The 54,747-nt window shown below is 73.1% G+C and carries 60 protein-coding genes and 1 tRNA gene (1 of these 61 only partly in view); 43 read left to right on the top strand and 18 right to left on the bottom strand.

What is annotated here, in order from left to right; genetic code table 11:
• Nucleotides 1-681: the 3' portion of a Ppx/GppA phosphatase family protein gene (locus tag AB0B76_RS13960; protein ID WP_360374888.1), read on the top strand. It extends 216 nt beyond the left edge of the window; 681 of the gene's 897 nt are visible here — the last part of the coding sequence; its start codon lies off the left edge, out of view; its stop codon occupies nt 679-681.
• A gap of 61 nt (nt 682-742) precedes the next feature.
• On the opposite strand, the gene AB0B76_RS13955 is transcribed toward AB0B76_RS13960, so the two are convergent.
• A complete protein-coding gene (locus AB0B76_RS13955; RefSeq protein WP_360374453.1) occupies nt 743-1,165 on the bottom strand; it encodes a hypothetical protein in 423 nt (140 codons plus the stop codon).
• A 156-nt stretch (nt 1,166-1,321) separates the two neighbouring features.
• Between AB0B76_RS13955 and AB0B76_RS13950 the strand changes: the two genes are divergently transcribed.
• The 10 genes from AB0B76_RS13950 (at nt 1,322) to AB0B76_RS13905 (ending at nt 9,888) form a co-directional block, all read left to right on the top strand.
• Nucleotides 1,322-2,050, top strand: coding sequence for a hypothetical protein (locus AB0B76_RS13950; protein WP_360374451.1), 729 nt, complete (start codon nt 1,322-1,324; stop codon nt 2,048-2,050).
• 110 nt (nt 2,051-2,160) lie between these two features.
• On the top strand, nt 2,161-2,484 hold the full coding sequence (locus tag AB0B76_RS13945) for a PadR family transcriptional regulator (protein WP_360374449.1): 324 nt from the start codon (nt 2,161-2,163) through the stop codon (nt 2,482-2,484).
• Between the two features lie 29 nt (nt 2,485-2,513).
• The gene (locus AB0B76_RS13940) at nt 2,514-3,410 is read left to right on the top strand and encodes a hypothetical protein (RefSeq protein ID WP_360374447.1); all 897 of its coding nucleotides are present in this window, start codon (nt 2,514-2,516) and stop codon (nt 3,408-3,410) included.
• 10 nt (nt 3,411-3,420) lie between these two features.
• The gene (locus tag AB0B76_RS13935) at nt 3,421-4,116 is read left to right on the top strand and encodes a uracil-DNA glycosylase (protein WP_360374445.1); all 696 of its coding nucleotides are present in this window, start codon (nt 3,421-3,423) and stop codon (nt 4,114-4,116) included.
• Nucleotides 4,117-4,131: 15 nt separating this feature from the next.
• Nucleotides 4,132-4,872, top strand: a complete 741-nt coding sequence (locus tag AB0B76_RS13930) for a DUF4129 domain-containing protein (protein WP_360374443.1) — start codon at nt 4,132-4,134, stop codon at nt 4,870-4,872.
• Nucleotides 4,862-5,524: a hypothetical protein gene (locus AB0B76_RS13925; protein ID WP_360374441.1), complete on the top strand. Its 663-nt coding sequence runs from the start codon at nt 4,862-4,864 to the stop codon at nt 5,522-5,524. Before AB0B76_RS13930 ends, AB0B76_RS13925 begins: the two co-directional genes overlap by 11 nt.
• Complete coding sequence (locus tag AB0B76_RS13920; protein ID WP_360374439.1) at nt 5,521-6,510, top strand: MoxR family ATPase; 990 nt, start codon at nt 5,521-5,523, stop codon at nt 6,508-6,510. Before AB0B76_RS13925 ends, AB0B76_RS13920 begins: the two co-directional genes overlap by 4 nt.
• A complete protein-coding gene (locus AB0B76_RS13915) occupies nt 6,503-7,831 on the top strand; it encodes a DUF58 domain-containing protein (protein WP_360374437.1) in 1,329 nt (442 codons plus the stop codon). The genes AB0B76_RS13920 and AB0B76_RS13915 overlap by 8 nt, the downstream gene beginning before the upstream one ends.
• Nucleotides 7,831-8,406, top strand: a complete 576-nt coding sequence (locus AB0B76_RS13910; protein ID WP_360374435.1) for a hypothetical protein — start codon at nt 7,831-7,833, stop codon at nt 8,404-8,406. The genes AB0B76_RS13915 and AB0B76_RS13910 overlap by 1 nt, the downstream gene beginning before the upstream one ends.
• A gap of 114 nt (nt 8,407-8,520) precedes the next feature.
• Entirely contained in the window at nt 8,521-9,888 is a 1,368-nt protein-coding gene (locus AB0B76_RS13905; protein ID WP_360374433.1) for an NAD(P)/FAD-dependent oxidoreductase, read from the top strand.
• A 360-nt stretch (nt 9,889-10,248) separates the two neighbouring features.
• Here the strand turns inward: AB0B76_RS13905 and AB0B76_RS13900 are convergent, their stop codons facing one another.
• A complete protein-coding gene (locus tag AB0B76_RS13900) occupies nt 10,249-10,764 on the bottom strand; it encodes a hypothetical protein (RefSeq protein ID WP_360374431.1) in 516 nt (171 codons plus the stop codon).
• Between the two features lie 76 nt (nt 10,765-10,840).
• On the opposite strand from AB0B76_RS13900, the gene AB0B76_RS13895 reads away from it, so the two are divergent.
• From AB0B76_RS13895 to AB0B76_RS13885, 3 genes are all read left to right on the top strand, one after another.
• A tRNA-Leu gene (locus AB0B76_RS13895) sits at nt 10,841-10,921 on the top strand.
• A gap of 271 nt (nt 10,922-11,192) precedes the next feature.
• Nucleotides 11,193-11,972, top strand: a complete 780-nt coding sequence (locus AB0B76_RS13890; RefSeq protein ID WP_360374429.1) for a Bax inhibitor-1/YccA family protein — start codon at nt 11,193-11,195, stop codon at nt 11,970-11,972.
• On the top strand, nt 11,972-12,289 hold the full coding sequence (locus AB0B76_RS13885) for a hypothetical protein (protein WP_360374427.1): 318 nt from the start codon (nt 11,972-11,974) through the stop codon (nt 12,287-12,289). Before AB0B76_RS13890 ends, AB0B76_RS13885 begins: the two co-directional genes overlap by 1 nt.
• Before the next feature lie 157 nt (nt 12,290-12,446).
• Here the strand turns inward: AB0B76_RS13885 and AB0B76_RS13880 are convergent, their stop codons facing one another.
• Nucleotides 12,447-13,811 (bottom strand): cystathionine beta-synthase, encoded by a 1,365-nt coding sequence (locus tag AB0B76_RS13880; RefSeq protein ID WP_360374425.1) that lies wholly within the window; start codon nt 13,809-13,811, stop codon nt 12,447-12,449.
• Between the two features lie 27 nt (nt 13,812-13,838).
• Nucleotides 13,839-14,189: a YkvA family protein gene (locus AB0B76_RS13875; RefSeq protein ID WP_360374423.1), complete on the bottom strand. Its 351-nt coding sequence runs from the start codon at nt 14,187-14,189 to the stop codon at nt 13,839-13,841.
• A gap of 129 nt (nt 14,190-14,318) precedes the next feature.
• Between AB0B76_RS13875 and AB0B76_RS13870 the strand changes: the two genes are divergently transcribed.
• The 4 genes from AB0B76_RS13870 to AB0B76_RS13855 all read left to right on the top strand — a co-directional run bounded on the left by AB0B76_RS13870 (nt 14,319) and on the right by AB0B76_RS13855 (nt 18,074).
• Nucleotides 14,319-14,732: a PPOX class F420-dependent oxidoreductase gene (locus tag AB0B76_RS13870; protein WP_360374421.1), complete on the top strand. Its 414-nt coding sequence runs from the start codon at nt 14,319-14,321 to the stop codon at nt 14,730-14,732.
• A 101-nt stretch (nt 14,733-14,833) separates the two neighbouring features.
• Nucleotides 14,834-15,838 carry an SGNH/GDSL hydrolase family protein gene (locus tag AB0B76_RS13865; RefSeq protein WP_360374886.1) on the top strand — a complete coding sequence of 335 codons (1,005 nt, stop codon included), beginning with the start codon at nt 14,834-14,836 and terminating at the stop codon, nt 15,836-15,838.
• A 124-nt stretch (nt 15,839-15,962) separates the two neighbouring features.
• A complete protein-coding gene (locus AB0B76_RS13860; RefSeq protein ID WP_360374419.1) occupies nt 15,963-16,745 on the top strand; it encodes an SGNH/GDSL hydrolase family protein in 783 nt (260 codons plus the stop codon).
• A gap of 81 nt (nt 16,746-16,826) precedes the next feature.
• Nucleotides 16,827-18,074, top strand: coding sequence for an acetyl-CoA C-acetyltransferase (locus AB0B76_RS13855; RefSeq protein ID WP_360374417.1), 1,248 nt, complete (start codon nt 16,827-16,829; stop codon nt 18,072-18,074).
• Nucleotides 18,075-18,145: 71 nt separating this feature from the next.
• Here AB0B76_RS13855 and AB0B76_RS13850 read toward each other — a convergent pair whose 3' ends face one another.
• A complete protein-coding gene (locus AB0B76_RS13850; protein WP_360374415.1) occupies nt 18,146-19,075 on the bottom strand; it encodes a trypsin-like peptidase domain-containing protein in 930 nt (309 codons plus the stop codon).
• A gap of 38 nt (nt 19,076-19,113) precedes the next feature.
• The gene (locus AB0B76_RS13845; protein WP_360374413.1) at nt 19,114-20,769 is read right to left on the bottom strand and encodes an aminotransferase class V-fold PLP-dependent enzyme; all 1,656 of its coding nucleotides are present in this window, start codon (nt 20,767-20,769) and stop codon (nt 19,114-19,116) included.
• A 125-nt stretch (nt 20,770-20,894) separates the two neighbouring features.
• Between AB0B76_RS13845 and AB0B76_RS13840 the strand changes: the two genes are divergently transcribed.
• The 3 genes from AB0B76_RS13840 to AB0B76_RS13830 all read left to right on the top strand — a co-directional run bounded on the left by AB0B76_RS13840 (nt 20,895) and on the right by AB0B76_RS13830 (nt 22,924).
• Entirely contained in the window at nt 20,895-21,239 is a 345-nt protein-coding gene (locus AB0B76_RS13840) for a hypothetical protein (RefSeq protein WP_360374411.1), read from the top strand.
• Between the two features lie 302 nt (nt 21,240-21,541).
• The gene (locus tag AB0B76_RS13835) at nt 21,542-21,808 is read left to right on the top strand and encodes a hypothetical protein (RefSeq protein ID WP_360374409.1); all 267 of its coding nucleotides are present in this window, start codon (nt 21,542-21,544) and stop codon (nt 21,806-21,808) included.
• A 78-nt stretch (nt 21,809-21,886) separates the two neighbouring features.
• A complete protein-coding gene (locus AB0B76_RS13830) occupies nt 21,887-22,924 on the top strand; it encodes a carbonic anhydrase (protein WP_360374407.1) in 1,038 nt (345 codons plus the stop codon).
• A gap of 153 nt (nt 22,925-23,077) precedes the next feature.
• On the opposite strand, the gene AB0B76_RS13825 is transcribed toward AB0B76_RS13830, so the two are convergent.
• The 3 genes from AB0B76_RS13825 to AB0B76_RS13815 all read right to left on the bottom strand — a co-directional run bounded on the left by AB0B76_RS13825 (nt 23,078) and on the right by AB0B76_RS13815 (nt 24,623).
• Nucleotides 23,078-23,407, bottom strand: coding sequence for a nucleoside triphosphate pyrophosphohydrolase family protein (locus AB0B76_RS13825; RefSeq protein ID WP_360374405.1), 330 nt, complete (start codon nt 23,405-23,407; stop codon nt 23,078-23,080).
• A 94-nt stretch (nt 23,408-23,501) separates the two neighbouring features.
• Nucleotides 23,502-24,167 carry a peptide-methionine (S)-S-oxide reductase MsrA gene (msrA, locus tag AB0B76_RS13820; protein ID WP_360374403.1) on the bottom strand — a complete coding sequence of 222 codons (666 nt, stop codon included), beginning with the start codon at nt 24,165-24,167 and terminating at the stop codon, nt 23,502-23,504.
• Between the two features lie 63 nt (nt 24,168-24,230).
• Entirely contained in the window at nt 24,231-24,623 is a 393-nt protein-coding gene (locus AB0B76_RS13815; RefSeq protein WP_360374884.1) for an HIT family protein, read from the bottom strand.
• Nucleotides 24,624-24,681: 58 nt separating this feature from the next.
• Here AB0B76_RS13815 and AB0B76_RS13810 point away from each other — a divergent pair, with 58 nt between their 5' ends.
• From AB0B76_RS13810 to ilvA, 4 genes are all read left to right on the top strand, one after another.
• Nucleotides 24,682-25,821: a cystathionine gamma-synthase gene (locus AB0B76_RS13810; protein ID WP_360374401.1), complete on the top strand. Its 1,140-nt coding sequence runs from the start codon at nt 24,682-24,684 to the stop codon at nt 25,819-25,821.
• Nucleotides 25,822-25,894: 73 nt separating this feature from the next.
• The gene (locus AB0B76_RS13805) at nt 25,895-27,283 is read left to right on the top strand and encodes an amidase family protein (protein ID WP_360374399.1); all 1,389 of its coding nucleotides are present in this window, start codon (nt 25,895-25,897) and stop codon (nt 27,281-27,283) included.
• On the top strand, nt 27,280-27,930 hold the full coding sequence (locus AB0B76_RS13800) for a hypothetical protein (RefSeq protein WP_360374397.1): 651 nt from the start codon (nt 27,280-27,282) through the stop codon (nt 27,928-27,930). Before AB0B76_RS13805 ends, AB0B76_RS13800 begins: the two co-directional genes overlap by 4 nt.
• Nucleotides 27,927-29,147, top strand: coding sequence for a threonine ammonia-lyase (ilvA, locus tag AB0B76_RS13795; RefSeq protein WP_360374395.1), 1,221 nt, complete (start codon nt 27,927-27,929; stop codon nt 29,145-29,147). Before AB0B76_RS13800 ends, ilvA begins: the two co-directional genes overlap by 4 nt.
• Nucleotides 29,148-29,217: 70 nt before the next feature.
• Here ilvA and greA read toward each other — a convergent pair whose 3' ends face one another.
• A complete protein-coding gene (gene greA, locus AB0B76_RS13790) occupies nt 29,218-29,718 on the bottom strand; it encodes a transcription elongation factor GreA (protein ID WP_360374393.1) in 501 nt (166 codons plus the stop codon).
• 85 nt (nt 29,719-29,803) lie between these two features.
• Nucleotides 29,804-30,241 carry a DUF4307 domain-containing protein gene (locus tag AB0B76_RS13785; RefSeq protein WP_360374391.1) on the bottom strand — a complete coding sequence of 146 codons (438 nt, stop codon included), beginning with the start codon at nt 30,239-30,241 and terminating at the stop codon, nt 29,804-29,806.
• Between the two features lie 97 nt (nt 30,242-30,338).
• On the opposite strand from AB0B76_RS13785, the gene mca reads away from it, so the two are divergent.
• The 4 genes from mca (at nt 30,339) to AB0B76_RS13765 (ending at nt 34,943) form a co-directional block, all read left to right on the top strand.
• Nucleotides 30,339-31,220: a mycothiol conjugate amidase Mca gene (gene mca, locus AB0B76_RS13780; protein ID WP_360374882.1), complete on the top strand. Its 882-nt coding sequence runs from the start codon at nt 30,339-30,341 to the stop codon at nt 31,218-31,220.
• A gap of 10 nt (nt 31,221-31,230) precedes the next feature.
• Nucleotides 31,231-31,446 (top strand): hypothetical protein, encoded by a 216-nt coding sequence (locus AB0B76_RS13775; RefSeq protein ID WP_360374913.1) that lies wholly within the window; start codon nt 31,231-31,233, stop codon nt 31,444-31,446.
• Between the two features lie 133 nt (nt 31,447-31,579).
• The gene (locus tag AB0B76_RS13770; RefSeq protein WP_360374389.1) at nt 31,580-34,204 is read left to right on the top strand and encodes a bifunctional diguanylate cyclase/phosphodiesterase; all 2,625 of its coding nucleotides are present in this window, start codon (nt 31,580-31,582) and stop codon (nt 34,202-34,204) included.
• A gap of 112 nt (nt 34,205-34,316) precedes the next feature.
• The gene (locus AB0B76_RS13765; RefSeq protein WP_360374387.1) at nt 34,317-34,943 is read left to right on the top strand and encodes a TIGR03086 family metal-binding protein; all 627 of its coding nucleotides are present in this window, start codon (nt 34,317-34,319) and stop codon (nt 34,941-34,943) included.
• Nucleotides 34,944-35,000: 57 nt separating this feature from the next.
• On the opposite strand, the gene AB0B76_RS13760 is transcribed toward AB0B76_RS13765, so the two are convergent.
• Nucleotides 35,001-36,374, bottom strand: coding sequence for a hypothetical protein (locus AB0B76_RS13760; RefSeq protein ID WP_360374385.1), 1,374 nt, complete (start codon nt 36,372-36,374; stop codon nt 35,001-35,003).
• Between the two features lie 171 nt (nt 36,375-36,545).
• Here AB0B76_RS13760 and AB0B76_RS13755 point away from each other — a divergent pair, with 171 nt between their 5' ends.
• Genes AB0B76_RS13755 through AB0B76_RS13745 form a run of 3 tightly spaced genes read left to right on the top strand, consistent with a single transcriptional unit; the run spans nt 36,546 to nt 39,171 of the window.
• Nucleotides 36,546-37,817, top strand: a complete 1,272-nt coding sequence (locus AB0B76_RS13755; protein ID WP_360374383.1) for a sensor domain-containing protein — start codon at nt 36,546-36,548, stop codon at nt 37,815-37,817.
• Nucleotides 37,805-38,482: a response regulator transcription factor gene (locus AB0B76_RS13750; protein WP_360374381.1), complete on the top strand. Its 678-nt coding sequence runs from the start codon at nt 37,805-37,807 to the stop codon at nt 38,480-38,482. Before AB0B76_RS13755 ends, AB0B76_RS13750 begins: the two co-directional genes overlap by 13 nt.
• 53 nt (nt 38,483-38,535) lie before the next feature.
• Entirely contained in the window at nt 38,536-39,171 is a 636-nt protein-coding gene (locus tag AB0B76_RS13745) for a hypothetical protein (protein ID WP_360374379.1), read from the top strand.
• Nucleotides 39,172-39,177: 6 nt separating this feature from the next.
• Here AB0B76_RS13745 and AB0B76_RS13740 read toward each other — a convergent pair whose 3' ends face one another.
• From AB0B76_RS13740 to AB0B76_RS13725, 4 genes are read right to left on the bottom strand one after another with little or no spacing between them, the layout of a single operon-like run.
• A complete protein-coding gene (locus AB0B76_RS13740) occupies nt 39,178-39,918 on the bottom strand; it encodes a GntR family transcriptional regulator (RefSeq protein WP_360374377.1) in 741 nt (246 codons plus the stop codon).
• Between the two features lie 5 nt (nt 39,919-39,923).
• Nucleotides 39,924-40,640: a tryptophan synthase subunit alpha gene (gene trpA / locus AB0B76_RS13735; RefSeq protein WP_360374375.1), complete on the bottom strand. Its 717-nt coding sequence runs from the start codon at nt 40,638-40,640 to the stop codon at nt 39,924-39,926.
• Nucleotides 40,637-41,815, bottom strand: a complete 1,179-nt coding sequence (gene trpB, locus AB0B76_RS13730; protein ID WP_360374373.1) for a tryptophan synthase subunit beta — start codon at nt 41,813-41,815, stop codon at nt 40,637-40,639. The genes trpA and trpB overlap by 4 nt, the downstream gene beginning before the upstream one ends.
• 35 nt (nt 41,816-41,850) lie before the next feature.
• Complete coding sequence (locus AB0B76_RS13725) at nt 41,851-43,176, bottom strand: acyltransferase (protein ID WP_360374371.1); 1,326 nt, start codon at nt 43,174-43,176, stop codon at nt 41,851-41,853.
• 76 nt (nt 43,177-43,252) lie between these two features.
• Between AB0B76_RS13725 and AB0B76_RS13720 the strand changes: the two genes are divergently transcribed.
• The 7 genes from AB0B76_RS13720 (at nt 43,253) to AB0B76_RS13690 (ending at nt 49,181) form a co-directional block, all read left to right on the top strand.
• Nucleotides 43,253-45,223, top strand: coding sequence for a thioredoxin domain-containing protein (locus tag AB0B76_RS13720; RefSeq protein WP_360374369.1), 1,971 nt, complete (start codon nt 43,253-43,255; stop codon nt 45,221-45,223).
• Nucleotides 45,224-45,292: 69 nt separating this feature from the next.
• Complete coding sequence (locus AB0B76_RS13715; protein ID WP_360374367.1) at nt 45,293-45,862, top strand: hypothetical protein; 570 nt, start codon at nt 45,293-45,295, stop codon at nt 45,860-45,862.
• 229 nt (nt 45,863-46,091) lie between these two features.
• A complete protein-coding gene (locus AB0B76_RS13710; RefSeq protein ID WP_360374365.1) occupies nt 46,092-47,222 on the top strand; it encodes a 5-(carboxyamino)imidazole ribonucleotide synthase in 1,131 nt (376 codons plus the stop codon).
• An 8-nt stretch (nt 47,223-47,230) separates the two neighbouring features.
• Nucleotides 47,231-47,737 (top strand): 5-(carboxyamino)imidazole ribonucleotide mutase, encoded by a 507-nt coding sequence (gene purE / locus AB0B76_RS13705; RefSeq protein ID WP_360374880.1) that lies wholly within the window; start codon nt 47,231-47,233, stop codon nt 47,735-47,737.
• A gap of 42 nt (nt 47,738-47,779) precedes the next feature.
• The gene (locus AB0B76_RS13700) at nt 47,780-48,331 is read left to right on the top strand and encodes a 3'-5' exonuclease (protein ID WP_360374363.1); all 552 of its coding nucleotides are present in this window, start codon (nt 47,780-47,782) and stop codon (nt 48,329-48,331) included.
• Between the two features lie 176 nt (nt 48,332-48,507).
• Nucleotides 48,508-48,783 carry a hypothetical protein gene (locus AB0B76_RS13695; protein WP_360374361.1) on the top strand — a complete coding sequence of 92 codons (276 nt, stop codon included), beginning with the start codon at nt 48,508-48,510 and terminating at the stop codon, nt 48,781-48,783.
• A 104-nt stretch (nt 48,784-48,887) separates the two neighbouring features.
• Nucleotides 48,888-49,181 (top strand): hypothetical protein, encoded by a 294-nt coding sequence (locus tag AB0B76_RS13690; protein ID WP_360374359.1) that lies wholly within the window; start codon nt 48,888-48,890, stop codon nt 49,179-49,181.
• Between the two features lie 2 nt (nt 49,182-49,183).
• Here AB0B76_RS13690 and AB0B76_RS13685 read toward each other — a convergent pair whose 3' ends face one another.
• On the bottom strand, nt 49,184-49,846 hold the full coding sequence (locus tag AB0B76_RS13685; protein WP_360374357.1) for a response regulator transcription factor: 663 nt from the start codon (nt 49,844-49,846) through the stop codon (nt 49,184-49,186).
• The gene (locus tag AB0B76_RS13680) at nt 49,843-51,093 is read right to left on the bottom strand and encodes a histidine kinase (RefSeq protein WP_360374355.1); all 1,251 of its coding nucleotides are present in this window, start codon (nt 51,091-51,093) and stop codon (nt 49,843-49,845) included. The genes AB0B76_RS13685 and AB0B76_RS13680 overlap by 4 nt, the downstream gene beginning before the upstream one ends.
• A gap of 112 nt (nt 51,094-51,205) precedes the next feature.
• On the opposite strand from AB0B76_RS13680, the gene AB0B76_RS13675 reads away from it, so the two are divergent.
• From AB0B76_RS13675 to AB0B76_RS13660, 4 genes are all read left to right on the top strand, one after another.
• On the top strand, nt 51,206-52,816 hold the full coding sequence (locus AB0B76_RS13675) for an alpha/beta fold hydrolase (RefSeq protein WP_360374353.1): 1,611 nt from the start codon (nt 51,206-51,208) through the stop codon (nt 52,814-52,816).
• A 42-nt stretch (nt 52,817-52,858) separates the two neighbouring features.
• Nucleotides 52,859-53,260, top strand: coding sequence for a TIGR03618 family F420-dependent PPOX class oxidoreductase (locus AB0B76_RS13670; RefSeq protein ID WP_360374351.1), 402 nt, complete (start codon nt 52,859-52,861; stop codon nt 53,258-53,260).
• Nucleotides 53,261-53,388: 128 nt separating this feature from the next.
• A complete protein-coding gene (locus AB0B76_RS13665; RefSeq protein ID WP_360374349.1) occupies nt 53,389-54,348 on the top strand; it encodes a nitroreductase in 960 nt (319 codons plus the stop codon).
• A gap of 96 nt (nt 54,349-54,444) precedes the next feature.
• Nucleotides 54,445-54,630, top strand: coding sequence for a hypothetical protein (locus AB0B76_RS13660; RefSeq protein ID WP_360374347.1), 186 nt, complete (start codon nt 54,445-54,447; stop codon nt 54,628-54,630).
• The last annotated feature ends 117 nt before the right edge of the window (nt 54,631-54,747 follow it).

Below are 54,747 nucleotides of genomic sequence, written 5' to 3'. Positions count from 1 at the left end.
ATGGTGGCCACCAGCGCCTCCCGCGACGCCGGGAACGCCGCCGACTTCCGCGCCATGGTGCTCGACACGCTCGGCTTCGCCCCCGAGGTCATCGCCGGCGACGAGGAGGCCCGGCTGTCGTTCACCGGCGCCGTGCGCGGGCTCACCGCCGAGACCCCGTTCCTGGTGGTCGACATCGGCGGCGGCTCCACCGAGTTCGTGGTGGGGGACCGGGACGTGGACGCGGCCATCAGCGTCGACATCGGCTGCGTGCGGATGACCGAGCGCCACCTGCGCGCCGACCCGCCGACCCCGGAGCAGGTCGCGGCGGCCGAGGAGGACATCGCGGCGGCCGTGGACCGGGCCCTGGCCGCGGTCGACGGCTCCCGGGCGCGCACGCTGGTCGGGCTGGCCGGCTCGGTGACGACGGTGGCCGCGCTGGCGCTGGAGCTGCCGGAGTACGACCCCCGGCGCATTCACCGCGCGCGGATCGCGGCCGCCGACGTGGCCAAGGTGACCGCGGACCTGCTGGGCCGCAGCGCCGCCCAGCGCCTCGAGCACCCGGTCATGCACCCCGGCCGCGCCGACGTGATCGGCGCGGGGGCGCTCATCCTGCGGGTGATCGTCGAGCGGGCCGGATTCGACGCGGTGATCGCCTCCGAGTCGGACATTCTCGACGGAATCGCCCTGTCGCTCGCGTAAGTTACTCAGATTTTGCGTGTCGGATTTGTGTCAGCGCAGCTCAGCAGCCCTGCACGCAGCGTCACCCGGTCCGGCGGACCTCGGCCCTCGACTGCTCGCGGGGCTCCGCGTCGTCGCGGGACCACCACCAGCCGTACGTGAGGACGCCGTCGCTGGGCATCGTCATGATGATCTTCGCGAGGAGGGCGCCCTCGTAGGCGTTGAACACGCCCGGCTCGCTCTGCACGAACCGGGTCACGCCAGGCAGCTCCAGGCAGGTGACGTGCAGTTCCAGCCGGCCGGCCTCGCTCGCGGTGAGGATCGTGTGCTCGACGTGCTGCAGTCCCTTGCTGTCGCTGACCGCCTCGTAGTCAAGTGTTATGGCGTTGCCCCGTACCACCGAGGTCACCTTGATCCGGGCGACGAAGGGTCCGGACTCCAGTCCGTCACCGCGTCCGCGGTAAACCCCGGGCGCCGCGGCGAGCCGTTTCAACAGATCGGTCACGGCGGACACCGTAATACGAGCACGCTCGGTAGTGCGCGCATTGGTGCTCAAACGCTATCGTGAGCCGTCTCCAGTGGGTCAGAGGCCGGTTTTCCAAGCTCAACCGTCTTTTTGCCCGTTAGGGTGATCTTTGCGGCATACCCCGGAAGGAAACGCATGTCTGATCAGTACCCGCCGCCCGGCAGCTACCCGCCACCCGGTGGCGGGGGTTACGGCGGTGACCAGCAGCCGCCGTACGGGCAGTCGTCCGGCGCGCCCTACGGCCAGCAGCCGCCCGGCGGCCCCTACGGCCAGCAGCCCCCGGCCGGCTCGCCTTACGGTCAGCAGCCGTCGTCCGGCTCGCCCTACGGCCAGCCCTCGTCCGGCGCTCCGTACGACCAGTCGTACGGCCAGCCCCCGGCGTCCGGCTCCCCGTACGACCAGCAGCCGGCCTATGGTGCCCCGGCCGCGCCCGGTGGCGCCCCCTACGGCGCCCCGCCGCCCCCGAAGAAGAGCAGCGCCGGCAAGATCATTCTGATCATCCTCGGTGTGGTCCTGGTGCTCGCGCTCGTCTGCTGCGGCGGCATCTTCCTCTTCGCCCGCAGCACCTGGAACAACATCGTCGACAGTGTGAACTCCGACGCGTCGAACGCCAAGGTGGGCGACTGCCTCGCCGGCGACTCGATCAGCGACAACACGTCGAAGAACGTCAGCGTGAAGATCGTCAAGTGCGACGACTCGACCGCGAAGTACAAGGTCGTGGGCATCAAGAACGGCGTGTCCCAGACCGAGGCGCTGAAGGACGAGGCCACCGTCTGCGACGCGTTCTCCGACGCGAAGTACGTGCTGTGGCAGGGTACCGACGTGAGCAGTGGCGACGCCCTCTGCCTCGACGACTCCAAGTAACGCACGACCGCAGTCCTCGCGAGGCGGTCCGCTCCGGGCGGGCCGCCTTTTGCGTGCCCGCGGTGCTGCGTTCTTGATACTACTGTGCATTGCGTACTACTCTGCTTGCCGTGGACACCACCCAGCTGCTCAAGGGGGTGCTCGACCTGGCCGTTCTCGCCGTGCTGCGGGACGAGGACGGCTACGGGTACGACATCCTGCGCCGGCTCCGCGCGGCCGGCCTCGACGACGTCGGCGATGCCTCCGTCTACGGCACCCTCCGCCGCCTCTTCCAGGCCGGCACGCTTACCACCTACGTGGTGCCGAGCGAGTCCGGGCCGCACCGCAAGTACTACGCACTCAACGCCGCCGGCCACGCCCAGCTCGCCCAGTCCGGCAAGGTCTGGCACGGCTTCGCACAGACCATGGAACGGCTCATCGGGGAGAGGGCATGAGCGGTACGGAGCGAAGCGGAGGGGGCGGCATGAACGCGCCCAGTGGAAGCAGCCTGGAGATCGACTACTACCTGGAGCGGGTCGCGGCCGCGCTCGCCGACCTGCCCCCGGAGGTGCGCGACGACCTCATGGAGGACCTGCCCGCGCACTTCGCCGAGGTCCTCGAGGAGCAGGGCGGCTCGCTTGTCGACCGGCTCGGCCCGCCCGCGGCCTACGCCGCCGAGCTGCGCGCCGCGGCCGGGGTCGAGTCCGGTAGCCGGACGGTCCGGGCCGGCATCGACCTGGACCAGCTGCGGTCCCGGCTGCGCACGCTCGACGAGCGGTCCGGCCGGATCATCGGCTACGAGCGCACCAGCGACTTCCTGCGCCTGCTCCGCCCGGCCTGGTGGGTCGCGCGCGGCGTCGCCGTCGTGGTGCTGGTCTTCGCGCTGGACATCCTCCCGGCCGACCGCCTCGTCGAACCGATCGGCCTGGTGCTCATGGCCGCGGCCGCGGTCGTCTCGGTGCGCATCGGGACCACCGGCCGCCCGCACATGCACCGCCTCGTCGCCGTCGGGGTCAACGCCGTGGCGATCATCGGCCTGCTGGTCGTCGCGGCGAACCTGGACCGGCTCGGGATGAACCACACGTACACCCCGGAGTCCTACAACCCGTACGGCGGCGTCGTGGACGTCTACCCCGTCGACGAGGAGGGGCGCCCGCTCCAGCACGTCACGCTGTACGACCAGGACGGCAACCCGATCTCGCTGGGCGACGCCTGGCGCTGCCACGACGGCCAGGGCCCGGAGCCGGGGTCCACGCCCACCTACCCGCTGTGCCCGATCGGCCGCGCCGCCCCGTCGCCGAGTTCGTCCCCGTCGCCGAGCACCGCCCCGTCGGGGTCTGCGAGCGCGAGCCCGTCGGCGAGCCCCTCGCCGTCCCGCTAACGTTCGACTGGTGGTAGACGCGCTGGACGAGCTCGACCGGGAGATCTCCGACTGCCGCCGCTGCCCGCGGCTTGTCGCGTGGCGGGAGGAGGTCGCCGTCACCAAGCGGGCGGCGTTCCGCGACGAGGAGTACTGGGGGCGCCCGGTGCCCGGCTTCGGCCCGCACCGGGCGCCCATCGCCATCCTCGGGCTCGCCCCGGCCGCCCACGGGGGCAACCGCACCGGCCGGATGTTCACCGGCGACCGTTCCGGCGACGTGCTCTTCGCGGCGATGCACCGCGCGGGCCTGGCCAACCAGCCCACCAGCACGTCGCGTGACGACGGGCTCACGCTGATCGGCACCCGGATCTTCTCCGCCGTGCGCTGCGCACCGCCGGACAACAAGCCGACCCCGCAGGAGCGCGACACCTGCGCCCCTTTCCTGCACCGCGAGCTGCGCGAGATCGCGCCTGACCTGCGCGTGGTCATCGCGCTGGGCGCGTTCGCGTGGGCCGCCTTCTGGCCGGCGCTGCGAGCGGTCTACGGTGTAGCACCGGCACGGAAGGTACCGTTCGGCCACGGCACCCTGTGGCAGGCCGAACGCGCCCCCGCGTTGCTCGGTTGTTACCACGTGAGCCAGCAGAACACCTTTACCGGTCGGCTCACGCCAGGAATGCTTGACGAGGTTCTCGCCCGGGCGAAGCAGCTCGCCGGGGCGCCAATATAAGACCGACGGGATGCCATGGACCGCACCTTCAGCCGCTGGTTGCCGGTGCTGGGCGTCATCGCCGTCCTGCTCATCGGGGGCCTGGCCGCGTCCATGTCCTCGCCCGAGATCACCAACGTGCCGGTGCCGACGCCCGCGGCGGACGCGCCGACGCCCAGCGCGCTCGCCCCGCAGCAGGAGGAGCCGCCGGTGCCCGGGGCCGACGGCAACCGCGGCGACGAGTTCGAGATCCCGGACTGGCTTCTCACGGGCGCGATGCTGCTGTGCGGACTGCTCGTCCTCGTGCTCGTCGGCAGCCTGCTGTACTACCTGATGAGCAACCGCGCCGCCCGGCCCAAGCCGCGGGTCTTCGTCGAGCCCGAGGCGCCGCGCCCGATGGCCCAGGCCGCCGCCGACGAGGTCATGGCGGCCGTCGAGGCCGGGCTGGTCGAGCTCAGCGACACCGACACCGACCCGCGCCGGGCCGTCATCGCCTGCTGGGTGCGCCTGGAGCGCGCCGCGGCGGCCGCCGGCACCCCGCGCCTGGTCGGCGACAGCCCGACCGAGCTCGTCACCCGCCTGCTGTCCGCCCACCAGGTGAGCCGCCCGACGCTGGAGGGCTTTGCCGAGGTGTACCGCGAGGCCCGCTACGCCACCCACCCCGTCGGCGAGCGCAACCGCCAGGACGCGATCACCGCCCTGCGCCAGATCCGCGCCGAGCTGTCCGGGATCGGCGCGAGCCGGTCCGCGGCGGGGGGTGCCACCGGTGCCCCGTGAGGAGATGGTCGGCCTCGACGAGCTGTTCGACGGCGGCCCCGCGGTCCCGCGCCGCGAGCAGCCGCCGCGCCCGGGCCGGCCGCCGTCGCGCCCGTTCGACTGGCGCTGGTGGGTGCGCCGGCTCTTCGTGGCGTTCGCGCTGACCACGGTCGGTTTCGGGATCCTGTACTTCGTCGGCTACGAGGTGTCGTACCCCCTCGTCCTGCTCACCATCGTGGCCATCCAGGTGATGCGCGAGATGCTGCAGCAGGTGCACGCCGACGACCTGCCCGCCACCGTCACCGGCGCCGGCCTCGAGCCGGTCGCCCGGCCCGACGAGAACGCCCGCCCCGACCGGCCCCCGGGCCGCCGCGAGCTGCGCGACTCGATCCCGACCGGCGACGGCATCCTGGTGGCCGTGGCCAAGTGGGACGACCGCTTCGTGTGGGGCGAGCGCGACCCGAACCGCTTCGCGGCCGTCGTCGTGCCCCGCTTCACGGACCTGGTCGACGCCCGGCTGCGCCAGCGCCACGGCATTACCCTGGCCGGCAATCCCGAACAGGCGCGCCGGCTCGTCGGCGAGGACCTCTGGCAGCTGTTGCACTACACGCCGTCCCGCGTGCCCAGCCCGCAGGACATAGCATCGATCGTTGCAAAGGTGGAGGCGCTATGAAGACGCTCGCACCGGCCGAGGTGGGCCGGATCGCCAAGGTGGTCCTGGACCAGGTCGGCACGGTGGTCGTCGGCAAGCGCGACTCGCTGGAGCTGGTCCTCGCCGGGATCCTCGCCGGCGGCCACGTGCTGCTCGAAGACCTGCCGGGCCTGGGCAAGACGCTTACCGCGCGCTCGTTCGCCCAGGCGCTCGGCATCGGCTTCCGCCGCCTGCAGTTCACCCCCGACCTGCTGCCCGCCGACGTGACCGGCTCGTTCCTCTACGACCAGCGCAACCACGAGTTCTCGTTCCGCGCCGGCCCGGTCTTCACCAACCTGCTGCTCGCCGACGAGATCAACCGCACGCCGCCGAAGACGCAGTCGGCGCTGCTGGAGGCGATGCAGGAGCGGCAGGTCTCGGTCGAGGGCGCGACCTACCGCCTCGACGCGCCGTTCCACGTGCTCGCCACGGCCAACCCGATCGAGTACGAGGGCACCTACCCGCTGCCCGAGGCCCAGCTCGACCGGTTCCTGCTGCGGGTGTCGTTCGGCTACCCGGAGGCCGACGAGGAGTGGGACGTGCTGCGGCGGCGGATGTCGCGGCGCAAGGAGGAGGCCGTCCTCGAGCCGGTGGTCGACTCCGAGACGCTGCTGGCCATGCAGAACGCGCTCGAGGACGTCATGCTGGAGGACTCGATCGGGCGGTACATCGTCGCCTTGACCGCCGCCACCCGCGTCCACCCGCACGTGCTCGTCGGCGCCTCCCCCCGTGGCTCCCTGGCCCTGCTGCTGCTCTCGCGCGCCTCCGCGGCGCTGAGCGGGCGCGACTACGTGGTGCCCGAGGACGTCAAGGCGGTGGCCATCCCGGCCCTGGCCCACCGCATCTCGCTGCGGCCGGAGATGTGGCTCAAGCGCATCGACCCGCGCTCCGTGGTCACCGAGGTGCTGGCCCAGACGCCGGCCCCGGCGAGCGGGGCGCTGCCGACCTACGGCGGAAGGCGTGGCTGACCAGGGGGTACCCCGGTCGCACGCGCGGGCGTTCGAGCCGACCCGCGCCCTCGGCCGGGCCGTGCTCGTCGCCGGCGTGCTCGTGCTGATCGCCGTGCTCACCGGCCGCTTCGACCTCGTGGTCATCGCCGTGCCGTTCGCCATCGGCACCGCGGTGTCGCTGGTGCGCCGGCCGCGCCGGGGGCCCACCGTCGAGGCCATCGCGGCCGAGCCGTTCCTGGTCGAGGGGGCCGACCTCGGCGTCACGATCAACGTCGGCAACCCCAACCCGGCCGGCTTCGACCTGGTCGTGGTCCGCTCGGTCGTGCCCCGCTGGGTCCGCCTCAAGCACACCGACCGCCCGTACGCGGTGAACGTCGACGGCGGCACCATCTCCGGCGTCGAGCTGGAGGGGCGCATCCTGCGCTGGGGCCGCCACCCGCTCGGCCCGGTGACCGCGCACGCCATCGCCTCCGACGGCCTGCTCGTCGGCCGCGCCGTGCAGACCCCGCCGCTGCCGCTGAAGGCGTACCCGGCGACCGAGCACTTCGACGCGGCCGAGGCGATGCCCCGCGCGGCCGGGCACGTCGGCGGCCACCGCTCCCGGCGCACCGGCGAGGGCGGCGAGCTCGCGGGCGTGCGCCGCTTCGGCCCCGGCGACCGCCTGCGCCGCATCGACTGGCGGGTGTCGCTGCGCACCGGCGAGATCCACGTCGTGAGCACCCTCTCCGACCGCGACGCCGAGGTCGTCGTGCTGCTCGACGCGCTGCACGAGGCCGGGCGCTCCGGCGGGATCGACGGGCGGGCCTCGGTGCTCGACATCACCGTGCGTGCCGCGGCCGGCATCGCCGAGCACTACCTGCACCGGGGCGACCGGGTGGCGCTGCTGCAGTACGGCGGCACGGTCCGCCACCTGCGCGCCGCCAGCGGCCGGCGGCACTACATGACCGCGCTGGAGTTCCTGCTCGACGTCGCCGCCGGCGAGGAGGCCGACGAGCCGCCGCCGTCGTCGTTCGGGCCGCACATGATTCAGGGCAACGCGCTGGTGATGGTGCTCACCCCGCTGCTCGACGTGCGCAGCGCGGCCATGCTGGCCAACCTGGCCCGCGCCGGGCGGTTCGTGGTCGCCGTGGACACCCTGGCCGACCCGGTGCTGCGGGTGCGCGCGACGGGCCGCTGGGGCGACGTGGCGTGGCGCATGTGGCGCCTGGAGCGCGAGGCGATCATCGGCCAGCTGCGCGAGCACGGCGTGCCGGTCGTCGCATGGGGCGGGGCGGGCAGCCTCGACGAGGTCCTCCAGGGCGTGGCCCGGGTGGCGGTCGGGCGGACGGTGACGACGTAATGCTGGACGAGCTGGCGGGCTACTTCTCCGATCGCATCGGCCGGATGCGCGACAAGGCCGAGCGGGCCGCGGCCGCGCCGCTGCTGGTCCGCGGCGCCGTCACGGTCTTCGCCGCCCTGAGCCTGGTGCTGGCCTTCCCGCCCGAGGTCATGCGCAACTTCGCGGCGATCGTGCTGGCCGGCATCGTGGCGCTGCTGCCGGCGGTGTTCCCGCGCTCGCGCCTGGTCGGGCTCGCGGTCTTCGCGTGCGCCTTCGGCTGGGTGCTGGGGACGCTGGTGTACGGCGAGAGCGTCTCCGTGCCCCGGCTCATCGGGCTGTCGACGGCGCTGTACCTCATGCACTCCCTGGCCGCCCTGGCCGCGGTGCTGCCCTACGACGCCATCGTCTCGCCGGGCGTGCTCAGCGGCTGGCTGCTGCGGGCCGGCGCCATCGTGGCCGTGAGCGCGGTCGTCAGCGTGGCGATGCTGCTGCTGGTCAAGGTCACGCTCGGCCCTGTGTTCCTCGTCGCATCGCTCGTGGGCGTGCTCGCGGCCGGCGCGCTCGCCTATCTCGTGGCCCGGCGCGCCTCGAACTGACCTGCGACGATGGCCGCGTGCACGCTGTGGCCGCCGTTACACCGCTGGTAACGGTCATTACATTGTCCGGCTCCAGGCCGAAGCCGGCCCCCTCCCGTGCCTAGCGTTGAGGACGTGGCTGCCAAGCGAATCCTGATCGTCGGTGCCGGGCACGTCGGGCTCTACGCCGCCCTGCGCCTGTCCAAGAAGCTCAACCTGCACGAGGCTGAGGTCACCGTGGTCGACCCCCAGCCCCACATGACGTACCAGCCGTTCCTGCCGGAGTCGGCGGCCGGCAACATCTCGCCCCGCCACAGCGTCGTCCCGCTGCGCCGCGAGCTCAAGCGCTGTCACGTGCTCTCCGGCACGGTGACGAGCATCGAGCACGCGCGGAAGGTGGCGATCGTCCAGCCGATCATCGGCCCGGCGCGCGAGGTGCCCTACGACCACATCGTCGTCGCGCCCGGCTCGGTGTCGCGCACCCTGCCGATCCCCGGCCTGCGCGAGCAGGCGGTCGGCTTCAAGACCATCGGCGAGGCCGTGTTCCTGCGCAACAGCGTGCTCGACCGGCTCGACGTCGCGGCGACCACCGACGACGAGGCCACCCGGCGGCGCGCGCTCGCGTTCGTCTTCGTCGGCGGCGGCTACGCGGGCGTCGAGGCGCTGGCCGAGATGGAGGACATGGTCCGCGGCGCGCTGCGGTACTACCCCGAGATCCCGCGCGACGACGTCCGCTTCATGCTCGTGGAGGCGGCCAACCGCATCCTGCCCGAGGTCGGTCCGGAGATGGGGGCCTACACCGCGGTACAGCTGACGCGGCGTGGCATCGACATCCGCCTCGGCACGCGGCTCGAGTCGTGCGTCGACGGCCTCGTGAAGCTCTCCGACGGCGATGCCTTCGAGGCCGACACGATCGTGTGGACCGCGGGCGTCAAGCCGCACCCGATGCTCGAGGACACCGACCTGCCGAAGAGCCCGCGCGGGGCGATCACCTGCAAGCCGACGCTGCAGGTCGTGGACGCCGACGGCAACGTGGTCGAGGGCGCGTGGAGCGCCGGCGACTGCGCCGCGGTGCCGGACCTCACCGCCGAGGACCCGAACGCCCTGTGCTCGCCCAGCGCCCAGCACGCCGTGCGGCAGGCCTCCCGCCTCGCCGACAACATCGCGGCCGTGGTGCGGGGCCGCGTGCCCGTCGACTACCGGCACAAGCACGTGGGCTCGGTGGCCGGGCTCGGGCTCTACAAGGGGGCCGCGCGGGTGTACGGCATCAAGGTCCGGGGCGTTCCGGCGTGGTTCATGCACCGGACGTACCACCTCAGCCGCATCCCCACCCTGAACCGCAAGATCCGGGTGCTGGTCGACTGGACCCTGCAGCTCGTCCTGCGCCGCGAGGTCGTGGCGCTGGGCTCGCTGCACGAGCCGCGCGAGGCGTTCACCGAGGTGGCGGTGCCGATCCCGCTCCCGGTCCGGTCGTCCGCCGCGCCCGGGCAGAAGGCCGCCTAGCCCCGGGCCCGCCGGACCCACACGTCTTCGACGCGTTCGCCCGGGCCCAGCAGGGCGTCGAGGGTGCCCCTGAGCGCCCCGGCGCCGGCTGGCCGAGCGGCCGCCGTCGCCGTACGGCCCGATGAACCAGCCCTGCGGCGTGGCGAAGGTCACGTCGGTCGCCGCGGCCCAGCGCATCGCCTGCGGATCGTGCCAGTCCGGCAGCGGCACCGGAACACCGTGCCGGCGCGCTCTGCGCGCCCTGGAACTGGGTCCAGGTCGGGAAGGCGAGCAGCGCCAGCGACGCCAGCTCGAACACGCACCACGCGATCGGCGGCACCGGCCATGCGGCCGTCATGCGCAGGTGCCCGTTGGACTGGCTCACCGTGCCCGGCGCGAAGCCGCAGAAGGCGCCGCCGATGAGCGCGGCCAGGCGGTGCAGGCCCGCGGTGCGGGCGAAGAGGACGTACCACCCGGCGCGCCGTTGGCCGCGAGGTTGCCCGCGGTCGCCACCGCGAACGTGACCGGCGCGCCGAACGCGAGGGTCAGCGGGGCGAGGAGCACGCCGAGCCCGACGAGCGAGGCGTTGCCGAGGACGTTGATGCCGTCGGGGGCGTTCAGCGCTCCGGTCACGAGATGGAAGTCGCCGCGATAGGCCCGGGTGGCGTACGCGAGGAACCACTCGTCGAGCGCCTGGTCATTGGCGTTCAGGCCGAGCGCACGGCCCGCCGGATCGGCCCAGAATCCCTTGGTGACGAGGGCCGCGGCGAGCACCATGAAGAGACAAGCGACGGCATCGCTAATCCATGGACGACGAATGCGCAATGGCTGCGCGGCCGGTGTTGCATAGTCAACCGGAGCAGTGCCCGCCTCGTCGGTCTGTGGGGCGATGGTCACCCGGTCGACAGTAACCGCCAACCCGTTGTCGGTGTTGGCAGTTCATCGGACGGGCTACCGTGAGATCGCGTTCATCGCCCGGGTGGTGGAACGGCAGACACGGCCGCCTTAAAAGCGGCTGCCGCGAGGCGTGCGGGTTCGAACCCCGCCCCGGGCACAGCTGTATTTCGCGCTTCCTTCGGTCGCTCCCCATTGGGGGAGCTCCGCTCCACCCAAACCCCTCCCACACGTTGGTCGCCGTTTTCGGTAATGGAGCGGATTCGTTCCGTGTGCGGCCCTCACAAACCACACCAAGTTACCGCTTTTAACGAATCGCCTAAAGCACGCTTTCTGGCACGGTAACGCGGCACTGTACGGTGGGCGTTTCCATCGCGCGCGTTCGCGGTACCCTGGGGGTACACGTGAATGAGAGCCCATGGAGGCCGATCGTGCAGAGTTCCAACCCGGTGCTCACCCGCCTTGGCGAGGCGGCGCGGGCTTCGCGTTACGAGACCGGGTCCGCGCCCGGCTATCCGGGCGCGCCCGCGCGCGCCATGACCATGGACGACGTCGTCGTCCGCACCGTCGCCCTGCTCGCCGTGACCGGCGTGGTCGGCGCCGGGGCCTGGATCCTGCTTCCCCCGAACAGCGGCCTGACCTACTTCGCGGCCTTCATGTCCAGCATCGCCGGGCTGGTCCTGGGCCTCGTCATCTCGTTCCGGCGGGTCACCAGCCCCGCCGTCATCGTCCCCTACGCCGTGCTCCAGGGCGTGGCGCTCGGCGTGTTCAGCCGCGCGTTCGAGAGCTGGTACTCCGGCATCGTCCTGCAGGCCATCGTGGCGACGTTCGGCATCTTCGCCGTCATGGCGGTGCTGTACAAGCTCAAGGTGCTGCGCGCGACGCCCCGCTTCACCAAGTTCGTCATCGGCGCCCTCATCGGCGTCATGGTGCTGGCCTTCGCCAACTGGCTGTTCTACCTGTTCGGCGTGAACCTGGGCCTGCGCGAGTACAGCATGAACGGCCAGGTCAGCTGGCTGCCGATCGTCTTCAGCCTGGTGATCATCGGCGTCGGGGCGCTGACCTTCATCCTGGACTTCGACGCGATCGAGCAGGGCACCCGCTACGGGCTGCCGGAGAAGTACGCCTGGTACTGCGCCTTCGGCATCCTCGTGGGCCTGATCTTCCTGTACTACGAGATCCTGCGCCTGCTGAGCTACCTGCGACGCTGATGACCGACGACGACCGGCTCGGCGCCGCGGTGCGCAAGCTGGTCGGCCAGGTCTCACACTGGACGCCGCCCCGATGGGCGGCGTCCAGTCTGTCTGGGGCCAGCCGGGCCGACCTGATGCACGACCTCGTCCAGTGGATGGCCGACCGCGGCGCGGAGGCCGAGGGCCGGCCGCCGATCCCCGTGCCCCGGCTGGAGAACGACCTGGCCCTGCCGGACCAGCTCCAGGTGGTGGCGGCCGACCTGCACCGCCACGCGCCGGAGGCGGTCCAGCAGGCCGCCGCCGAACGGGTGGACGCCCTGCGCGGGGCGTTCTGAGTTTCGCGCTCCGCTCCCCACCGGGGGAGCTCCGCTCCACCCGAACCCCCTCCCACACGTGGGTCACCGTCCGGGGCGGAAGGGGGCGGGTTCGTCGTGCTTGCGGCCTTCACGGACCGCACCTGGGTTCGAGCCGGGTGCGGCCGGGCGGCCCAGGTCAGGTCAGGTGGGTCAGCAGGTCCTGGCGGGTGATGACCCCGGCCGGCTTGCCGTCGATCAGTACGACGGCGGCGTCGGTCTTCTCCAGCATGGCCACCGCCTCGCTCACCGGCTGGCCGCCGCCGATCATCGGCAGGGGGTCGGACATGTGCCGCTCCACCATGTCGTGCAGGTGCGCCTGGCCCGAGAAGAGCGCGTCGAGCAGGTCCCGCTCCGCGAGCGAGCCCGCGACCTCGCCCGTCACGACGGGCGGCTCGGCCTTGAGCACCGGCAGCTGCGAGACGCCGTACTCGCGCATGTAGTCGATCGCGTCGCGAACGGTCTCGTTGGGGTGGATGTGCACCATTCCGGGCACGCGGCCGTCCTTGCCGATCAGGACGTCGGCGACGGTCGGGGTCTGGTCGGCGGTACGCAGGAAGCCGTACCGGGCCATCCAGTCGTCGTTGAAGATCTTGGAGAGGTAGCCACGGCCGCCGTCGGGGAGCAGGACGACCACCACGTCGTCGGGGCCGGCCTCGCGCGCGACCTTCAGCGCGGCGGCCACGGCCATGCCGCAGGAGCCGCCGACGAGCAGGCCCTCCTCGCGGGCCAGGCGGCGGGTGAGGTCGAACGAGTCCTTGTCCGACACCTCGACGATCTCGTCGCAGATGGTGCGGTCGTAGGTCGTGGGCCAGAAGTCCTCGCCGACCCCCTCGACCAGGTACGGGCGGCCGGTGCCGCCCGAGTACACCGAGCCCTCGGGGTCCGCGCCGACGACGCGTACACGACCCTCGGAGATCTCCTTGAGGTAGCGCCCGGCGCCCGAGATCGTGCCGCCGGTGCCGACGCCGGCCACGAAATGGGTGATGCGGCCCTCGGTCTGGTCCCAGAGCTCAGGGCCGGTGGTCTCGTAGTGCGAGCGGGGGTTGGCCGGGTTCGCGTACTGGTCGGGCTTCCACGCGCCGGGAACCTCCCGGGCGAGGCGGTCGGAGACGTTGTAGTACGACCGCGGGTCCTCCGGCGCGACGGCGGTCGGGCAGACCACGACCTCGGCCCCGTAGGCGCGCATGACGTTCTGCTTGTCCTCGCTCACCTTGTCGGGGCAGACGAAGATGCAGCGGTACCCCTTGAGCTGAGCGACAAGCGCGAGCCCGACGCCGGTGTTGCCGGACGTGGGCTCGACGATCGTGCCGCCCGGCCCGAGCAGCCCGGCCTTCTCGGCCTCCTCGACCATCCGCAGCGCGATGCGGTCCTTCACGCTGCCGCCCGGGTTGAGGTACTCGACCTTGGCCAGGACGGTGGCGGAGATGCCGGAGGTGACGTTGCGGAGCCGGACCAGGGGCGTGTTGCCCACCAACTCGACGACGTTGTCGTAGTAGCGCACGCCGCCAGCGTAACGGGCGGGCCGGGACTACCTGACGACGTGTCCGGGAATGACGTGGTCGCGCTGCTTCTCCCACTCCAGGAAGCGCTCGAGCTCGTCCATGAGGGCGCCGGCGAAGTACCCGGCCACGGCCAGGTCGTCGACGAGCCCGAACACCAGCAGGAAGGCCTCGGGGACGGCGTCGATGGGGGAGACGATGTACACCCCGGCGACGGCCAGCATCGCCAGGCGGGTGCCCCCGTCGTACTGCCCCTTCATCGTCGCCCTGATCATGCGCGGGATCGCGGCGAGCCGCTTGCCGATCCCGGGGGTGTCGCTGCGGAACACGCGCGCGAGCGCCGTCCACGCCATTCGCCGTCGCAGCCCACTGTCCGCCATGGTGACCGCCCTCTCTGCCTTGCATTGAATGTAACGGGGTCTGTCACCAAGCGCCGGAGTCAGTGTCGGGTCCCGGTCAGGCTCGCCTGCGCGAAGCCACGCCGAGCTTGACTGAGTGACAATATGGACATGGATCTCGATGAGGCTCGGGCCGTGCTCGCGGAGCAGCACCAGGCCGTGCTCGCCACCCGCCGCGCCGACGGCGGAGTGCAGATGTCCCCGGTCGTGGTCGCCGTCGACGCCGAGGGCCGCGTGGTGATCAGCAGCCGCGTGCCGGCCTTCAAGGTGCGCAACCTGCGCCGCGACCCGCGGGCGGCGGTCTGCGTGCTGCCCGACGGCTTTTACGGCCGCTGGATCCAGGTCGAGGGGGAGGCTGAGATCATTCCGCCGCCGGAAAGCGTTGAAGGTCTTGTCGACTATTACCGGCGGGCATCGGGACGGGAACACGACAACTGGGATGAGTACCGCGCGGCGATGATTGCGGAACAGCGGGTGTTGATCCGGATCACCCTGCACCGGGCGGGACCGGACCGATCCGGATGAGCGACGTTTACTTGGAGGGCGGGCGTTAACCTCGGGTTCGCGAGGACCACGGGGATGGGAAGGCGGGGGCGGTGAAACTGCAGTCGGAGCGGGTGAAGCGGATAGCCACCGCGGCGGTGGTCGGTGGCGGGGGCGTGGCCGGGGCGGGTGCGTTGTTCTACGGGCTGGTGCTGGGTCAGGCGCTGCTGGCCCGAAAGACGATTCCGCAGGTGGTCAGCCCCCCGCCGCGCGCGGACGGGACCTACGGCACACACTTCGGCGGCGAGCCGGTGCGCCTGGTGGTGCTCGGGGACTCCTCGGCGGCCGGGTACGGCGCGGAGAGCTCCAGCGAGACGTTCGCCGCCGCCGTGGCGGCCGGGCTGGCCGAGCAGCTGCACCGGCCGGTGCGCATGCGCTGCCTGGCCGTGGTCGGCGCCGAGTCCAAGGGCCTCCCGCCGCAGGTGGAGGTGGCCCTGCGCCAGCACCCGGAGGTCGCCGTCATCTGCATCGGCGGCAACGACGTCACCCACCGGGTAAGCATCCAGACCGCCGTGCAGCACCTGGTGCGCTCGGTGCGCACGCTGCGCGACGCGGGCGTCGAGGTCGTCGTGGGCACCTGCCCCGACCTCGGCACCATCCGCCCGATCCAGCCGCCGCTGCGCTGGCTGGCCCGGCGCTGGAGCCGGCAGATGGCCACCGCGCAGACCATCGCGGTGGTCGAGGCGGGTGGTCGTACCGTCTCGCTGGGCGACCTGCTCGGCGAGCTCTTCTACGCCGAGCCCGACCGCATGTTCAGCCTCGACCGGTTCCACCCGTCCGGCGCCGGGTACCTCGCCGCCGCCCAGGCCGTCCTGCCCACCGTCGTCGCCGCGCTCACCGAGCCGGGCCCGGTCGCGGGCGTGCCGGTGGGCCGGGAGCCGGCCCTGGCGGCGGGCGAGGGCGTGCGTTCACTGCCGCAGGCCGCGGCGGAGGCCGCGCACCGGCCCGGCACCGAGGTCAGCGCGGCCCAGGTGGCCGGGCACGACCGCGGACCGGCGGGCCGCTGGGCCCAGCTGCGCCGGCGCGTCTGGCCGCGGCTGCCGCAGCAGGCCGAGCGAACCCCGGACCGGACCACGGAGCCGGCATGAACCCACCGCCGGCCGGCCGTGGTGTTCCCGTTCACCGGCGGTTTCGCAATTCGTCCGGATTTGCCCCTTGTTTGCGTCACCTGGCCCGTGATTCGATGGACTCGCCCGGAACGGAGGTGACGGCGTGAGTGTCGTCAAACGCCTCGCCAAGCTCGCGACCGTGACGGTGATCGCGGGAACGGTCGGCGGGGCCGCCGTGCTCGCCGCGCAGGCGGTCGCCGCCCGCGCCCGCAACTACGCCAAGCCCGACATGCGCCTCGCGATGCGCTCGTCGATCGGCGGCGCCGGCCGGCCCCCGATGCGCCTGGTCCTGCTGGGCGACGCGACCGCCCTCGGCGTGGGGGTCGAACGGGTCGCCGACACCGTGGGCGGCCAGCTCGCGGCCCTGCTCGCCGACGGCCCCGCGGGCCGCCGTGTGGAGCTGTCCAGCGTGGCCGTGGCCGGCTCCCGCTCCTCCGACCTCGCCACCCAGGTCGCACGCGCCCTGGTCGGGCCGGTCCCGGACGTGGCCCTCGTCCTCGTCGGCACCGACGACGTCACCCACGCGGGCAGCGCCGCCGACGCCGCCGAGCACCTGGGCGCGGCCTGCCGCCGCCTGCACGACGCCGGCATCCCCGTGGTCGTCGGCACCTGCCCCGACTTCGGCGCCCTGCGTGCCTTCGCCCCGCCGCTGCGCCAGCTCCTGGGCCTGCGCAGCCGCCGGATGGCCCGCCTGCAGGCGGCCATGGCCGGCGCCGCGGGCGCGGTGGTGGTCGACCTCGGCGCGCGCACCGGCCCAGTCTTCCGCGCGGACGCGGGCACGCTGTGCCACGACGGCTTCCACCCCTCGGCGGACGGGTACCGGGTCTGGGCCCACGCCCTGCTCCCGGCGGTCGAGGAGGCCGCGGCGGTACGCCCGGCCGCGTAACGGGGTTTGCGCACTGCGTGTGACAATTTTGGCTCGGCGTAGGCGGCGGGTGCGGGGTTACCTCGCAGTAGCATCCGAGGTATGCCGGAAGCTGTCATCGTTGCCACCGCCAGGTCCCCGATCGGCCGTGCCGTCAAGGGATCGCTGCGCGACCTCCGCCCCGACGATCTTGCCGCCACCATCGTGCGCGCCGCGCTCGACAAGGTGCCGCAGCTCGATCCGCGCGCGATCGAGGACCTCTACCTGGGTTGCGGCCTGCCCGGCGGCGAACAGGGCTTCAACATGGCCCGCGTGGTGAGCACCCTGCTCGGGTTCGACCACCTGCCGGGCGCCACGACCACGCGGTACTGCGCCTCGTCGCTGCAGACCACGCGCATGGCCTTCCACGCGATCAAGGCCGGCGAGGGCGACGTGTTCATCTCGGCCGGTGTGGAGTGCGTCTCGCGGTACGCCCGCGGCAACTCCGACGGCCTCCCGCCCGACGCGCAGGCGGCCGTCGGCGGCCCCTGGCAGAACCCGGCGTTCGCCGACGCTTACGCGCGCACCAACAAGCGCGCCGAGGGCGGCGCCGAGGCGTGGCACGACCCGCGCGAGGACGGCGAGCTGCCCGACATCTACGTCGCGATGGGGCAGACCGCCGAGAACCTGGCCGAGCTCGAGGGCGTGACCCGGCAGGACATGGACGAGTTCGGCGTACGGTCGCAGAACCTCGCCGAGGTGGCCATCAAGAACGGCTTCTGGGCCCGCGAGATCACCCCCGTCACCACCCCCTCCGGCGAGGTCGTGTCCAACGACGACGGGCCGCGCGCGGGCGTGACACTGGAGGGCGTCGCCGGGCTCAAGCCGGTGTTCCGGCCCGACGGGCGCGTGACGGCCGGCAACTGCTGCCCGCTCAACGACGGCGCCGCCGCGGTCGTCATCATGAGTGACACCAAGGCCCGCGAGCTCGGCATCACGCCGCTGGCCCGGATCGTCTCCACCGGCGTGACCGCGATGTCGCCGGAGATCATGGGCATCGGCCCGGTCGAGGCCTCCCGCGCCGCGCTGCGGCGGGCCGGCATGACCATCGACGACGTCGACCTCGTGGAGATCAACGAGGCCTTCGCGGCCCAGGTCATCCCGTCGTACCGCCAGCTGGGCATCCCGCTGGAGAAGCTGAACGTGAACGGCGGCGCGATCGCGGTCGGGCACCCGTTCGGCATGACCGGCGCGCGCATCACGGGCACGCTGCTGAACTCGCTCGACTGGCACGACAAGTCCATCGGCCTCGAGACGATGTGCGTCGGCGGCGGCCAGGGCATGGCCATGGTCCTGGAGCGTCTGAGCTGATTCGTAGCCGTCCGTGAGCAAAGGGCCGGAAGCGTCGAGGGTGCGGCCTTCACCGACCGCACCCGGTCGCGCTAATCCAGCTGGGCCGGCACCGCGACCACGTCCACCAGGGCGTCCTTGCGGAGCACGGTGATCTGGAGGCGGGCGCCGATCGCCGGCCCCAGCATCAGGCGCAGGACGTCCTGGACGCCCGTGATCGGCCTCCCGCCGGCGGAGAGCACCACGTCGCCCACGTAGAGCCCGGCCAGCCCGGCCGGGCTCCCGGGTACCACCTCGGCCAGCCGCAGGCCCTTCGACTGCCCGAGGCGCTCGGCCAGGGGCGGCGGCAGCGGCACCGTCGCCCCCGCGACGCCGAGCCAGGCGCGGCGCACGTGGCCGCTGGACATGAGCTCGGACATGATCAGGCGGGTCGTGTTGTTGACGGGCACCGCCAGGCCGAGCCCGATCCCGGCCACCGCGGTGTTGATCCCTACGACCCGGGACGCCGAGTCGGCCAGGGCGCCGCCCGAGTTGCCCGGGTTCAGGGCCGCGTCGGTCTGGATGACGTCGTCGACGAGGCGGGTGTGCCGGCCGTCGCGGACCGGCAGCGAGCGGCCCAGCGCCGAGACCACGCCCGCGGTGACCGAGCCGGCCAGCCCCAGCGGGTTGCCCACGGCCACGACGAGCTGGCCGATGCGCAGGTCGTCAGCGTTGCCCAGCGTCGCGGGCGGCACGCCGGCCTCGCGGATGCGCAGCACCGCCAGGTCGGAGAGCGGGTCGGCGCCGACCACGTCGAAGCGGGTCTGGGTGCCGTTGGTGAACTCGGCGACGCCCCCGTCGGCGCCGGCGACGACGTGTGCGGAGGTCAGGGTGAAGCCGTCCGGGGTGTAGACGACGGCCGAGCCGGCCCCCTCGCCGCGGCGGCTGCGCACGGTCAGGCTGGCCACGCTCGGCAGCAGGGTGGCCGCCACGGTGGAGACGACCCGGCTGTACGCGTCCAGCGCATCAATCTCAGGGTCCATGCTCGGACGAACACCGAACGCGGCCCGTCAATGCCGCATTACGCCAACAGCGATACCGCCGGCAGGTCGAACCAGCGCAGAGCCTCGAAATTGGCGGACACGACGCCGTCGGACTCCACCGCTGCCGGCAGTGATTCGCACAATTCACGTGCATATCGCAAATATCCGGACAAGTCGGATTCAGGCGCCCGCTCGTGTCGCGAAGGCCACGTCAGCTCGCCCTCCTCCGAGTAGGACAACTCCGACAACCGCAGCGGCGGCTCCACGACCCCGTCACGATGCTTCCAGAGGCCCGTGTACGGGTCGAAGCGGTACTGCGGCAGCAGCGCCCACCCGTGTGTGGCCACGAGGTGCACGGCCTCGACGATGTACCGGAAGACCGTCTCGGAGATGAAGTAGTTGAAGCTGACCCGCACCCAGCCGGGCTTGATGCCCTCGCAGCCGGCGATGATCTCCTGCTCGAAGCGGTGGGAGCGCTCGATGTCGATGCCCAGCAGCCGGTGGCCGTAGGGGCCCGCGCAGGAGCAGCCGCCCCGCGACTGGATGCCGAAGAGGTCGTTGAGCAGCGAGACGACGAAGTTGTGGTGCAGGTACCGGCCACCCGGCTTTTTGATCACGAACGACACGATCGACAGCCGGGGCGCGTCCAGGTTGCCCAGGATCTCGATGTTGGGGTTGGTCTGCCAGGAGGCGATGGCCTCGCGCAGGAAGCCCTCCTCCAGGGCGCGGATCGTGTCCGTGCCGACCGCCCGCTTGAGCTGGAACACCAGGCCGGCCCGGATCGACTCGACGATGGCCGGGGTGCCGCCCTCCTCGCGGTGCGCGGGGTCGGCGATGTAGTGGTGGTCGGTCGGGTTGACGTAGTCCACCGTGCCGCCGCCGGGCACGGTCGGCACCCGGTTGGTGAGCAGTTCGCGGCGCACGACCAGCACGCCCGGGGTACCGGGGCCGCCGACGAACTTGTGCGGCGACAGGAAGATCGCGTCCTTGTCGTGCATCTCGATCTCGACGTAGGGCGCCGCGGCCGCGAAGTCCCAGAACGACAGCGCCCCGTGCTCGTGCAGCAGCGCCGAGACCGCGTGCGAGTCGGTGACGATCCCGGTCACGTTGGAGGCCGCCGAGAACGATCCGATCTTCAGTGGGCGGTCGGCGTACCGCACGAGCTCCGCGCGGAGCCGTTCGAGGTCGATGTGGCCGTTGTGATCCTCGGGGATCACGACGACGTCCGCGATCGACTCCCGCCACGGCAACTCGTTGGAGTGATGCTCGAAGGGCCCGATGAACACGACCGGGCGATCCGCGGCCGGGATCCGCTCCGAGAGCGCATAGCGGTCCTCCAGCGCGGCCGGCACCCGCAGGCCGAGGATGTGCACCATCTTGTCGATCGCCGCGGTGGAGCCGGACCCGGTGAAGATCACGACGGTGCCGGCGTCGCCGCCCACGGCCTCGTTGACGATCTGGCGCGCGTCCTCCCGCAGGCGGGTCGTCTGCAGGCCGGTGCCGGACGATTCCGTGTGCGTGTTGGCGTACCGCGGAAGGACCTCGTCGCGGATGAAGCGCTCGATGAAGTCCAGCGCGCGACCCGAGGCGGTGTAGTCCGCATAGGTCACGCGGCGCGCGCCGAACGGCCCCCACATGACCTGGTCGTCGCCGATGACCGCGGCCCGAATGCGCTGCAAGAGGGGGGTCTCCATGGCGCCATCATTACAGGCGCCACGCCGTCCCCTTTCGTGTGGTCGGGAGAATGTCGCACTCGTTGTCCGGCCCGCCGGACGGTCCGATTGTTTAACGTTTCGTCCGGAGGTGCTCAGGAAGCCTCATGAGACTGGGGGTAGGGAAGTTGGTCAGTGTTGACCAGTCCGAGCCAACAGACGTCGTCGACCGTCTGCTGTGGCGGGATGCCAAGCAGATCCTGACTCGGCACAGCGAGTCCGACGGCGAGGGCCAGTGCCTGTGGTGCGGGCGTGAGTGGCCCTGCGCGCCGCGCCGGCTGGCGGAGAACGCCGCCGAGGCGAGCCGCCGCCCGTGGAACGAGGCGTGGACCGCCCGTCACGACCTGTACAGCCTGCGGACGATGCCCGACTGGCGCGTCGACCTGGGCCGGCCGAGCGCGTCGCGCGGCGGCTGGCACCGAGCCGGCGGAAACCGGGGAACCTTCCTGTAACACGATCGTTGATACCAGCGGAGACTTCGGCGCGGCCCGCCAGTGCTACGCAGTCCCGCGACACAAAGACCCGCTCGGACACGGTTGCCGGCATGCCTCCGCCGGCTCCGAACGCCTCCGGCCAGGCGTCCTCCCCAGGGATCGAGCGGGTCTACCAGGCAGGCGAGGGCACCACTCGTGGTTCCCCCGCATATATCGCGAATTGTGCCCTCGCCTGCCAAAACCCCATATGTGGTACCTCGAGCGCCCCGGCTGCGGCCGGGGCTCTTCTTGGCTGTGGAACCCACCGGAGGAGACCACACATGAAACACCCGAAGACTCGTCTTCGTCCCTGGCGGGCACGGGCCGCCGTCATCGGCACCACCGTTGCGGCCGCCGTCATCGGCTCGGTGGCCCCGGCCTGTGCGGCGGCCGTACCGCTCACCTTGAGCGCGGCGACCGGCCCGAGTGGCGGCACCAACACGATCACCGCCACGGCGACGACAAACATCTTCACGACGGCCGTCACGCCGGCGGCGGAGTTCCAGTACGTCGGCACCGGCACGGCGGCGGCCTGCTCGCCGACCTAACTGGGCGCGGCGGCAATCGCCCCGATCACGGCCCCGGGCGGCACCACGCCCTACGCGCAGACCGCCGGGGTCGTCGTCGTGCCGGCCGCGAACGTGAAGAAGCTGGGCGGCACCACCACCAAACAAGATCTCCGTCACCGTGCCCGCCGGGCTCGCGCTGGCGGCGACGGCCGCCGCCCGTACTGCTGCAGTCGACGGCGAAGTACAACCTCTGTGTCTACTCCGGCGGCCGGCAAGCCGACCCTCACCTCCGTGACGCCGGGTAACGGTCCCGCGCTCGGCGGCAACACCATCTCGGTGGTCTGGGTGCACAGCGCGTCGCCCACGGCGTGGCCGGCGTCGGCGACCCAGGCCAGCTGCCGCTGCCCGGTGGGGTCGGCGTGCGCGCTCACGATGCGCAGCGTGGTCCCGCCCGGCCCGGTGGTCTCGTTCGCCGACGCCGAGGCCGAGGCCCCGCCGGGCGGCGGCGGGAGCGGCGGACGCACGTTGTTGCTGGCCCGCGCCGCGGCCGAGCGCGCCGCCTCGATCCGCTGCTCGCTCGTCATCGGGCTCGGGCTCGGCACCTCCGTGGTGCTCAGGACCGAGGCGCCCGGCGTGCTCGCGTCAGCACTCGCCGCCGGGGCGGCGGCACTGTCACTGGCCGCGGCGTCGGATGTGTCGCTCGCCGCGACGCTCTCGGTCATCACGTGCCTCGATCCGCGGGTTGACCCGGCATTCATCTTCGATCTGTCCTTCGGGGACGCCATCGTCTCCCGGTCATTGGGCGGTCGGGTCACTCCCGCCGCGATCCTGGACCTGGCGTGGATCAGTTATCTGCACGAGATCAAGGCGCCCGACGCGGACTGGTTCGACATCGCTGTCGTGCATCACACGGACTGCGGGATGGGGTTCGCCGATGCCGCGCTGCGGAAAGGGTTCCGCGAGCGAGGCCTTGATGACGCCGCCCTGGCTGACAACGCGGTCTTCGACCCGACCCAGACCGTGCCGGGAGATGTGGAGAAGCTCATCAACACGCCGCAGGTGTCGCCGAGGATCAAGGTCTCCGGATACGCGTACGACGTGAAGACCGGCAAACTGACCACCGTGGTACCGCCGCGCAGTCGCGATGACGGATAGCTCTGGCGCGGATCCGTGACCCGCGCCAGACATTTGGGGGTCACGCCGTCTTCGCCGCGCCCACTGGGCAGGTCATGCCGCATGCCGTTCGGGCCGTGGTTGCAATAGCCGCCCGGATTTTTCAACCCTGGCGAACAGTGTGGTGCCCCGGGCTCAGCGGTTGTCGCCGCTGCCACCGAGCACGCCACGGCTCTGGCGGCTTGCCAGCTTGGCCAGGTTGTTCGTCGCGATGTCGTCCAGCGAAAGATCGAGGTAGTCGGCGAGCACCGCCAAATACCAGAGCACGTCACCGAGTTCCTTGGCGATGTCGGCTCGGTCGATCCGCGACTCTTCGCTGTCGTGGTCCCGGACCCACTTCTTGAACTTCTCGGCGATCTCCCCCGACTCACCGACCAGGCCGAGAACCAGGTGGAGCAGCTCATTCCTCTTGTCGCGGGGAGCGGCAGTACGCAGGGCGGCGCGCTGATACTCGTCCAGGTCCATGGCGGATCAGTATGGTCGAACCCCGTCCCACGCGGCCGTGCGGTGCGACAGGTCTGGCGCGGGTCCGCGGACCCGCGCCAGTGTTACGGCGAGATCAGGCGGGCAGGGTGCCGACGCCGATCGGGCAGGTCATGCCGTTCGGGCCGTGGTTGCAGTACCCGCCCGGGTTCTTGGCGTCGGACAGGTACTGCTGGTGGTAGTCCTCCGCGTAGTAGAACGCCCCCGCCGGCGCGATCTCGGTCGTGATCTCGCCGTGGCCCGCCTGGCGCACGACCGGCGCGAACGCCTGGCGCGACGCCTCCGCGGTGGCCGCCTGGGCCGGCGTGGTGGTGTAGATCGCCGAGCGGTACTGGGTGCCGACGTCGTTGCCCTGGCGCATGCCCTGGCTCGGGTCGTGGTTCTCCCAGAACGCCTTCAGCAGTGTCTCGTACGACACCTCGGCCGGGTCGTAGACGACCTGCACGGCCTCTGTGTGCCCGGTGCGGCCGGAGCAGGTCTCCTCGTAGGTCGGGTTCGCCGTGAATCCGCCCTGGTAGCCCACCGCGGTGGAGTACACCCCGGGAATCTCCCAGAAGATGCGCTCGGCGCCCCAGAAGCAGCCCATGCCGAAGTAGGCGACCTCCAGCCCGGCGGCCCACGGGCCGCGCAGCGGGGTGCCGAGGACGGTGTGCTTCGCGGCGACCGGCATCTCGGTGTCGCGTCCGGGGATGGCCGACTCGGCGGTCGGCAGGTCAAGCTGCTTGGTGTACCGCAGGAACACGATTCGCTCCTTAAAACTTGAGGCTCTCGGACTCAAGTTTGCCGCAGAAATCGCCGCGAGGCCTTATGAGCCCATTACGGCGGAGACCTTCTCCGCGAAGGACAACGCCTCGTCGTCCGACGCGTATTTCGTCCGCGGCCAGAAGAAGCCCTTGAGGCCGTCGCCCTTGGTGCGCGGTACGACGTGGGTGTGCAGGTGGGCGACGCTCTGGGACACGCGGTTGTTGATGGCGACGAAGGTGCCGCCCGCGGACAGCCCGGTCTCGACGGCCGCCGCGATCTGCCGGACGAAGCCGAAGTAATCCGGAATGTCCGCCGGGTCGAGATCGGTCAGCGTGACCACGTGCGTCTTCGGTACCACGAGCACGTGGCCCTTGAACACCGGGCGGACGTCGAGGAACGCGGCGGCGGTGTCCGTGGACGCCACCAGGAAGCCGGGCGCGGCGCCCGACGCGATCGAGCAGAACAGGCAGTCCGACACGAGCGCCAGCGTAGTCGCCGCTAGGTTGGAGCCCATGACCCACGGCTTCGAGACGCTCGCCATCCACGCGGGCCAGGAACCAGACCCCGTCACCGGCGCGGTCGTGCTCCCGATCTTCCAGACGAGCACGTACGCCCAGGACGCCGTCGGCAGCCCGCGGCTCGGATACGAGTACAGCCGCACCACCAACCCGACGCGCGACTCGCTGCAGGAGTGCCTGGCCGCGCTCGAGGGCGGACGCCGGGCCCTGACCTTCGCCTCGGGCCTCGCCGCCGAGGACACGCTGCTGCGCACGGCGTGCCGGCCCGGCGACCACGTGATCATCCCGGACGACGCCTACGGCGGCACCTTCCGGCTCTTCTCGAAGGTCGCCGAGCGCTGGGGCCTGACCTGGACCGCCGCCTCGATCCACAGCGTCGAGTCGGTCCGCGCCGCGATGACCGACCGCACGAAGATCGTGTGGGTGGAGACGCCGACCAACCCGCTGCTCGGCATCGCCGACATCGCGGCGCTGGCCCAGGTCGCCCACGACCGCGGGGCGCTGCTCGTGGTCGACAACACGTTCGCCTCGCCGTACCTGCAGCAGCCCCTGCACCTGGGCGCCGACGTGGTCGTGCACTCGACCACGAAGTACCTCGGCGGGCACTCCGACGTCGTCGGCGGTGCGCTCATCGGCACCGACGAGCAGCTCATGGGCGAGCTGGCGTTCCATCAGAACGCGATGGGCGCGATCAACGGCCCGTTCGACGCCTGGCTGACGCTGCGCGGCATCAAGACGCTCGGCGTGCGGATGGACCGGCACTGCGACAACGCCGAGAAGGTCGTCGAGTTCCTCTCGCGCAACCAGGCCGTCTCCCAGGTGTTGTACCCGGGCCTGCCCGACCACCCCGGCCACGAGACGGCGGCCAAGCAGATGCGGCGCTTCGGCGGCATGGTGAGCTTCCGCGCGCAGAGCGAGGAGCACGCCGTCGAGATCTGCAACCGAGCGCGCCTGTTCGTGCTGGGCGAGTCGCTCGGCGGCGTCGAGTCGCTGATCGAGCACCCCGGGCGAATGACCCACGCGAGCGCGGCCGGCAGTCCGCTGGAGGTGCCGGGGGACCTCGTCCGGTTGTCTGTCGGAATCGAGACGATCGACGATCTTCTGGCCGATCTGGAGTACGCGCTCGCTCGTTGACACACTTGACCGCACCGCTGCGCGGAGCCTTCGGCGACGGCCGCGGCGCCGACGGGTACGGAGAGGTGTTTCGATGCTGGACCGCGCAACCACCTGGGTAGGGGCCACGGCCAGGGAGATCGCCCGTGCGGTGCGCCGCGGCGACACCTCCGCGACCGCCGTCGTCGCCGATCATCTGGACTCGATCCGGGCCTACGACCGGATCATCGGCGCGTTCCGCGAGGTGCGCGGGGGTGCGGCGATCGCCGAGGCGGAGATCGTCGACGACCAGCCGGACCTGGCCAACCTGGCCCTGGCCGGGGTGCCGGTCGCGGTCAAGGAGAACCTCCCGGTCGCGGGGCTGCCGACGTGGAACGGCTCGTCCGCCGCGCGCGGCCCCGTGGCCGAGCGCGACCACGAGGTCGTCCGGCGGCTGCGCGGGGCCGGCGCGGTCGTCGTCGGCGCGACCCGGATGCCGGAGCTGGGCATCTGGGCCACCACCGACGACGCGGGCACCGTGACCCGCAACCCGTGGCGGACCGACCGCACCCCCGGCGGCTCGTCGGGCGGCGCGGCCGCGGCGGTCGCGGCCGGCCTGGTGCCGATCGCGCACGGCAACGACGGGCTCGGCTCGATCCGCATCCCGGCCGCCTGCTGCGGCATCGTCGGGCTCAAGCCCGGATCGGGCGCGGTGCCGGCCGGGATCGGGGCCAACGACTGGTTCGGGCTGGCCGAGAACGGCATCCTGGCCACCACCGTCGCCGACGCGCACCTGGGCTTCGCGGTGCTGGCCGGCCGCGCCCCCCGCGCGCTCAGCGAGCCGGGCCGGCTGCGGGTCGCGGTGTCCCTGCGCAGCCCGGTCGCCGGCGTGTTCCCCGACGCCGGGGCGAAGAAGGGCGTCAGCGATGCGGTACGCCTCCTGCTCGCCCACGGCCACGGCGCCGTCAAGGCCGACCCGACGTATCCGCCCGCCCTCGCCGCCCGCGTCCTCGCCACCTGGTTCGCCGGGGCGAGCGCCGACGCCGCCGAGCTCGACCGGGCCGCGCTGCAGCCGCGGACCCGCCGGCACGTCGCCCTCGGCGAGCGGGCGCTGCGACAGGGCCTCGTGCGCGACGCGGACCGCGCGGCGTGGCGCGAGCGCTGCCGCACCTGGTTCGCCGACGGCGGCTTCGACGTGCTCGTGACCCCGGCCCTCGCCTCCGCGCCCCCGGCCGCGGTCCGCTGGTCGGCGCGCTCCTGGGCCGCGAACATGCTGGTCAACACCCGCTACGCGCCCTATGCGGCGCCGTGGAACTTCGCCGGCTTCCCCGGCCTCGTGATCCCGGTCGGGGTGCGCGCCGACGGGCTGCCGGCCGCGATCCAGCTGGTCGGCCCGCCCGGCTCGGAGCTGCTGCTGCTCGCCCTCGCCGGCCAGCTGGAGCAGGCCGCGCCCTGGCGCCGGCACGCGCCCGGCTGGCCCCGCGAGGCGGCGCGGCGCCGATGATCAGGGCGATCTCGGGGCACGCGAGCGCCGCGATGCTCCTCGTCGCGGCGGCCGCGCTGGTCAACCTGGGGATCGCGTTCCTGCCCCTGGCGGATCTGTACGCGCTGCACCACCCCGGCCCCGGGTCCGCGGCGCTCGCGATCACCCTGCGGGCCGGCGGCTGGATGCTGCTGGCCGGTTGTTGCCTGGGCGCCGCCGCGGCCTGGGCGGGCTGGCTCGTCCGGGCCCGCGCCAACCTGGTCGCCTTCGGGGTGCGCTCCCGCCGGGTCGTCGACAGCGTCGGGCGCGTCCCCGAGGTGCGCCTGCGCATGACGGTCTTCACCTGGGCGTTCCGGGGCACGCTCCTGGCCGGGGCGGCGACGCTGCCGGTGGCGTGGCTGGCCGGGCGGGAGACCGCGGCCGAGATGGGCGGCGTGCGCGCGCGGGCGCGGGCCGGGCAACCGGTCGACGACGCGCTCGCCGCGCACCTGTTCGGCCGGGAGCTGGTGCTGTACCTGCCGGCGGCCGCGCTGTTCGTGCTCGCCGCCGCGTTCGCCCTCCTGCTGATCGCGCACATCACCAGCGCGCAGTACGGGCGGGTGGCCCGCCTGCGGGCCCGAGACTCGGCCGTAGCGTCCGCCGCCGTTGATGGCACCATCAGGGCATGACCGTCTCCTCGGATCTCGTAACCCTGGCCGAGATCGAAGCGGCGCGGCAACTCCTGGCCGGCGTGACCCGCCTGACCCCGGTGGAGCCCTGCCGGCCACTGACCGCCAAGCTCGGCGGCCCGACGTGGCTCAAGTGCGAGAACCTGCAGCGCGCCGGCTCGTTCAAGGTGCGCGGCGCCTACGTGCGCCTGGCCCGCCTCTCCGCCGACGAGCGCGGCCGCGGCGTCGTGGCCGCCAGCGCCGGCAACCACGCGCAGGGTGTCGCGCTGGCCGCGAGCCTGCTGGGCATCAACAGCACCGTCTACATGCCGTTCGGCGCCCCGCTGCCGAAGATCGCCGCGACCAAGGGCTACGGCGCGGCGGTCGAGTTCGCCGGCAGCACCGTCGACGAGGCGCTGGTCGCGGCCCAGGAGTTCGCGGAGCGCACCGGCGCCGTGTTCATTCACCCCTTCGATCACCCCGACGTCATCGCCGGGCAGGGGACCGTCGCCCTGGAGATCCTCGAGCAGGTGCCCGAGGTCAAGACCGTGATCACCGGGATCGGGGGCGGCGGGCTGGTCTCCGGCCTGGCCGTGGCGATCAAGGCGCTGCGCCCCGACGTGCGGGTGATCGGCGTGCAGGCCGCGGAGGCCGCCGCGTTCCCGCGCTCGCTGCGCGCGGGCCGGCCGGTGCGGCTGGAGAACTTCGGGACCATCGCCGACGGCATCGCGGTCGGCCGGCCCGGTGACATCACCTTCGAGCACGTGGCCAAGCTCGTGGACGAGGTTGTGACGGTCACTGAGGAGGACATCTCCCGGGCGCTGCTCATGCTCCTGGAGCGCGGGAAGATGGTGGTCGAGCCGGCCGGGAGCGTGGGCGTCGCGGCCCTGCTCGCGGGCGTCGTGCCGGTCGAGACGCCGGCCGTGGCGGTGCTCTCCGGCGGCAACATCGACCCGATGCTCATGGTGCGGGTGATCGAGCACGGGCTGGCGGCGGCCGGGCGGTACCTCACCTTCACCGTGCGCTGCGGGGACCGGCCCGGCCACCTGGCGAAGCTGCTGACGTACATCGCGGAGCAGGGGGCCAACGTCGTCGACGTGGCCCACCGGCGGCAGGACCCGCGGCTGCAGCTGGGGGAGGTCGAGCTGGCGCTGTCGGTCGAGACGCGCGGGTCCGAGCACTCGGACCGGCTGGTCACCGCGCTGCGCTCGGCGGGCTACACGGTGACGTTCGGGTGAGTGGACATGCCTCCGCCCCGGTCGCGGCGCGTCGAACGGCCACGACCGGGGCGGTCGGCAGGGTTGCCGGTCAGCCGGCGAAGGGCTCGAACGCGATGATCTTCACCTTGATCGCGGCGCCGTTGGGCGCGGTGTAGGTGACGGTGTCGCCCTGCTTCGCGCCGAGAATCGCCTTGCCCAGGGCGGACTCGGGGCTGTACACGGTCAGGTCGGTGGTCGCGGCGATCTCACGCGAGCCGAGCAGGAACTGCTCCGTGTCATCCTCGTCGTCGTCGAACTGGATGGTGACGACGGTGCCGGGCGCCACCGCGTCCGAGTTGGGCGCGTCGCCCACGACCGCCTTGCGGAGGAACTCCTTGAGGTACAGGATGCGGCCCTCGGCCTTGCCCTGCTCCTCGCGGGCGGCGTGGTAGCCGCCGTTCTCGCGCAGGTCGCCCTCTTCACGGCGCGCGTTGATCTCGGCGGCTATTGCCGGGCGGTTGGCGATGAGCTCGTCGAGCTCGGCCTGCAGCCGGTCAAAGGCGTCCTGCGACAGCCAGGTGGTGGCCTGGTTGCCGTCGGTGGTCGACACTGAAGATCTCCTTCGGGCACGCTCGGTCAAACCACCAAAGTACCAGTGACTCGCATCACCGCGGCCACTTGAATTTCCCGAGCCGTTACTTCCCCGTCGTCTGCCCCTTGAACGGGCCGCAGGCGGGCACCTCCACCGTGACGGGCCGATCGCTCGTGGCGAGCCGGTATGTGACGAACGCCTCGGCCCCGTCGGGCACGTCGACCTGGGCCAGGCCGACCTCCTCGCCGCTGGCCGAGCGGGCCCGGACGCTGCAGGTGGCCCGCTCGTCCGCGTCCTTGCGCACCACGAAGTCGACGGTGATGCCGTCGTCGGTGACGTTGTAGAAGCGCTGGACCTGCGGTTCGTACTCCTGCGGGCCGTACTGCCGGTACAACTGCCAGGTCACCGCGAGGCCGGCCACGGCGACGACCGCGGCCAGCACGAACACCAGCCAGGTGCGCCGCGGTTGCGGCTCCCGGCGGCGGCCGTAGCGGCCGGGCGGGTACTTGGCTGTGGCGTGCGTCTCTTCGGCAGCGTTCACGGGAGTGCGTCCTCGTCGTTTTTTGTCGGAGGTACCGACCACAATAGGGTCGTTACGTTCCAGCGCCCCGCGGTGGGTCTCTATGGAGGGGAAGCTCGTGACCGAGCAGTTGCGGTTGATGGCGGTGCACGCACATCCCGACGACGAGTCGAGCAAGGGCGCGGCCGCCATGGCGAAGTACTCCGCCGACGGCGTCGACGTCCTCGTCGTCACGTGTACCGGCGGCGAGCGCGGCAGCGTGCTCAATCCCAAGCTCGACCGGCCCGAGATCTGGGAGAACATCGCCGAGATCCGCCGCGCCGAGATGGACCGGGCCCGCGAGATCCTCGGTGTGCGGCAGGCGTGGCTCGGCTTCGTCGACTCGGGCTTCCCCGAGGGCGACCCGCTGCCGCCGCTGCCCGAGGGCTGCTTCGGGCTCGTCGACCCCGAGATCGGCGCGGAGCCACTGGTCAAGCTGATCCGCAGCTTCAAGCCGCACGTCATCACGACCTACGACGAGCGCGGCGGCTACCCGCACCCCGACCACGTCATGACCCACAAGGTCAGCATGGTCGCCTTCGACGCGGCCAACGACCCGGAGCGCTACCCGGACGCCGGCGAGCCGTGGCAGCCGCTGAAGCTGTACTACAACATGGGCTGGTCGCGGAAGCGCATGACGCTGCTGCACGAGGCCATGCTGGAGGCGACGGGGGAGTCGCCCTACACGGAGTGGCTGAAGGAGTGGGAGGAGCGCCGCGACGGGCAGGACTGGCCCGACCCCGACCAGCGCGTCACCACCAAGGTCCCGTGCGGCGAGTTCTTCGAGGTCCGCGACGACGCCCTGCGCGCCCACGCCACCCAGGTCGACCCGGACGGCTTCTGGTTCGCGGTGCCGATGCCGATCCAGCAGAAGATCTGGCCCACCGAGGACTTCGAGCTGGTCAAGTCCTTCGTCGAGACCACCACGCCGGAAGACGATCTCTTCACCGGCGTAGGCTGAGGTTATGGGCGTGTTGGACGTTCTGGCCGAGAACAACTTCGGCGACACCCGCTCCGGGGGCCTGGCCGGCCCCATGGGGCTGCTCATCATCGTGCTCCTGGGCATCGCGACGGTGTTCCTGATCCGCAACATGACCGCGCGGATCCGCCGCCTGCCGGCCGAGTTCCCCGATCCCGATGCGCCGAAGCCGGCGGACCGCGACGACCCGGCCCCACCGTCTGAGTAGTCATCGCCCTTCATCTGAGTTAGAAACGCATCGCTGGCCACTGTTGCCCCAATCCCGCGTGGCTTAGCCTTCACGAGGTGCGCGTTCCATCACGCTCTGCGCGCATCCCTGTGGGGCAGGGAAGGGGGCACCGGTGATCGCCTTGGCGCGCGCCCAACGATCCCTGCCGACCCGCCTCGTCACCGTCATGGTCATCGCCGCCGGGCTGGGCGTCGCCGCCGCTCTGGTGGCCGCCCGGCGCCTGCCCGAGGGCACGGTCGCCGCGGCGCTGAATCGGTTCAATGTTCAGGGGCTGCCGGCGGTACCCGCGGTGCCCGTGGCCCTGCTCACCGGCGGCGCCGTGGCGATGGTCTCGCAGCTCGCCCGCCTGCGCGTGCGGGCCGGCGGCGGCCTGGCCCGGCTCGCCTGGGGCGAGGCCGCGATCGTCGTCCTGCTCGCCAGCCTTCCGCCCGAGGTCGTCCCCGTCGTCGGCCTCCTCGGCTTCGCGGCCGCCCACGCCGCCCTGCACATGGTCGACGCGCACGCGAGCCGGGCCCGCCCGGTGCGCGAGAGCATCTACGGCGTGGCCGCCCTCACGGTCGGCGCCGTCCTGGCCACGGTCGTGATGGTGCTCGTGTGGGGCAGCGGCCCCGAGCGCGAGGGCCTGCCGCCGCGCTTCGTGGTCGCGCTGTGCGCCGCCGCCGTGGTGTACTTCGTGGCCACGTTCGCCCTGGTCGTCCTGCGCATCGTGGCCGCCGGCGGCGACCTGCGGGACACCGTGTCGTCGATGGTGACCAGCACGCCGCTGATGCTCGTCGGCAACGTGACGGTGGGCCTGGTGATCGTCTGGGCCTGCGCCACGAGCGGCTTCCTGCTGCTCCTGCTGCCCCCCGTCCTCTGGCTGATGCACCAGTTCTACGCGAACCGCATCGGCGAGGACGACGAGCGCCGGACGTGGGCCGAGTTCGCCGAGGTGGCCCGCGACCTGAACCGCCTGAACGAGCGGGACGCGGCGCGGGCCGGCATCGCCGGTGCCGTCCGCCTCTTCCACGTGCCGGCGGCCCGGATCGTCCTGTCGGGCGGCCGCTCCCACGGCGAGCTGCCCCCGGGCCCGTACACCAGCCGCGCCCTGACCGTCGGCTCCGTGCCGGTGGGCGAGCTGCAGCTCGCGGGGGCCGAGCCCCGTCGCGCCCGGGACCGCCTGATGCTCGCGACCTTCGGCGACGCCCTGGCCGCGGCCCTGCACGACGCGATCACCCACGGCGAGCTGCGGGCCATGAGCGAGCGCACGACCTACGACGCCGTGCGCGACCCGCTGACGGGCCTGCTGAACCGGGCGGCGCTGCTGGCCCGGGGCAACGTGCAGCTCTCCGCGAAGTCCCCGGGCGCCCCGGTGGCCCTGCTCCTGCTGGACGTGAACGACTTCAAAGAGGTAAACAACGCGCTGGGCCACACCGCGGGCGACGAGGTCCTGAAGGTGATCGCGCGCCGGGTCCAGGCCCCGCTCGCCACCGCCGACCCGGCCGCCCCGCTCATTCCGCGCCCCCGCTCGGGCGACTTCTTCTTCACCGCCGCGCATCCGAACCCCAACGGCGCCTCCGCGGCCCCGGGGCCGGAGAGCACGCCCGCCGACCTGCACGCCCGCCTCGGCGGCGACGAGTTCGCGATCCTCATCACCGACCTGGCCGCCGGCGCCGACGACCTGGCCCTGGCCGCGGCCGTGGAGCGGGCCCGCCGGCTGGGCGCCGAGATCGCGGCGCCCATGGAGATCGACGGCGTGGTGCTGTCCAAGGAGACGTCCATCGGCGTGGTGGTGGCCCCGGCGGGCTCGGCCGACCTCACCGAGCTCCTGCGGCGCGCCGACATCGCGATGTACCAGGCCAAGAACGGCGGGCAGCCGGTCGCCTGGTACGACCCGGCCCGCGACGACGCCAGCACCGACCGCCTGGCCCTGCTGGCCGAGCTGCGCGAGGCCCTGAACACCGGCGCGGGCGACGAGCAGCTGATCCTGGACCTCCAGCCGGCCATCGCGCTGACCCCGGCCTCGGTCCCCGGCGGCGCCGCCCCGGTCACCAGCGTCGAGGCCCTGATCCGCTGGCGCCACCCGCGCCGCGGCCGCCTGACGCCCGCCCAGTTCCTGCCGGCCGTCGAGGCCAGCGAGCTCATCGGCCCCCTGACCCACTGGGTCCTGGAGCGGGCCATCTTCCTGGCCGCGGGCTGGCGCCGGTCGGGCCTGGCCGTGCCGGTAGCGGTCAACATCTCGGCCCGCAGCCTCGCCGAGCGCCAGCTCCCCGAGACGATCAAGGAGCTCCTGGGCCGCTACCGCCTCCCCGCCGAGCTCCTGATCCTCGAGATCACCGAGACCGTCATGCTCTCCAGCTCACCGGTGATCGACGACGTGCTGTCCCGCGTCCGGCGCCTGGGCGTACAGCTCACGGTGGACGACTTCGGCACCGGCTACTCCGCCTTCACGCTCCTGACCCGGGTCCCGGTCCAGGAGGTCAAGATCGACCGTGAGTTCGTGGCCCAGATGCTCGACTCGCCGAAGGCCGGCGCGATCGTGCAGACCACGGTGGACCTCGCCCGCCGCATGGGCCTGCGGGTCGTGGCCGAGGGCGTGGAGCACCCGGAGCAGCGGGCCCGCCTGACCGAGCTTGGCTGCACGTCGGCCCAGGGCTTCCTGTTCTACCCGCCGCTGTCGCCCGAGGGCCTGCAGTCCGTCCTGCGCGAGCGCCGGCAGGTGCAGCGCCGCCACCTGAGGGCCGAAGGCGCCGGCTGAACCGACCGCACCACCGCCCGAAGACTCTTGCGCCCTCCTATTGGAATGGAGTATTCCGTTCTGATAGAGTGGTGACATCGCAAGACGGCGACACCCGATGGGAGCGGCAACCATGACCGAGCAGCTGACGAGCACCTGGACCGTGCTGGACGAGGCCCACCGCGCGCTGCGCACCGTCGTCGCCGGCATCCGGCCCGCCGACTGGACCCGCCCGACCCCGTGCGCCAAATGGAACGTCGCCCAGGTCCTCCAGCACGCGGCCGGCGACCAGCTCGGCTACGCCGCCTCGATCACCGGCACCGGCTGGCCGGCCTTCGATCCCTTTGCCCCGACGGGTCACCTGTCCGACCACACCTCGGCCGCCGTCGAGCCCGGAAGCGGCCTGGCGGCCTTCACCGAGGAGGCCATGCGGGCCTCCGCCGCGACGTGGTCGACCATCCCGCAGGACGCCACCGAGGTCGCCAGCCCGCTCCCGCAGGGCAAGCTCCCCGGCTGGCTCGGCGCGGGCGCCTGCGCGCTCGACGCCGCCGTGCACGCCTGGGACATCGCGCTGGCCACCGGCCAGGCCTCCCCGCTCGGCAACGCCCTGGCCCGCGACCTGCTCAAGGTCGCGCGGGAGCTCGTGGAGCCGCTGCGCGCCTGGGGTGCGTACGCCGCGGTCCGGCCGGCCGATCCCGCCGACGACGACACGGCCGCCCTCCTGCGCTACCTCGGCCGCGATCCGCACTGGACGGCCTGAGCACCGGACGGATGCCCCCGCCCGCCGGCCGCGGCGAGCGGGGGCATCCGTCCGTGGTCACGGCGCGAGCAGGCCCCAGGACGCGACCCAGGGCAGGAGCAGCAGCGCGGCGCCGACGGACAGCCCGAGCCGCACCCGGTCCCGCCGGCCGCGGCCGGACCGCCACCACGAGACCGCCGCGGCGATCCCCGCCGCCGTGGTGGCGACGGTGAGCAGCTCCAGCGCCAGCCACGGCACCGGGCGCCCGAGGACCAGCGGGCCGGTCACCTTGCCCGCGGTGGCGAGCAGGAACATGAGGTACGCCAGCGTGCCCACCACCACCGCCGGACCGGCCGCGGCCAGCCAGCGCGTGAGCCACACCGCCCGGGTGCGCCCGCCCCGCCGGCGCAGCGGTGCGGCGAGGAACCCGGCCAGGAGCAGCAGCGTCGTGACGAGGAACGGCCAGGTCCGGTGGTACCACGGCGCCGGGCCGACCGCCGCGGCCGACGAGTCCGACGCCGGGGTGCCGCCCTCGGCCGGCAGTGCCGGGCCGGTCGCTCCCGCGTCGACGATCGCGGCCGACTGCATCCAGGCCACCTCGACCTCGGCGGCGTTGTCCGGCAGGGCCGGCAGGCGGTCGAAGCCCTCCGCGGCGGTGACATGCAGGTTGTGGTTCACGCCGGGCAGCACCCGGAGCTTGTAACGCGTGTTGCCGCCCGCATCCAGCGCATCCCGCATGATCCGCATGCTCTCGGCCGGCACGCTGTCGCGGTCGAGCTCGCCCCATTCGGCCAGCACCGGCTGGCGCACCCGGCGCCAGAGCGGCGCCGGGTCGAAGCCGGACTCGGCGAACAGCCCCGCGTCGACCGCGGCCGGGAGCACGGCCTCGCGAAGCCCGCGTGAAACGGCGCCGGTGACCCCGGCGTGGCGCAGGTACTCGTCGTACTCCCACGCGGTCTCGGCGGCCGGCGTGGTACCGACGGCGCCCACCGTGATCAGGAACTTGACGTCCTCGGAGCGACTCGCGGCGATGGGTGCGGCGAACGCCCCCTCCGACAGCGCCCAGAACCCCAGCCGCGCCGGATCGACGTCCGGCCGGGCGCGCAGGAGCATCAGCCCGGCCAGAGCGTCGTCCGCGAGGACGGAGTAGTCGCGGTGCAGCAACGAGTACCCGGCCGTGCGCTTGTCGTAGATCAGGGTCACGACGCCGCGGCGGGCGTAGGCCTCCGCGTCGGGGCGCAGGTAGTCGCGGCCCCGGTTGCCCGCGCCCTCCAGCATCACCAGGCCGGGGCGGCGCCCGGTCGCGCCCGGCCGGGCGAGCACGGTGCCGTGCAGCACCACCCCGCCGTTGCCGGTGAACGTGACCTCGGTACTGGTCAGGCCGGCCGCCTCGGCGTGGGACGGGCCGGCCGGGGCCAGAACCGCCGCGGCCGCCGCCAGAACCGCCAGCACTCGCCATACTCGTCGCATCGACGTCCCTCCTCGTTTCGGGTCGCCGTCGAGCTTGGTCGGCGGAGGGTGCGCGGCCCAGGGTGCCTGCACCTGAATCGGATCGAGGTGCAGGCACCCTGTCGGATGTCCGGCGTGCCGCCTACCTTCGATGCTTGACCGGGGGGAGCGGACATGAGACGACGCATCAGGGCGCACATCGGTGACATCGGCTCGATCGGGATCGGCGCGCTGCTCGGCGCGGCGGCGCTGCCGCTGCTGGTGCTGCTCGTGATCGCGGGGCCGGCGAGCCTCGTCGGAGGGCTCGGGCTCGCGCTGTTCGCGGGCGTGGTCTGGACGGCGCGGCGCGTGGCGGGGGTCCAACGGCGCCGGCTGGCCCGCGACCTGGACCGGGAGCCGCTGCCGCCCTATCGGACCGGGCCGGAGCGGACGGCGGTCGTGGCCGGCCCGGTGGGGCGCGCCTTCGCCCGGCTGGGCGTGGTCGCCGCGGACCCGCAGACGTGGCGCGACTTCGCCTGGCTGCTGGCCCAGCTCCCGCTCGGGATCGGCTCGCTCGTGGTGGTCGTGGCCCTGTGGCTGCAGGCGATCCAGTGCATCGCGGCGCCGCTGCTGCTGGCCCTGCTGCCCCGGCCGACCGGCTTCGACCCGGTCGTGCTGGAGCTGACCGGGCGGTCGGCGCCGGGGGTGTGGCTGCTGGTACCGCTGGGCATCGCGTCGGCGCTGCTGACGCCCCTGGTCGCCCGGTGGCTGGTGGCGCTCCAGCGGCGGCTGGGGGCCCGGCTGCTCGGGCCGCGGACGCGGGACATCCTCGACGCCCGGCTGCGCCGGGTCACCGCGGCCCGGACGGACATCGCCGACGCGTCGGCGGCCGAGCTGCGGCGCATCGAGCGCGACCTGCACGACGGCGCCCAGGCACGGTTCATCTCGGTCGCGATGAGCCTCGGGGTCGCGGAGGACGTCATCGACGACAACCCCGCCGGCGCGAAGGCGATGCTGGCCGAGGCGCGGGCCGACGCCGGGGCGGCGCTGACCGAGCTGCGCAGCCTCGTCCGCGGCATCCATCCGCCGGTGCTGTCCGACCGCGGGCTGAACGGCGCGATCCAGGCGCTCGTGCTCGGCAGCCGGCTCCCGGTGGACCTCGACATCCGGCTCGAGCGGCGGCTGAAACCGCCGGTCGAGGCGGCGGCCTACTTCGCGATCGCGGAGTCGCTGGTCAACGCGATCCGGCACAGCGGGGCCCGGCGGGTCCGGATCAGCGTGGAGGACCGGGGCCAGCGGCTGGCGATGACCGTGTCCGACGACGGGCGGGGCGGCGCCGAGCCCGATCGCGGGACCGGGCTGCTGGGCATCCGGCGGCGGTTGTCGGCGTTCGACGGGAGCCTGAGCGTCGTGAGCCCGCCCGGCGGGCCGACGGTGCTGGACATGGAGCTCCCGTGCGGGTCCTGATCGCCGAGGACCAGATGCTGCTGCGCGACGGGATGAGCCGGATGCTGACGGCGTACGGGTTCGAGGTGGTCGCGACCGTCGCCTCCGGGGAGGGGCTGGCCGAGCGGCTCGTCGAGGTGCGGCCCGACATCGCCGTCGTGGACGTCCGGATGCCGCCGACGTTCACGGACGAGGGGCTGCGGGCGGCCGTCGAGGCCCGGCGGACGGTGCCGGGGCTGCCGGTGCTGGTGCTCTCGCAGTACGTCGAGCGGCTCTACGCGCGGGAGTTGCTGTCCGGCCCCGCGGGCGGGGTCGGGTACCTGCTCAAGGACCGGGTCGGGGAGGTCCGGCAGTTCGTCGAGGCGCTGCGACAGGTGGCGGCTGGCGGGACCGTGATGGACCCGGAGGTGGTCGGGCAGCTGCTGGAGGTCCGGGACGAGCCGCAGGGGCTCACGCCGCGGGAGCTGGACGTGCTGCGGCTCATGGCGCAGGGGCTGTCGAACGCGGCGATCGCCGAGGGGCTCGGGATCACCGAGAAGTCGGTCAGCAACCAGATAAACATGCTGTTCGCCAAGCTGGGGCTGCCGCCCGGCGCGCGTCAGCACGATCGGCGGGTGGTGGCGGTGCTGACGTACCTCGATAGAACCTCGGTGAACCCGCCGCCGGAGGAAGGGACGGCGGGCTGACACACCGGGCAGATGCTCGGCGTTCGGGGTCAGTTGTCCTAGCGTCACTCGATGTGAGCAGGCGGGGGATGGCCGGGGCCGCGGGATTCGCCGTGGCCGCCATGGGGGCGTTTGTCGTGCTCGATCACTTCGGGGGGAGCGAGCGGTTCGCCGATCTGCCGGGCGGGGCCGACGTGCGCCTCGTCGGGCGGTTCACGCCGCAGCAGGTCGAGCGGCTCGCCGCGCTGCCGGAGGCGGAGGCCGTCGAGTGCGACGACACGCTGTACGACGTCGGGATCGCGAGCGGGCTGCTGCAGCTCGACCAGGTGACGGTGCTGACGGCGGTGCACAGCGCCGGGCTGCAGCGGGCCGCGTTCGTGCGCGGGCGGCCGGTGCAGGGCGATGCCGAGCTGCTCGCCGTGGACGGGCGCGGGCTGAAGCTGGGCGACCGGGTCACCGTCACGCGGGGCAGCCGGGGCGTGGCCGGGAGCGTGGTCGGGGTCGTGGCCCGGCCGGCCGGGCAGCCCGACGCCGTGGCGCTGCTGCCCGCCGGGGCCGTCGCCCGGCTCGACGGGGGCAGCGGCTGCCGGGAGGTCGCGGTGCAGCTGCGGCGGCGCAGCCAGGCCACCGCCTTCCAGCGGGCGGCCAAGGGGGTGCTCGGCGGGGACCCGGACGTGACCTACGACGAGTCGTTGCGCGGGCACGTCTGAACAGCGTCAGGCGGGGGTACCCGACCAGGTCATGGACAGGGCCGTGGCGGCGCGCTCGGCCCGGATCTCCATGGCCGAGCCCAGGATCACCGCCCGGTCGGCGACGGCCAGGCGGCCGTCCACCGTGTACGTCCGCCGCTCGCTGACGAAGACCGGAGTGTTCGCCGGGGCCGAGAGCAGCGCCGCCGACGCGGGGTCCAGCACGCCCGGGCTGATGGTCTCCGTGGCCCGGGCCACCGGGACGTCGATCGACGACAGGGCCGTGTAGAGCGCGGTCGTGGTGAAGTCCAGCGCCAGCAACGCCGCGGACCACGGGGCCGGCACCCACGAGACCTGGTGGATCGACGGGCGGCCCGCGAACCGGCGGACCCGCTCCAGGCGCAGGGCGTCGGGGCCCAGCGCCGGGGACTCCAGCAGCGCCACCGCCACCACCGTGGTGTGCACCTCGAAGCCCTGGTCGAGCAGGTCGTCGGTCAGGCTCCGCAGCGAACCCAGGCGGTAGGCCAGAGGGGACACGAACGTGCCCCGGCCCGGCTGCTGGACGATCAGGCCCTCGTCGCTCAGCTGGCGCAGGGCCTGGCGGAGGGTCATCAGGGTCACGCCGTAGGACGTGCTGAGGTCGCGCTGGGCCGGTAGGGCGGAGCCGGGAGCGTAGAAGCCGCTGTGGATCTTCGCGACCAGGTCGGCGGCGATGGCTCGGTAGCGGGGCTCGCCGTCTCTTGGCAACCGATCGTCCTCACTGTGCATGGCGGTCAGGTCGACGATATCGCCGCCCTCAGGGACCGGACGTACGCGCCCGCCTCGTCCGGGGTCGCGCCGTCCAGGACACGGCGCATGACCGCCGCGCCCACCACCACGCCGTCGGCGAGGGCCGCCGCCTCCGCGGCCTGGGCCGGGGTCGAGATGCCGAAGCCCAGCAGCACCGGCCGGGACGTCCTCGCCTTGAGGCGCGCGGCCAGGCCGGCGGCGGTCGCCGCCAGTTCGGCGCGCTCGCCGGTCGTGCCCATCACGGTGACGCCGTAGACGAAGTGGCGGCTGCGCCGGCCGATCTCCGCCAGGCGCGCGTCGGGGGTCGCCGGGGACGCGAGCAGGACCAGGTCGATGTGGCGGGCCACCTCCTCGCACTCCTCCAGGGGCAGGTCGGGCACGATCAGGGCGGTGACCCCAGCCGCGCGGAGGCGGCCGCAGAACTCGGCGGCGCCCGAGCGGATCACGAGGTTGGCGTACGTGGAGGCGACCACCGGTACCGACGGCGCAACGGCGGCCAGGTCGGCCAGGATGCGGTCCAGGGTCGCGCCGCGGGACAGCGCCACCGAGGTCGCCTCCTGGATCGTCGCGCCGTCGAGGGTCGGGTCGGAGAACGGCAGCCCCACCTCGAGGTAGGAGGCGCCCGCGGCGGCGAAGGCGGGCAGGTAGGCGGTCCAGTCCGCCGTCACGCCCGCGGTGATGTACGGCATCAGCAGCTTCACAGCGACTCCCGCAGGGTGGCCAGGTCCTTGTCGCCGCGGCCCGACAGGGTCACGAGCACCGTCGAGCCCGCCGGCAGGCCGCCGCGCATGACCCAGGCCAGGGCGTGGGCCGACTCCAGGGCCGCGATGATGCCCTCCGAGCGGGCGAGGTGGTGCGCGGCCGCGACGACCTCGTCGTCGGTGACGGTGACGTACCGCGCGCGGCCGAGATCGCGCAGGTGCACGTGCTCGGGGCCGATGCCCGGGTAGTCCAGGCCGGCCGCGACGGAGTGCGCCTCGGTCACCTGGCCGTCGTCGTCCTGCAGGAACAGGGAGCGCACGCCGTGCAGCACGCCCAGCCGGCCCCGGGTCGCGCCCGCGCCGCCGTCGGCCTCGACGCCGATCAGGCGGGCCGGCGTGTCGACGAAGCCGGCGAAGGTGCCGGCCGCGTTCGAGCCGCCGCCGACGCAGGCGACGACGTAGTCGGGCACGGCCGCGCGCAGCTCGGTCGCGCACTGGCGGCGGGCCTCGTCGCCGATGACGCGCTGGAACTCGCGGACCATCCACGGGTACGGCGCCGGGCCCAGCACCGAGCCCATGCAGTAGTGCGCCGTCGCGACCGCGCCCACCCAGGCCCGCATCGCCTCGCTTGTCGCGTCCTTGAGCGTCCGGGCGCCGGTGTGCACCGGCACGACCTCGGCGCCCAGCATGCGCATCCGGAAGACGTTGAGCTCCTGCCGCTCGATGTCCTTCGCGCCCATGTACACGGTCGCCGAGAGGCCGAACAGCGCCGCCGCCGTCGCCGTGGCCACGCCGTGCTGGCCGGCGCCGGTCTCCGCGATGAGGTGCGTGCGCCCCATCCGCTTCGCCAGCAGCGCCTGCCCGAGCACATTGTTGATCTTGTGTGAGCCGGTGTGCGTCAGGTCCTCGCGCTTGAGCAGCACCGTCACCCCGAGCTCGGCCGAGAGCCGCAGCGCCGGCGTGAGGGGCGTCGGGCGCCCCGCGTACGTGGCCAGCAGGCGGTCGAGCTGCCCGCGGAACGCCGGGTCGGCCCACGCCTCCCGGAACGCGTCCTCGACCTCGCGGCACGCGCCGATGAGCGACTCGGGCACGTACCGCCCGCCGTACTCCCCGAAGCGTCCGAGCGCGCCCGGATCGTCCATGAGCGTCGTCCGGCGGATGAGCAGCTCGGTCATCGCACGCCTCCACTGTTCTAGAACTGTCGACTGTTCTAGAACTGTGACATGAATCGGTTCTCCTGTCCATACCGAACGCCGGGGCCGCGGCTGAGCCAGAGCAGCAGCCCGCCGACGGCCACGGCGGTCGCCGCGGACGCGGGGGTCACCGGCACGACGACCAGCATCGCGGTGCGGCCGGCGAGGATGCCGCCGAAGCCCACCGCCGACAGGCCGAGCACGCCGAGGGTGCACAGGACCGCCCCGCCGATCGCGGCCACCGTGCCGGGGCGCCCGGGCCCGCCGATCGAGGCCCGGCGCGGCCGGTCGGCCCAGCGCAGTACCGAAACCACCGCCAGGGTCAGGAGGGCGAGCGCGGCGATCCACAGTGGACGCAGCCCCCACCACGCGCCCGAGCCGACCGGCGGGCCGGCGACGCCGAGCGCGAGCAGGCCGCCGAGCACGGCGAAGAGGACCGTGAGGTGCCACAGGAACGCGGTCATCGCGGCGCCGTTGGCGCGGATCACGGCGGCCCACACCCGCGGGCGCTCCAGCCACCGGGCGGCCGGGGCGCGCAGCAGCAGGGCCAGGCCGACCAGCCAGGCGGCGTGGGTGAGCAGCGCGAGGGTCGGTGGCGACATGTTCGACACGGGGGCGCCGGGCAGGCCGACCATGGAGACCGGGTAGGGGCCCACGGTCGTCAGCGCCACGGTGGCGGCGAGCCCGAGGCCGGCCAGGAGCCCGGCGGCCCGGCGGCCGAGCCGCGCGTCGGCGTAGAGATACCCCAGCTGGTGTACCGCGAGCCAGACGAAGGCGACGTTGAGGTACGCCACCATCGGCACCTCGAACGCGAACCGCAGCACGTCGACCAGCGCCGCGGCCGCCCCGAGGCCGACCGGCACCAGCCACGCGCGGCGCCCGAGCGCGCGGTGCAGCCGGTGCAGCGGCGGGGCCAGGGCGACGATCCCGAGGTACACCCCCAGGAACCACAACGGCTGCGCGACGGTCCGCATCGCCAGGCGCAACAGCCCCTGGTCGTGGCCGGCGGCCTCCACCGCCAGCGCGACCGCGAGCCACAGGCCGACGAACACGGCCGTGGGCCGCAGCAGGCGCCCGGCCCGGGAGCGTACGAAGTCCGCGTAGCCGCCGCCGCGCCGGCGCACCGACGCGATGGCGGTCGCGTGCGAGAACCCGCCGACGAGGAAGAACACCGGCATCACCTGCAGCAGCCAGGTCACCGGCTGCAGCCCGGGCAGCACCGCGAGCGTGTTCGTCGCGCGCACGCCGGTCGCGGTCGGCTCGACGATCACCATGAGCCAGTGCCCGGCGATGACGACGCCGAGCGAGACGACGCGCAGCAGGTCCACGTAGCGGTTTCTCATACCGTCGAGGGTGGCCGCGCACGGGCGCCCGCCGGATCGGTACATGTACTCAACCGGCCTGGGTAGCCTGACCCACATGGCCAACCGTCTCGCCGGGGCGACCTCGCCCTACCTGCAGCAGCACAAGGACAACCCGGTCGACTGGTGGCAGTGGTCGCCGGAGGCGTTCGCCGAGGCGCGCCGGCGCGACGTGCCGGTGCTGATCTCGGTCGGGTACGCGGCCTGCCACTGGTGTCACGTGATGGCCCACGAGTCGTTCGAGCACGAGGGCGTCGCGGAGATCGTCAACGAGCTCACCGTGCCGATCAAGGTCGACCGGGAGGAGCGGCCCGACGTCGACGCGGTGTACATGACCGCCACCCAGGCGATGACCGGCCAGGGCGGCTGGCCGATGACGGTGTTCGCCACGCCCGGCGGGGAGCCCTTCTACTGCGGCACCTACTTCCCGCGCGACGCGTTCGTACGCCTCGTCCAGGCCGTCGCGGGCGCCTGGCGCGACCAGCGCGACGGCGTGCTGCAGCAGAGCGCCGCCGTGGTCGACGCCGTTCGCAAGGTCGCCGAGCGTCCGCCGTCGAACCCCATGGACGATGCGGTACTGCGAGCCGCGGCCGCGACGCTCATGGAGTCGTACGACGAGCAGCACGGCGGCTTCGGCGGCGCGCCCAAGTTCCCGCCGCACATGGCGCTGCTGTTCCTGCTGCGGCACTACGTGCGCACGCGGGACGACGCCGTGCTGGCCGCGGTCCGGCACACCTGCGAGCGGATGGCCCGCGGCGGCATGTACGACCAGCTCGCCGGCGGGTTCGCGCGCTACGCCGTGGACGGCACCTGGACCGTGCCGCACTTCGAGAAGATGCTCTACGACAACGCGCTGCTGCTGCGGGTGTACACGCACCTCGACCGCATCGCCGGCAGCGGGACCGGGCGCCGCGTCGCCCACGAGATCGTCGCGTTCCTCGCGCAGGAGCTGCACGACGGGCACGGCTTCATCTCCGCGCTGGACGCCGACGCGGACGGCGAGGAGGGCCTGACCTACGTCTGGACGCCGGCCCAGCTCGACGAGGTGCTCGGCGAGATCGACGGGGCGTGGGCGCGGTACCTGCTGCAGGTCACGCCGGAGGGCACGTTCGAGCACGGCGCGTCGGTGCTGCAGCGACCCGAGGACCCGGAGAACGCCGAGCGCTGGCACGACATCCGCACCCGCCTGCTGGCCGCGCGCGCGACCCGGCCCCAGCCCGCCCGCGACGGCAAGGTGGTCGCGGCCTGGAACGGCCTCGCGATCACCGGGCTGGTCGAGTTCGGCATGGCGTACAACGACCCCGACGCGATCGCGCTGGCCGTCGAGACCGCCGGGTTCCTGGCCGGTACCCACCTGGTCGACGGCCGCCTGCGCCGCGTGTCCCGCGACGGCGTCGTCGGCGAGCCGGCGGGCGTCCTGGAGGACTACGGCGCGGTGGCGGAGGCGTTCTGCGCGGTACACCAGGCCACCGGCGACGGCCGCTGGCTCGACCTCGCCCGGCAGCTGCTGGACGTGGCGCTTGAGCACTTCCGCGACCCCGCGTCCGGCGGCTTCTTCGACACCGCCGACGACGCCGAGGCCCTGGTGGCCCGCCCGGCCGACATCACGGACAACGCCACCCCGGCGGGCCTGTCCGCGGTGGCGGCGGCGCTCGTGACGTACTCGGCCCTGACCGCCGGCACGACGTACCGCGCGGCGGCCGAGGCGGCGCTCGCGACCGTCTCCGTGGTGGCCGCCACGCACGGGCGCTTCACGGGCTACGCGTGCGCCGCGGGGGAGGCGCTGCACTCGGGCCCCTTCGAGATCGCGATCGCCACCGAGGACCCGGCCGATCCGCTGGTCGCCGCGGCGTGGTGGCACGCTCCGCCCGGCGCGGTGGTGGTTTCGGGGTCGCCGGATGCGGCGGGTGTACCGCTGCTGGAGGGGCGGCCACTGCGCGGGGGCCTGGCCACGGCGTACGTGTGCCGCGGCTTCGTCTGCGACGCGCCGGTGACTTCGCTGGAGGACCTGGTGGCCAAGCTCGCCTGAGCCGCCGATTCCGCTGCGGGCGTAGTTCGCGCCGTTGGCGCAACGGTGTAATGGTGTAATCGTGTAAGCATGATGATGCGACGAGGAGACGCCCCCTGGGGGCGGGGTGGCGGGCCGCGCAGCGAGCCGCCACCGGCCGACGACGCCACCGCCTGGATCGGCGGGGCGCTGCCCGAGAGCTGGTTCCAGGGTCCGGCCGAGGTGACGATCGACCGCGACGAGATCCTGATCGTGGGGCGGCTCAGCGAGCCGTCCCTGGCCGACGATGCGAGCGACGCCGACCGGGCCGCGGCCGAGCAGGGTCGCATCGCGGGCTTCCGCGAGACGACCCGCGACCAGCGGATCGGGATCGCCCAGCAGCTCGAGCGGCGGTACCGCCGCAAGGTCGCCTGGGGCGTGCAGGTCGGCGAGGTGCGGGAGCTGTTCACCACGCACTCGGCGCCGGTGATGACGCGCCTGCGCCAGGCCGAGCGCCAGGTGCTCGACACACTCGTGGACTCGGGGGTGGCGCGGTCGCGCTCCGAGGCGCTGGCGTGGTGCGTGGCGCTGGTCGGGCAGCACGCGGACACATGGCTGACCGAGCTGCGGGACGCCATGGAGTCGGTGGACGAGCTGCGCAAGCGGGGCCCGGCAGTCTGACCACGCGACGCGGCGCCGCCGACAGTCCGGGTAAGTCGGACATATCCGGAATGTCGGCGGCAACGCCGCCGCCCGCTCCTGCGTCATGAGTTGACACGCGGCCGACCTTGTTGTCCGTAGTCCGACTTTTCGCCTGGCGGGGTATAAATCCGATATGTCGCGGCGCGCCAGCGCCCGACATATCGTCCCTGCGTGGGCCCGCAACGCGGAACGATAGGCTGGCCAGCCTATGGACACCCGAACCGGACTTCCCGTCGTCGGCATGGTGGGCGGGGGGCAGCTGGCCCGGATGACCCACCAGGCGGCGATCGCCCTCGGCCAGTCGTTGCGCGTGCTCGCCGTCTCGCCCGACGACGGGGCCGCGCTCGTCGCCGCCGACGTGCGGATCGGGCGCCACGACGACATCGACGCGCTCCGCGAGTTCGCCAAGGGCTGCGACGTGGTCACGTTCGACCACGAGCACGTGCCCGGCGACCTGATCCGGCAGCTGGTGAGCGAGGGCTTCACGCTGCTGCCGGGGGCCGACGCGCTGCGGTACGCCCAGAACAAGCGCGTCATGCGGGAGCACCTCGGCGCGCTCGGGTTCCCGATGCCGCGCTGGACCGGCGGCGACGTCGAGGCGTTCGGCGACGAGGTCGGGTGGCCGGTGATCGTGAAGACGGCGACCGGCGGGTACGACGGGCGGGGCGTCTTCGTCGCGCAGTCCATGGCCGACGTGCCGCCGGGCATCGAGGTGATCGCCGAGGAGCTGGTGCCGCTGCGGCGCGAGCTCGCCGCGGTGGTGGCGCGCTCGCCGCTCGGGCAGGTCGCCGCGTACCCCGTGGTCGAGACGGTCCAGGAGGGCGGCATCTGCGTCGAGGTGCTCGCGCCGGCCCCCGGGCTGGACGAGGACCTCGCGATCGCGGCGCAGCGGCTGGCCATCGACATCGCGACCGGGCTCGGCGTGGTCGGCGTGCTGGCCGTGGAGCTGTTCGAGACGACCGACGGGCGGCTGCTCATCAACGAGCTCGCGATGCGCCCGCACAACTCGGCGCACTGGACCATCGAGGGCGCCCGCACGTCGCAGTTCGAGCAGCACCTGCGGGCCGTGCTCGACTACCCGATGGGCGACACGCGGCTCACCGCGCCCGCCGTGGTCATGGCCAACGTGCTCGGCGGCGAGGCGGGCGGGATGTCCGTCGACGAGCGGCTGCACCACCTGTTCGCCGAGGAGCCGGGGGCCAAGGTCCACCTGTACGGCAAGCAGGTCCGCCCCGGCCGCAAGATCGGGCACGTGACGGTGCTCGGCGACGACATGGAAGACTGCCGCCGGCGCGCCCGGCGGGCCGCCCGCATTCTCGAAGAGGGGTACCAGCATTGAGCTCGCCAGTGATCGAGGTCGGCGTCATCATGGGCAGCGACTCGGACTGGCCGGTCATGCGGCTGGCCGCCGAGGCCCTCGGCGAGTTCGGGATCGGCTACGAGGTCCGCGTGGTCTCGGCCCACCGCACCCCGCACCTCATGCTCGACTACGCGGGTGAGGCCGTGGCCCGGGGCCTGAAGGTCATCATCGCCGGGGCCGGCGGGGCCGCGCACCTGCCCGGCATGGTCGCGTCGGCCACGCCGCTGCCGGTCATCGGCGTGCCGGTACCGCTGAAGCATCTGGACGGCCTCGACTCGCTCATGTCGATCGTGCAGATGCCGGCCGGCATCCCGGTCGCCACCGTGTCGATCGGCGGCGCGCGCAACGCCGGCCTGCTCGCGGTGCGCATCCTCGCCGCCGCCGACCCGGAGCTGCTGGCCCGGGTCCGCGACTTCCAGGAGTCCCTGCGCGCGATGGTCGCCGAGAAGGACGCGGCGCTGTCGGCGTCCCTGATCGAGCCCGCCGCGCAGTAATCCGGAGGCGTGGGAACGGTCGGGAACCTACCCTCGGCGGGCATGGGACGGCTGCTGAACGTGATCGATGTCGAGGCGACGTGCTGGGCGGGCCAGCCGCCCGCCGGGCAGGTCAACGAGATCATCGAGATCGGGGTCTGCGTCGTCGACCTCGACGCGCGGGAGCGGGTCGGGCGGGACCGGATCATGGTGCGGCCCGCGCGGTCGGTCGTCAGTCCATTCTGTACGCAGCTGACCGGCATCACGCCCGCCGAGGCCGCGAACGGGGTCTCGTTCGCCGAGGCCTGTGCGCGGCTGCGAGCCGCGCACCACAGCGACTCGCGGCCGTGGGCGAGCTGGGGCGACTACGACCGCAAGCAGTTCGAGCGGCAGTGCGCCGGGCCGCCGCGGTACCCCTTCGGCTCCAACCACACCAACGCGAAGGCCGTCTTCGCCGAGGCGCACGGCGCCCGGAAGCAGGGCATGGCCGGCGCCCTGGTAACGGCCGGCCTGCCCCTGGAGGGCCGGCACCACAACGGCGCCGACGACGCCTGGAACATCGCCGCGCTCGTGCTGTACCTGCTCGAGCGCGACCGGTGGACCTACGGCGCCTGACCCCCGCGGTCCACGATCGCGACCTTCAGCGTCGGCCCCGGCCGGGCGCTGGGCCGCCGCGGGTCGTACCGCTCGTGGAGCACGGCGAAGAGCCGCGGGTCCCGCCTTCACTGCGCAACTGTTTGTTTCCTCCGTTATCGCAGGTGTTGGTGCGAGCGCGACGAGGGCGGTACGGCATGACGGCGCAGCGGGGCGACAGGCTCCACCGGTGGACGGCACGAGCACTCGTCGGCGGCGCCGCGGTGGGCTCCGCGCTCGCCTTCGGCTCGGTGGCCGCCGCGCCGCCCGGGTCCGCGCCCGGCGCCGGGCCGGCCCGCGCGGTGAGCACGGTCGTGGTCGCCGGTGTTGCCTCGGTCACACTCCTGCTGCTGCTCGCCGGGACGGTTCTGGTCGCGGCGCCGCGCTTGCTGCGACTTGTCCGCGTCTTCAATGCCCGGCGCCAGGTTCGCTGAGCAGGGCCGGAAAAGGTCGGTCGTTTCGAACTTCGATCGGTAACCCCACGCAGCCGGGTCGTAGCGGTACAGTGACCGCGACGCTTGGACGGTGAGGGGGATCGATGTCCGATTACTCGGTGGCGGGCGAGGTCGGTTCGTTCGAGTACCGCCGGCGGGACAGCGCGCGCTTCGACGCCGCGCTCGAGGCCGTCGAGGAGGCGGTCGCCTGCTATGCCCGGCTGCGCAACCGCGCCGTGGTGAGCGGCAATGTCGCCGAGGCGGACCGGCTGCTCGCCGGGCAGGCGGCCTGTCTCGCGCAGCAGCAGCAACTGCGGCCGGACGACACCGCGACCGTCGACCGGATTCTCGCCGAGTATCCGGCCCTGCTCGCCTGGCTCCGCGACCGGATCGGCTGAGCTCAAAACCCCGGGCGCACGAGCCCGGTCTCGTACGCGTACACGACCGCCTGCACCCGGTCGCGCAGCGCCAGCTTGGTCAGCACGCGGCTCACGTGCGTCTTGACGGTGCCCTCCGACAGGTGCAGGACCGCGGCGATCTCCACATTGGACAGTCCGCGCGCGATCAGCCCGAGCACCTCGCGCTCCCGGTCCGTGAGCGCATCCGGCGGCGGCGCGGGCGGCGACGGCACTGCCGCGTCGGCCCGCCCCACGTGGCGCTCCAGCAGCCTTCGGGTCACGCTCGGGGCGACCACCGCATCGCCGCGCGCCACGACCCGGATCGCGGAGAGCAGGTCCGGGGCCAGGGTGTCCTTCAGCAGGAAGCCGCTCGCGCCCGCGCGCAGGGCCGAGTACACGTACTCGTCGAGGTCGAACGTCGTGAGGATCAGCACCCGGATGTGCACGTCGGCGTCGCAGATGCGCCGGGTCGCGGCCACCCCGTCGCCGTCGGGCATCTGCACGTCCATGAGCACGACGTCGGGCCGCCGGTCCAGCGCCAGCCGGGCCGCCTCCACCCCGCCGGCCGCCTCGCCGACCACGCACATGTCGCCGGCGTTCTCGAGAATCATGCGGAAGCCGGTGCGCACCAGCGCCTGGTCGTCGGCGACGAGGACGCCGATCACCGCGCCACCGGCCCGATCGGCAGCGCGGCGCGCACCTCGAAGCCGCCGTGCCCGCCCGGCCCGGCCCGCAACCGCCCGCCGAGCAGCTCCGCGCGCTCGCGCATGCCGCGCAGCCCGTTGCCCGCCGGGCCCGGCGCCCCGCCGTGCCCGTCGTCGGTGACCGTCAGCGCGATCTCCTGCCGCGAGTAGGCGAGCGCCACCGCGGCCCGCGCGCCCGGGCCCGCGTGCTTCATCACGTTGGTCAGCGACTCCTGCACGATCCGGTAGGCCGACAGGTCCACAGTGGACGGCAGCGGCACCGGGTCGCCGCCGATCTGCAGCTGTACCGCGACGCCCGCCTCCCGCACCTGCTCCAGCAGTGCCGGCAGCGCGACGAGGCCCGGTGGCGGCCGCCAGGCCTCGCCTACCGACAGCACGCGGCGCATGTCGGCCAGCGACTCGCGGCCGGTCTTCACGATCGCGGCGAGCGCGGCCCGCGTGTCGGCGGGCCGGTTGTCCAGCGCCGCCTCGCCGCCCTGGGCCTGCACCACCATCACCGACAGGCCGTGCGCGACGACGTCGTGCAGCTCGCGGCTGATCCGGGCCCGCTCCGCCGCCACCGCCAGCGCGGCCTGCTGGTCCCGCTCGCGCTCGAGGTCGGCGGCGCGGGCGCGCAGCTCGTCGAGGTACCGCCGCCGGCTCTGCGTCCCCGAACCGATCGCCCACGAGGCGATGAGCACGAGCGCCAGGCCCGGCTGGTCGCTCCACGACACCGACCAGAAGCGCACCGGCTCCCGGGCCGGCCCCTCCGGGCGATCGGGCAGCGGCTGCGGCTGCGGCGGCGCCACGCGCTCCGACGACCGGACGGCCCCCTCGCTGCCCGCGAACCGGCTGGAGCTCAGCGACAGCAGCAGCATCGCGCCCAGCACGGCGAGGGACACCGCCCAGCCGTAGCGGGTGGCCACCGTGTAGAGCAGGATCGGCACCCCGAGGTCGACGAGCAGGAGGGGTAGGAGCAGCCCCAGGTGTACCGACGCCGCGAAGGTGCCCACCGTGAGCATCGACAGCGGCCAGCGGGTCCGCAGCGCGACCGCGGCCGCGAGCAGACCGCCGGCCGCCCACCACAGCGCGAGCCGGTCGCCGTCGGCGTCGCCGGCCGGGTTGGCCACGACGCCGGACAGCAGCACGGCGACCGCCAGCGCCGCGTCCCGCACCGCCGGATGACGGCGGCCCAGGTCGCGGATACGCCCCCCGAAGACGTCGGCCATGGTCCCGTGAGCCTACGGGCCGGCCGCCACCCGACACATCCATCGCAAGACATATATCGCGTACCTCTGAAGGCCGACGCGCGTAGCGCCGCTCACCCCGCAGGGTGGGCCCATGCATACCTCCAAACGCTGGATCGCGTCCGCGGCCCTGCTCGGTGGCGTGGGCGCGCTGCTCGCCGCGTCGCCCGCGGCCGCCGGGCGCGCCGGGCCGGCCGTCGACTGGAAGCCGTGCCCCACCTACTCCGACGCGGCGCTGCGTGCGCTCGCCCCGCCGGACCGTCTCGAGCAGTACAAGGCCCTCCTGGGACGGATGCAGTGCGGCACCGTCACCGTCCCGCTGGACTACCGCAACCCGCGCGGCCGGCAGATCACGGTCGCGCTGACCCGCCTGCCGGCGACCGACAAGGCCCACCGGCTCGGCAGCCTGGCGCTGAACCCGGGCGGCCCGGGCGGCAGCGGGTACCTGATGCCGCCGCGCGTCATGATCATCAATGACGCCGACGCCCAGCTCAACGAGCACTACGACCTCATCGGCTTCGACCCGCGGGGGGTCGGTTACAGCACGAAGGTCAACTGCGCACCGCCCACCGGCGCGCCCGAACCGCCGCCGCCCGGCGCGCTGTCCAAGGAAACGGCGCAGCAGCTGTACGTCACCGAGGCCGCCTTCAACCAGACGTGCGGCGGCAGCGACCCGGCGTTCCTGAGCCAGTTGACGACGGCCAACGTGGCCCGCGACCTCGACGTGATGCGCGCGGCGCTGGGCGAGCGGAAGCTGAACTTCCTCGGGGTCTCCTGGGGCACGTGGCTGGGTGTGGTGTACCGAACCCTCTTCCCCCACAGCGTGGACCGCATGCTGCTGGACAGCGTCGCGATCCCGCGCTTCACCATCCCCGCGTTCGAGGACGGCCGGGCGGCCGCCGCCGAGCGCAACGCCGGCCGCTTCGTGGCCTGGGTGGCCGAGCGCGACGCGACGTACCACCTGGGGTTCACGGCCGAGCAGGTCCGCGCGACGATCATCGCGATGCGCGAGGACTTCGACGCCCACCCGCGGCAGTTCACCGACGTGCCGAGGACCCTGGACGGCTCGCTCATCGCACTAGCCGCGGCCCAGGAGCACCCGGGCTGGGACGTGGCCGCGACCGTACTGGCCGAGCTGCGCACCGCGACCGGCCCGGCCGCGCCACCGACGGTCAAGGAGGTGCTCGGCGACGACGGCGCCGGCCCCGGCGAGCCGCCGCCGGCCGACCTGCCCGAGCAGGCCAACCGGACGATGAACCAGGCCGCGTTCTGCAACGAGGACACCGCGCGGCTCGGGTTCGAGGCAGACTGGGCGGCGTACCAGCGCCGGCTCGCCGACAACCCGCTGACCGGGCGCGTCAACGGCTTCTCCGCGGGCTGTGCGGGCTGGCCCCTGCCGGCCCAGCCGGTGCGCATCGCTCCCGGCGGCGGGCAGCTCGTGCTCGTCGGGCACCGCTGGGAGACCCCGTCGCCGTACGAGTGGACGTGGCAGACCCACGCCATGGTGGGCGGCCAGGTGTACACAGTGGAGGATGACATCCACGGCTCGGTGCTCCCGGTGCCCGAGTGTGCCGCCGACGCGGTGCTCTTCTTCAACACCGGCCGCATCGACGCGGGCTGCCCGGGCCTGGGCGACCCGCCGCCGCGGGCCCTGAGCGCCACCGCCGGCGCCGCGCTCCAGGGTTGGTCGACCCAGGTGATGTGATGTGATGGGCGGGCGGGCCGGCCGGATCGTACGGTGGGGTGCGTGACACTTCCCGAACCCTTGCAGCGCCTGCTCGCCCAGCCCAACCCGGCCGTCATCGCCACCGTGCGCCAGGACGGCCAGCCCGTCTCGGTGGCGACGTGGTACCTCTTCGAGGAGGGCCGCATCATCGTCAACATGGACGCGGGCCGCAAACGCCTCGCGTACCTGCGCGACGAGCCGCGCGTGAGCCTGACGGTGCTGGACAAGGAGAACTGGTACACCCACGTCTCCGTGACCGGCACCGTGACCGACCTCACCGACGACGCGGACCTGGCGGACATCGACCGCATCGCCACCGCGTACACGGGCAAGCCCTACGCGAACCGCGAGCGCCGGCGCGTGACCGCGGCGATCGACATCACGTCATGGCACGTCTGGCCCCCGGACGCGCTCGACGTGTAGGGGCCGGCCGGGCGAACTGGCGTAGACTTGAGCGGTGGCCCGTTCTGATGCGGCCGCGCGTGGCCTGGGCGACTACTCCTTCTCGCCTGCACCCGCCGTTCTGCGGCGTCGGTCCGGAGGTCCGCCCAATGCAGGTCGTCCAGTTCAAGCCCAGGCCCGGTAGTCGGCACGACTCGACGGGCCCGGCCAATGTGAAGGCCGCCGACGCGGCGCCGACCGGTGCGACGATCCACCCGATCGGCGTCCAGGCCGTGGTCCACGCGCTGCTGGCCGCGGCCGACGCGGCCGGGTTCGCGCCCTCGATCCTCGACAGCCAGCCGTGGCGGTGGCGGCTGACCGGCAACACCCTGGCCCTGTACCTCGACCGCGGCCGCGTCATCGACGATGTCGACGTCGACGGCCGCCTCGCGATCATCAGCTGCGGGGCGGCCCTCCACCACGCCCGGGTCGCGCTGGCGGCGGAGGGCTGGCGGCTCACGACCAACCGCCGGCTCGACCCCGCCGACCCGGACCGGCTCGCGTCGCTGCGGCTCGAGGAGCGATCGCCGGCGGATCCGGCCGAGGCTCCGCTCATGAGCAGCATGCCCCTGCGCCGCACCGACCGGTCGCCGGTCACCGGCCCGCCGATCGCGGCCCAGCAGCTCAAGGCCATCACCGCGGCCGTGCGGGCCGAGGAGACGTCGCTGCACGTGCTCTACCCAGACGAGGTCCTCGACCTCGCCCGCGTCGCCTCCGGCGTGCCGATCGCCCGGCCCGTGTCCGGGGACCGCTCGACCGGCGCCGGGCCGGCGGGCCTCGCCGACGACCGGGGCGCGACGTTCGCGCTGCTCTACGGCCACACCGACGAGCCGGAGGACTGGCTGCGCGCGGGCGAGGCGCTGTCGGCCGGCTGGCTGACCGCGACCGCCGCCGGCGTTTCGATGCTGCCGCTGAGCGCGGCCGTCGAGGTGGCCGCCACCCGGCAGGCGGTCCAGATCATGATCGGCTGCGTCGGCTACCCGTATCTGCTGCTGCGCCTCGGCCTTGCCACCATGCCGTCGCCCGGCCCGCGCCGCGAGCCGGTCGCCCAGGCCGTCGATCGGCGCTGATGCCGCGACCGCACCGCCACGCACGGCGTACGGTTGTAACACCGTCGCTCGGTCTCGGGCGGTTCCACGGACTACTCGGCTCGCCCGGGAGTAACCATGACCGTATCGAAGTCCAGAGTCCTCGCCGAGCTTCGCCGCCGCGCCCAGCACGACCGCGCGGACTGGGTGAATCGTGCGTTGCCGGAGCAGATCGACACGGTCCGCAACGCCGGCTTGCTCTCCCTCCTCGCGATCGACGTGGCCGATCTGGCCGCAGACAAGGCGGACGCCGACCCGCGGTAGTCGACGCGCGTTTCGCGTGCCTGCGTCCTCGAGCATCAGCTTCTCGATGCTGCGGATGTACTCCAGCTCCTGTGTACTGGCCCGCCACCAGTCCTCGGCGGAGACGCCGACCGCGGC

The sequence above is a fragment of the Dactylosporangium sp. NPDC049140 genome (genome assembly GCF_040648435.1).
Note: the sequence above shows the minus strand (reverse complement) of the source record. Positions and strands in the feature narration are given on the sequence as shown.

Excerpts from the sequence above, each read along its gene's own strand:
- AB0B76_RS13950 (WP_360374451.1), top strand. The coding sequence starts at position 1,322 with ATGTCTGATCAGTACCCGCCGCCCGGCAGCTACCCGCCACCCGGTGGC.
- AB0B76_RS13940 (WP_360374447.1), top strand. The coding sequence starts at position 2,514 with ATGAACGCGCCCAGTGGAAGCAGCCTGGAGATCGACTACTACCTGGAG.
- AB0B76_RS13930 (WP_360374443.1), top strand. The coding sequence starts at position 4,132 with ATGGACCGCACCTTCAGCCGCTGGTTGCCGGTGCTGGGCGTCATCGCC.
- AB0B76_RS13920 (WP_360374439.1), top strand. The coding sequence starts at position 5,521 with ATGAAGACGCTCGCACCGGCCGAGGTGGGCCGGATCGCCAAGGTGGTC.
- AB0B76_RS13910 (WP_360374435.1), top strand. The coding sequence starts at position 7,831 with ATGCTGGACGAGCTGGCGGGCTACTTCTCCGATCGCATCGGCCGGATG.
- AB0B76_RS13885 (WP_360374427.1), top strand. The coding sequence starts at position 11,972 with ATGACCGACGACGACCGGCTCGGCGCCGCGGTGCGCAAGCTGGTCGGC.
- AB0B76_RS13875 (WP_360374423.1), bottom strand. The coding sequence starts at position 14,189 with ATGGCGGACAGTGGGCTGCGACGGCGAATGGCGTGGACGGCGCTCGCG.
- AB0B76_RS13870 (WP_360374421.1), top strand. The coding sequence starts at position 14,319 with ATGGATCTCGATGAGGCTCGGGCCGTGCTCGCGGAGCAGCACCAGGCC.
- AB0B76_RS13855 (WP_360374417.1), top strand. The coding sequence starts at position 16,827 with ATGCCGGAAGCTGTCATCGTTGCCACCGCCAGGTCCCCGATCGGCCGT.
- AB0B76_RS13850 (WP_360374415.1), bottom strand. The coding sequence starts at position 19,075 with ATGGACCCTGAGATTGATGCGCTGGACGCGTACAGCCGGGTCGTCTCC.
- AB0B76_RS13845 (WP_360374413.1), bottom strand. The coding sequence starts at position 20,769 with ATGGAGACCCCCCTCTTGCAGCGCATTCGGGCCGCGGTCATCGGCGAC.
- AB0B76_RS13840 (WP_360374411.1), top strand. The coding sequence starts at position 20,895 with ATGAGACTGGGGGTAGGGAAGTTGGTCAGTGTTGACCAGTCCGAGCCA.
- AB0B76_RS13835 (WP_360374409.1), top strand. The coding sequence starts at position 21,542 with ATGAAACACCCGAAGACTCGTCTTCGTCCCTGGCGGGCACGGGCCGCC.
- AB0B76_RS13825 (WP_360374405.1), bottom strand. The coding sequence starts at position 23,407 with ATGGACCTGGACGAGTATCAGCGCGCCGCCCTGCGTACTGCCGCTCCC.
- AB0B76_RS13810 (WP_360374401.1), top strand. The coding sequence starts at position 24,682 with ATGACCCACGGCTTCGAGACGCTCGCCATCCACGCGGGCCAGGAACCA.
- AB0B76_RS13805 (WP_360374399.1), top strand. The coding sequence starts at position 25,895 with ATGCTGGACCGCGCAACCACCTGGGTAGGGGCCACGGCCAGGGAGATC.
- AB0B76_RS13800 (WP_360374397.1), top strand. The coding sequence starts at position 27,280 with ATGATCAGGGCGATCTCGGGGCACGCGAGCGCCGCGATGCTCCTCGTC.
- ilvA (WP_360374395.1), top strand. The coding sequence starts at position 27,927 with ATGACCGTCTCCTCGGATCTCGTAACCCTGGCCGAGATCGAAGCGGCG.
- AB0B76_RS13765 (WP_360374387.1), top strand. The coding sequence starts at position 34,317 with ATGACCGAGCAGCTGACGAGCACCTGGACCGTGCTGGACGAGGCCCAC.
- AB0B76_RS13755 (WP_360374383.1), top strand. The coding sequence starts at position 36,546 with ATGAGACGACGCATCAGGGCGCACATCGGTGACATCGGCTCGATCGGG.
- AB0B76_RS13740 (WP_360374377.1), bottom strand. The coding sequence starts at position 39,918 with ATGCACAGTGAGGACGATCGGTTGCCAAGAGACGGCGAGCCCCGCTAC.
- trpB (WP_360374373.1), bottom strand. The coding sequence starts at position 41,815 with ATGACCGAGCTGCTCATCCGCCGGACGACGCTCATGGACGATCCGGGC.
- AB0B76_RS13725 (WP_360374371.1), bottom strand. The coding sequence starts at position 43,176 with ATGAGAAACCGCTACGTGGACCTGCTGCGCGTCGTCTCGCTCGGCGTC.
- AB0B76_RS13720 (WP_360374369.1), top strand. The coding sequence starts at position 43,253 with ATGGCCAACCGTCTCGCCGGGGCGACCTCGCCCTACCTGCAGCAGCAC.
- AB0B76_RS13715 (WP_360374367.1), top strand. The coding sequence starts at position 45,293 with ATGATGATGCGACGAGGAGACGCCCCCTGGGGGCGGGGTGGCGGGCCG.
- AB0B76_RS13710 (WP_360374365.1), top strand. The coding sequence starts at position 46,092 with ATGGACACCCGAACCGGACTTCCCGTCGTCGGCATGGTGGGCGGGGGG.
- AB0B76_RS13700 (WP_360374363.1), top strand. The coding sequence starts at position 47,780 with ATGGGACGGCTGCTGAACGTGATCGATGTCGAGGCGACGTGCTGGGCG.
- AB0B76_RS13695 (WP_360374361.1), top strand. The coding sequence starts at position 48,508 with ATGACGGCGCAGCGGGGCGACAGGCTCCACCGGTGGACGGCACGAGCA.
- AB0B76_RS13690 (WP_360374359.1), top strand. The coding sequence starts at position 48,888 with ATGTCCGATTACTCGGTGGCGGGCGAGGTCGGTTCGTTCGAGTACCGC.
- AB0B76_RS13680 (WP_360374355.1), bottom strand. The coding sequence starts at position 51,093 with ATGGCCGACGTCTTCGGGGGGCGTATCCGCGACCTGGGCCGCCGTCAT.
- AB0B76_RS13675 (WP_360374353.1), top strand. The coding sequence starts at position 51,206 with ATGCATACCTCCAAACGCTGGATCGCGTCCGCGGCCCTGCTCGGTGGC.
- AB0B76_RS13665 (WP_360374349.1), top strand. The coding sequence starts at position 53,389 with ATGCAGGTCGTCCAGTTCAAGCCCAGGCCCGGTAGTCGGCACGACTCG.
- AB0B76_RS13660 (WP_360374347.1), top strand. The coding sequence starts at position 54,445 with ATGACCGTATCGAAGTCCAGAGTCCTCGCCGAGCTTCGCCGCCGCGCC.